General features: G+C 58.6%; 53 protein-coding genes (2 of these 53 only partly in view). 31 read left to right on the plus strand and 22 right to left on the minus strand.

Annotated elements, in window-relative coordinates:
• Window positions 1-292 carry the 3' portion of a DUF2442 domain-containing protein gene (locus AB7M26_RS09425; protein WP_123498641.1) on the plus strand. The gene continues 155 nt to the left of window position 1, outside the view, so only the last 292 of its 447 coding nucleotides appear in the window; its start codon lies off the left edge, out of view; it ends in the stop codon at window positions 290-292.
• A gap of 54 nt (window positions 293-346) precedes the next feature.
• Here the strand turns inward: AB7M26_RS09425 and trmA are convergent, their stop codons facing one another.
• Both trmA and AB7M26_RS09435 read right to left on the minus strand, forming a co-directional pair.
• A complete protein-coding gene (gene trmA / locus AB7M26_RS09430; RefSeq protein ID WP_123498643.1) occupies window positions 347-1426 on the minus strand; it encodes a tRNA (uridine(54)-C5)-methyltransferase TrmA in 1080 nt (359 codons plus the stop codon).
• A complete protein-coding gene (locus tag AB7M26_RS09435; RefSeq protein WP_123498645.1) occupies window positions 1423-2718 on the minus strand; it encodes an NCS2 family permease in 1296 nt (431 codons plus the stop codon). The genes trmA and AB7M26_RS09435 overlap by 4 nt, the downstream gene beginning before the upstream one ends.
• 226 nt (window positions 2719-2944) lie before the next feature.
• Here AB7M26_RS09435 and AB7M26_RS09440 point away from each other — a divergent pair, with 226 nt between their 5' ends.
• Both AB7M26_RS09440 and AB7M26_RS09445 read left to right on the plus strand, forming a co-directional pair.
• The gene (locus AB7M26_RS09440; protein ID WP_123498647.1) at window positions 2945-3400 is read left to right on the plus strand and encodes a DUF4879 domain-containing protein; all 456 of its coding nucleotides are present in this window, start codon (window positions 2945-2947) and stop codon (window positions 3398-3400) included.
• Between the two features lie 67 nt (window positions 3401-3467).
• Window positions 3468-4019: a DJ-1 family glyoxalase III gene (locus AB7M26_RS09445; RefSeq protein WP_123498649.1), complete on the plus strand. Its 552-nt coding sequence runs from the start codon at window positions 3468-3470 to the stop codon at window positions 4017-4019.
• 20 nt (window positions 4020-4039) lie between these two features.
• Here AB7M26_RS09445 and AB7M26_RS09450 read toward each other — a convergent pair whose 3' ends face one another.
• Window positions 4040-5278, minus strand: a complete 1239-nt coding sequence (locus AB7M26_RS09450) for an MFS transporter (RefSeq protein ID WP_123498651.1) — start codon at window positions 5276-5278, stop codon at window positions 4040-4042.
• Between the two features lie 520 nt (window positions 5279-5798).
• Between AB7M26_RS09450 and AB7M26_RS09455 the strand changes: the two genes are divergently transcribed.
• From AB7M26_RS09455 to AB7M26_RS09465, 3 genes are read left to right on the plus strand one after another with little or no spacing between them, the layout of a single operon-like run.
• Window positions 5799-7238, plus strand: a complete 1440-nt coding sequence (locus AB7M26_RS09455; protein WP_123498653.1) for a cytochrome ubiquinol oxidase subunit I — start codon at window positions 5799-5801, stop codon at window positions 7236-7238.
• A gap of 3 nt (window positions 7239-7241) precedes the next feature.
• Window positions 7242-8249, plus strand: coding sequence for a cytochrome d ubiquinol oxidase subunit II (gene cydB / locus AB7M26_RS09460; protein ID WP_123359142.1), 1008 nt, complete (start codon window positions 7242-7244; stop codon window positions 8247-8249).
• 51 nt (window positions 8250-8300) lie between these two features.
• Window positions 8301-8468 carry a DUF2474 domain-containing protein gene (locus AB7M26_RS09465; protein WP_162830918.1) on the plus strand — a complete coding sequence of 56 codons (168 nt, stop codon included), beginning with the start codon at window positions 8301-8303 and terminating at the stop codon, window positions 8466-8468.
• A 71-nt stretch (window positions 8469-8539) separates the two neighbouring features.
• Here AB7M26_RS09465 and AB7M26_RS09470 read toward each other — a convergent pair whose 3' ends face one another.
• Window positions 8540-9664: a methyltransferase gene (locus AB7M26_RS09470; RefSeq protein WP_123498655.1), complete on the minus strand. Its 1125-nt coding sequence runs from the start codon at window positions 9662-9664 to the stop codon at window positions 8540-8542.
• Between the two features lie 191 nt (window positions 9665-9855).
• Window positions 9856-10563, minus strand: coding sequence for an autoinducer binding domain-containing protein (locus tag AB7M26_RS09475; protein ID WP_123498657.1), 708 nt, complete (start codon window positions 10561-10563; stop codon window positions 9856-9858).
• A gap of 291 nt (window positions 10564-10854) precedes the next feature.
• Here AB7M26_RS09475 and AB7M26_RS09480 point away from each other — a divergent pair, with 291 nt between their 5' ends.
• The gene (locus tag AB7M26_RS09480; protein WP_123498659.1) at window positions 10855-11631 is read left to right on the plus strand and encodes a ferredoxin--NADP reductase; all 777 of its coding nucleotides are present in this window, start codon (window positions 10855-10857) and stop codon (window positions 11629-11631) included.
• A gap of 44 nt (window positions 11632-11675) precedes the next feature.
• Here AB7M26_RS09480 and mscL read toward each other — a convergent pair whose 3' ends face one another.
• Window positions 11676-12089, minus strand: coding sequence for a large-conductance mechanosensitive channel protein MscL (gene mscL / locus AB7M26_RS09485; RefSeq protein WP_007895273.1), 414 nt, complete (start codon window positions 12087-12089; stop codon window positions 11676-11678).
• A 285-nt stretch (window positions 12090-12374) separates the two neighbouring features.
• On the opposite strand from mscL, the gene katB reads away from it, so the two are divergent.
• From katB to radA, 3 genes are read left to right on the plus strand one after another with little or no spacing between them, the layout of a single operon-like run.
• Window positions 12375-13916 (plus strand): catalase KatB, encoded by a 1542-nt coding sequence (gene katB, locus AB7M26_RS09490; RefSeq protein WP_123498661.1) that lies wholly within the window; start codon window positions 12375-12377, stop codon window positions 13914-13916.
• A gap of 57 nt (window positions 13917-13973) precedes the next feature.
• Window positions 13974-14528, plus strand: coding sequence for an ankyrin repeat domain-containing protein (locus tag AB7M26_RS09495; RefSeq protein ID WP_123498663.1), 555 nt, complete (start codon window positions 13974-13976; stop codon window positions 14526-14528).
• Between the two features lie 45 nt (window positions 14529-14573).
• The gene (radA, locus tag AB7M26_RS09500; RefSeq protein WP_007937264.1) at window positions 14574-15941 is read left to right on the plus strand and encodes a DNA repair protein RadA; all 1368 of its coding nucleotides are present in this window, start codon (window positions 14574-14576) and stop codon (window positions 15939-15941) included.
• 128 nt (window positions 15942-16069) lie between these two features.
• On the opposite strand, the gene AB7M26_RS09505 is transcribed toward radA, so the two are convergent.
• Window positions 16070-16438, minus strand: a complete 369-nt coding sequence (locus AB7M26_RS09505; RefSeq protein ID WP_123498665.1) for a PilZ domain-containing protein — start codon at window positions 16436-16438, stop codon at window positions 16070-16072.
• Window positions 16439-16597: 159 nt separating this feature from the next.
• Here AB7M26_RS09505 and AB7M26_RS09510 point away from each other — a divergent pair, with 159 nt between their 5' ends.
• From AB7M26_RS09510 to yjiA, 3 genes are all read left to right on the plus strand, one after another.
• Window positions 16598-18664: a carbon starvation CstA family protein gene (locus AB7M26_RS09510; protein WP_123498667.1), complete on the plus strand. Its 2067-nt coding sequence runs from the start codon at window positions 16598-16600 to the stop codon at window positions 18662-18664.
• 14 nt (window positions 18665-18678) lie between these two features.
• Window positions 18679-18876, plus strand: a complete 198-nt coding sequence (locus AB7M26_RS09515; protein WP_007895266.1) for a YbdD/YjiX family protein — start codon at window positions 18679-18681, stop codon at window positions 18874-18876.
• Between the two features lie 163 nt (window positions 18877-19039).
• On the plus strand, window positions 19040-20011 hold the full coding sequence (yjiA, locus tag AB7M26_RS09520; RefSeq protein ID WP_429388749.1) for a GTPase: 972 nt from the start codon (window positions 19040-19042) through the stop codon (window positions 20009-20011).
• A 97-nt stretch (window positions 20012-20108) separates the two neighbouring features.
• Here yjiA and AB7M26_RS09525 read toward each other — a convergent pair whose 3' ends face one another.
• The 3 genes from AB7M26_RS09525 to AB7M26_RS09535 are packed head-to-tail and all read right to left on the minus strand — an operon-like array spanning window position 20109 to window position 22917.
• The gene (locus AB7M26_RS09525; RefSeq protein WP_123498671.1) at window positions 20109-20819 is read right to left on the minus strand and encodes a GntR family transcriptional regulator; all 711 of its coding nucleotides are present in this window, start codon (window positions 20817-20819) and stop codon (window positions 20109-20111) included.
• A gap of 26 nt (window positions 20820-20845) precedes the next feature.
• Window positions 20846-21550 carry a FadR/GntR family transcriptional regulator gene (locus AB7M26_RS09530; RefSeq protein ID WP_008072332.1) on the minus strand — a complete coding sequence of 235 codons (705 nt, stop codon included), beginning with the start codon at window positions 21548-21550 and terminating at the stop codon, window positions 20846-20848.
• 53 nt (window positions 21551-21603) lie between these two features.
• Window positions 21604-22917, minus strand: a complete 1314-nt coding sequence (locus tag AB7M26_RS09535; protein ID WP_123498673.1) for a C4-dicarboxylate transporter DctA — start codon at window positions 22915-22917, stop codon at window positions 21604-21606.
• 464 nt (window positions 22918-23381) lie between these two features.
• On the opposite strand from AB7M26_RS09535, the gene AB7M26_RS09540 reads away from it, so the two are divergent.
• Entirely contained in the window at window positions 23382-24353 is a 972-nt protein-coding gene (locus AB7M26_RS09540; protein ID WP_123501467.1) for an IS110 family RNA-guided transposase, read from the plus strand.
• Window positions 24354-24522: 169 nt separating this feature from the next.
• Here AB7M26_RS09540 and glyA read toward each other — a convergent pair whose 3' ends face one another.
• Both glyA and AB7M26_RS09550 read right to left on the minus strand, forming a co-directional pair.
• Window positions 24523-25776, minus strand: coding sequence for a serine hydroxymethyltransferase (glyA, locus tag AB7M26_RS09545; protein WP_007895259.1), 1254 nt, complete (start codon window positions 25774-25776; stop codon window positions 24523-24525).
• A 248-nt stretch (window positions 25777-26024) separates the two neighbouring features.
• Complete coding sequence (locus tag AB7M26_RS09550; protein ID WP_123497083.1) at window positions 26025-29873, minus strand: sensor domain-containing protein; 3849 nt, start codon at window positions 29871-29873, stop codon at window positions 26025-26027.
• Window positions 29874-30159: 286 nt separating this feature from the next.
• On the opposite strand from AB7M26_RS09550, the gene ettA reads away from it, so the two are divergent.
• Window positions 30160-31824: an energy-dependent translational throttle protein EttA gene (gene ettA, locus AB7M26_RS09555; RefSeq protein ID WP_008072328.1), complete on the plus strand. Its 1665-nt coding sequence runs from the start codon at window positions 30160-30162 to the stop codon at window positions 31822-31824.
• A gap of 187 nt (window positions 31825-32011) precedes the next feature.
• On the opposite strand, the gene AB7M26_RS09560 is transcribed toward ettA, so the two are convergent.
• The 4 genes from AB7M26_RS09560 to AB7M26_RS09575 all read right to left on the minus strand — a co-directional run bounded on the left by AB7M26_RS09560 (window position 32012) and on the right by AB7M26_RS09575 (window position 35584).
• Window positions 32012-32506: a GreA/GreB family elongation factor gene (locus AB7M26_RS09560; protein WP_123497085.1), complete on the minus strand. Its 495-nt coding sequence runs from the start codon at window positions 32504-32506 to the stop codon at window positions 32012-32014.
• Window positions 32507-32576: 70 nt separating this feature from the next.
• Window positions 32577-32933 (minus strand): hypothetical protein, encoded by a 357-nt coding sequence (locus tag AB7M26_RS09565; protein WP_429374805.1) that lies wholly within the window; start codon window positions 32931-32933, stop codon window positions 32577-32579.
• Between the two features lie 201 nt (window positions 32934-33134).
• Window positions 33135-34988, minus strand: coding sequence for an Lnb N-terminal periplasmic domain-containing protein (locus AB7M26_RS09570; protein WP_123497089.1), 1854 nt, complete (start codon window positions 34986-34988; stop codon window positions 33135-33137).
• Between the two features lie 107 nt (window positions 34989-35095).
• On the minus strand, window positions 35096-35584 hold the full coding sequence (locus AB7M26_RS09575; protein WP_007901840.1) for a DUF3015 domain-containing protein: 489 nt from the start codon (window positions 35582-35584) through the stop codon (window positions 35096-35098).
• Window positions 35585-35847: 263 nt separating this feature from the next.
• On the opposite strand from AB7M26_RS09575, the gene AB7M26_RS09580 reads away from it, so the two are divergent.
• Window positions 35848-38286 (plus strand): Lon protease family protein, encoded by a 2439-nt coding sequence (locus AB7M26_RS09580; protein WP_123497091.1) that lies wholly within the window; start codon window positions 35848-35850, stop codon window positions 38284-38286.
• Between the two features lie 66 nt (window positions 38287-38352).
• Here AB7M26_RS09580 and AB7M26_RS09585 read toward each other — a convergent pair whose 3' ends face one another.
• Window positions 38353-38604 (minus strand): hypothetical protein, encoded by a 252-nt coding sequence (locus AB7M26_RS09585; RefSeq protein ID WP_123497094.1) that lies wholly within the window; start codon window positions 38602-38604, stop codon window positions 38353-38355.
• Between AB7M26_RS09585 and AB7M26_RS09590 the strand changes: the two genes are divergently transcribed.
• Window positions 38603-38944 (plus strand): PA4575 family protein, encoded by a 342-nt coding sequence (locus AB7M26_RS09590; protein ID WP_007901845.1) that lies wholly within the window; start codon window positions 38603-38605, stop codon window positions 38942-38944. The genes AB7M26_RS09585 and AB7M26_RS09590 overlap by 2 nt on opposite strands.
• Before the next feature lie 5 nt (window positions 38945-38949).
• On the opposite strand, the gene AB7M26_RS09595 is transcribed toward AB7M26_RS09590, so the two are convergent.
• The gene (locus tag AB7M26_RS09595) at window positions 38950-40779 is read right to left on the minus strand and encodes a hypothetical protein (protein WP_123497096.1); all 1830 of its coding nucleotides are present in this window, start codon (window positions 40777-40779) and stop codon (window positions 38950-38952) included.
• Between the two features lie 160 nt (window positions 40780-40939).
• Here AB7M26_RS09595 and AB7M26_RS09600 point away from each other — a divergent pair, with 160 nt between their 5' ends.
• From AB7M26_RS09600 to AB7M26_RS09610, 3 genes are all read left to right on the plus strand, one after another.
• Window positions 40940-41428, plus strand: coding sequence for a TIGR00645 family protein (locus tag AB7M26_RS09600; RefSeq protein ID WP_007901849.1), 489 nt, complete (start codon window positions 40940-40942; stop codon window positions 41426-41428).
• A gap of 202 nt (window positions 41429-41630) precedes the next feature.
• Window positions 41631-41927: a DUF6482 family protein gene (locus AB7M26_RS09605; protein ID WP_123497098.1), complete on the plus strand. Its 297-nt coding sequence runs from the start codon at window positions 41631-41633 to the stop codon at window positions 41925-41927.
• A gap of 130 nt (window positions 41928-42057) precedes the next feature.
• Window positions 42058-42675 carry an FKBP-type peptidyl-prolyl cis-trans isomerase gene (locus AB7M26_RS09610; protein ID WP_007901858.1) on the plus strand — a complete coding sequence of 206 codons (618 nt, stop codon included), beginning with the start codon at window positions 42058-42060 and terminating at the stop codon, window positions 42673-42675.
• A gap of 132 nt (window positions 42676-42807) precedes the next feature.
• Here AB7M26_RS09610 and AB7M26_RS09615 read toward each other — a convergent pair whose 3' ends face one another.
• From AB7M26_RS09615 to AB7M26_RS09625, 3 genes are all read right to left on the minus strand, one after another.
• Window positions 42808-43065, minus strand: a complete 258-nt coding sequence (locus AB7M26_RS09615; RefSeq protein WP_123497100.1) for a PA4570 family protein — start codon at window positions 43063-43065, stop codon at window positions 42808-42810.
• Window positions 43066-43271: 206 nt separating this feature from the next.
• Entirely contained in the window at window positions 43272-43613 is a 342-nt protein-coding gene (locus AB7M26_RS09620; RefSeq protein ID WP_123497102.1) for a zinc ribbon domain-containing protein YjdM, read from the minus strand.
• A 162-nt stretch (window positions 43614-43775) separates the two neighbouring features.
• On the minus strand, window positions 43776-44744 hold the full coding sequence (locus AB7M26_RS09625; protein WP_030129461.1) for a polyprenyl synthetase family protein: 969 nt from the start codon (window positions 44742-44744) through the stop codon (window positions 43776-43778).
• 240 nt (window positions 44745-44984) lie between these two features.
• Here AB7M26_RS09625 and rplU point away from each other — a divergent pair, with 240 nt between their 5' ends.
• From rplU to AB7M26_RS09650, 5 genes are all read left to right on the plus strand, one after another.
• A complete protein-coding gene (gene rplU / locus AB7M26_RS09630; protein WP_007901869.1) occupies window positions 44985-45299 on the plus strand; it encodes a 50S ribosomal protein L21 in 315 nt (104 codons plus the stop codon).
• Between the two features lie 35 nt (window positions 45300-45334).
• The gene (gene rpmA, locus AB7M26_RS09635) at window positions 45335-45610 is read left to right on the plus strand and encodes a 50S ribosomal protein L27 (RefSeq protein ID WP_007901871.1); all 276 of its coding nucleotides are present in this window, start codon (window positions 45335-45337) and stop codon (window positions 45608-45610) included.
• Between the two features lie 193 nt (window positions 45611-45803).
• A complete protein-coding gene (gene cgtA / locus AB7M26_RS09640; RefSeq protein WP_007901876.1) occupies window positions 45804-47027 on the plus strand; it encodes an Obg family GTPase CgtA in 1224 nt (407 codons plus the stop codon).
• A 123-nt stretch (window positions 47028-47150) separates the two neighbouring features.
• Window positions 47151-48269, plus strand: a complete 1119-nt coding sequence (proB, locus tag AB7M26_RS09645; RefSeq protein ID WP_032830120.1) for a glutamate 5-kinase — start codon at window positions 47151-47153, stop codon at window positions 48267-48269.
• Between the two features lie 12 nt (window positions 48270-48281).
• Window positions 48282-48746 (plus strand): CreA family protein, encoded by a 465-nt coding sequence (locus tag AB7M26_RS09650; protein WP_123497104.1) that lies wholly within the window; start codon window positions 48282-48284, stop codon window positions 48744-48746.
• Between the two features lie 185 nt (window positions 48747-48931).
• On the opposite strand, the gene rpsT is transcribed toward AB7M26_RS09650, so the two are convergent.
• Window positions 48932-49210 carry a 30S ribosomal protein S20 gene (gene rpsT / locus AB7M26_RS09655; protein WP_007901883.1) on the minus strand — a complete coding sequence of 93 codons (279 nt, stop codon included), beginning with the start codon at window positions 49208-49210 and terminating at the stop codon, window positions 48932-48934.
• Between the two features lie 252 nt (window positions 49211-49462).
• On the opposite strand from rpsT, the gene murJ reads away from it, so the two are divergent.
• The 6 genes from murJ to ispH form a co-directional block, all read left to right on the plus strand.
• Complete coding sequence (murJ, locus tag AB7M26_RS09660; RefSeq protein WP_123497106.1) at window positions 49463-51001, plus strand: murein biosynthesis integral membrane protein MurJ; 1539 nt, start codon at window positions 49463-49465, stop codon at window positions 50999-51001.
• Window positions 51002-51130: 129 nt separating this feature from the next.
• Window positions 51131-52081, plus strand: coding sequence for a bifunctional riboflavin kinase/FAD synthetase (ribF, locus tag AB7M26_RS09665; RefSeq protein WP_185022145.1), 951 nt, complete (start codon window positions 51131-51133; stop codon window positions 52079-52081).
• Entirely contained in the window at window positions 52082-54913 is a 2832-nt protein-coding gene (ileS, locus tag AB7M26_RS09670) for an isoleucine--tRNA ligase (RefSeq protein ID WP_123497108.1), read from the plus strand.
• Window positions 54906-55418 (plus strand): signal peptidase II, encoded by a 513-nt coding sequence (lspA, locus tag AB7M26_RS09675; protein ID WP_007901890.1) that lies wholly within the window; start codon window positions 54906-54908, stop codon window positions 55416-55418. Before ileS ends, lspA begins: the two co-directional genes overlap by 8 nt.
• A 7-nt stretch (window positions 55419-55425) precedes the next feature.
• A complete protein-coding gene (fkpB, locus tag AB7M26_RS09680) occupies window positions 55426-55863 on the plus strand; it encodes an FKBP-type peptidyl-prolyl cis-trans isomerase (protein ID WP_185022150.1) in 438 nt (145 codons plus the stop codon).
• 155 nt (window positions 55864-56018) lie between these two features.
• Window positions 56019-56233: the 5' end (the start) of a 4-hydroxy-3-methylbut-2-enyl diphosphate reductase gene (gene ispH, locus AB7M26_RS09685; protein WP_033054296.1), read on the plus strand. It continues 733 nt past the right edge of the window; only the first 215 of its 948 coding nucleotides appear in the window; the start codon lies at window positions 56019-56021; the stop codon falls past the right edge of the window.

A 56233-nucleotide genomic window follows, 5' to 3' on the forward strand; every position in this document is an offset into this window, starting at 1 on the left:
TGGCAGCGGTGTGTTGTTGCCAGTGAAAAACTATCCAGAGTTCGATGGTTTCGAGACTGAGGATTTCGCCGGGCTGAAAGTCGGTTTCGCCGGAGCCGCACTTTTTCATGAAGACAAGGATCTGCAGGTGTCCATCGCCGGCTTGATCTCGGCGAGCAAACCGCTGATGGATATGGCCGCCTCGGTGATCGCATCGCGTAATGGTCGTCAGAGCAGCGCTGCGAAGGCCGAGGCTGCACGGGCCAACGGCAAGAAGGGCGGTCGCCCGCGCAAGGTCGATGCGGCTCTCTGATCGCCCACAAAAAAGCCGTCCGGTGGACGGCTGATTTGTAGGAGGAGGCTGCGATCAACGACGGGTCAACAACACCCCGGATTCCATATGATGGGTCCACGGAAACTGGTCGAACATCGCGCATTGAGTAATGCGGTGAGTGTCGTGCAGCTGGGCGATGTTGGCCGCCAGGGTTTCCGGGTTGCAGGAAATGTAGAGGATGTTGTCGAAGCGCCGGATCAGTTCGCAAGTGTCCGGGTCCATGCCGGCGCGGGGCGGGTCGACGAACACGCTACCGAATTCGTAGCTCTTGAGGTCGATGCCGTGCAGGCGGCGGAACGGACGAACTTCGTTCAGGGCTTCGGTCAGTTCTTCGGCAGACAAACGCACCAGCGTGACGTTATCCACTGCGTTTTCGCTCAGGTTGCTGAGCGCTGCATTGACCGAGGTCTTGCTGATTTCGGTGGCCAGTACTTTGCGCACGCGGGTCGCAAGCGGCAGGGTGAAGTTACCGTTGCCGCAATACAGCTCCAGCAAATCGTCGGAGCGATCGCCGAGGGCGTCATACGCCCAGTTGAGCATCTTCTGGTTCACGGTGCCATTGGGTTGGGTGAACGCGCCTTCCGGCTGGCGATAGCTGAAGGTACGGCCGCCAACTTCGAGTTTTTCGACCACGTAATCGTGACCGATCACTTCGCGTTTGCCCTTCGAGCGACCGATGATGCTGACGTTCAGGTCGGCTGCCAGTTTCGACGCCGCTGCGTGCCAGTGCTCGTCCAGCGGGCGGTGATAGCACAGGGTAATCATCGCATCGCCGGCCAAGGTGGTGAGGAACTCCACCTGAAACAGCTTGTGGCTCAGGGCCGCACTCGCTTGCCACGCCGCCTTGAGTTGCGGCATCAACTGGTTGATGCGCAGGCTTGCGATCGGGAACTCTTCGATCAGGATCGGCGTGCGTTTGTCTTCCTGGGAAAACATCGCGTAGTGGCGATCACCGGCTTCGCGCCACAGGCGGAATTCGGCACGCAGGCGGAAGTTTTTCAGCGGCGAATCGAACACTGCGGGTTCGGGAGCACCGAACGGGGCCAGCAGATCACGCAGACGCGTGACCTTTTCTTCGAGCTGAACGGTGTAGGCCTGGGAGTCAAAAGTCATGCGTTGAACCAACCCAACTTGATAACGAACAGAATCGACAGAATCACCAGCGCCGAATTCAACTCACGGCCGCGACCGGACAACAACTTGATGGCAGTCCAGGAGATGAAACCGAAGGCGATGCCGTTGGCGATGGAATATGTGAATGGCATGGCCAGGGCGGTGACCACGACCGGTGCGGCGACGGTGATGTCGTCCCAGTCTATTTCCGCCAGGCCGGATGTCATCAGTACGGCGACGAACAGCAAGGCAGGTGCGGTGGCGAAGGCTGGAACGCTGGCCGCCAATGGCGAGAAGAACAGCGCCAGCAGGAACAGGATAGCGACCACGATGGCGGTCAGGCCGGTGCGGCCACCGGCACTCACGCCGGCTGCGGATTCGATGTAACTGGTGGTGGTCGACGTACCCAGCAAGGAACCGGCCATGGCCGCGGTGCTGTCGGCGATCAGGGCGCGGCCCATTTTCGGCATGTGGCCGTCCTTGCCCATCAGGCCGGCGCGCTTGGCCACGCCGATCAGGGTGCCGGAGTTGTCGAACAGGTCGACGAACAGGAAGGCGAAGATCACGCTGACCAGACCGATGTCCAGAGCGCCTTTGATGTCCAGTTGCAGGAAGGTCGGTGCCAGCGACGGCGGCATCGACATCACGCCGCCGAACGGGGTGAAGCCCAACAGGATCGAAACGATGGTTACCGCCAGAATACCGATCAGCACCGCACCGCGTACTTTCAGGGCTTCGAGGGCAACGATCAGGGCAAAACCAAGGGTCGCGAGAATCGGTGCCGGTTGCTTCAAGTCGCCGAGACCGACCATGGTCGCCGGGTTGCTGACCACGATGCCGGCGTTGTGCAGGGCGATCAGGGCCAGGAACAGGCCGATACCGGCGGCAATTGCCGAGCGTAGCGCCAGCGGAATGCTGTTGATGATCCATTCGCGGATGCGGAAGATCGACAACAGAAAGAACATCACCGCCGAGATGAACACCGCGCCCAACGCCACTTGCCAGGTGTGGCCCATGTGCAGGACCACGGTGTAGGTGAAGAAGGCATTCAGGCCCATGCCCGGCGCGAGGGCGATCGGGTAGTTGGCGATCAGGCCCATGGTTGCCGAGCCGATGGCCGCAGCCAGGCAGGTGGCGACAAACACCGCACCCTTGTCCATGCCGGTCTCGCCGAGGATGCTCGGGTTGACGAACAGAATGTAGGCCATGGCCAAAAAGGTCGTGACGCCCGCCAGAATCTCGGTCCGCACGTTGGTGTTATGTGCCTTGAGTTGAAACAGCCTTTCCAGCATGTCTGCTCCCCGTGGCGCGCCCGGCGCCGTGAATGTATCGACCTCAACAGCAAAGCACAGGCCGCTGCAGGCGCCTGGGTATTTTCTGTGGGTCGGAAAAAGCCGCGCATCATACCAGCAGCGTGGGGCTATGGCTGCTTATGGCTGCGATCGTCGTCGATGTTTTGCACAAAAAGGAACTGCGCCATACTGCGCGCTGTTTTTTTGGGGGAGGGAGGGGGTAGATATGTATTGCATTAATAAGCGTGTGATTGCGGCATTTGGATTGCTACTCAGCTGTTTCATCGGAGCGCAAACAGCCTCTGCTGCCATGGCCCAACCGTTGAGCCAGGTGAAGGTGCTCAAGGTCGAATCGCCATCCTGTGGATTTGAAAGTATTGCGGACGGCCAGGCGCAAACCCGTTGCGACCACAAAGGGCCAAACATCAAGGTGTATGTGCTGGAGGTCGGCTACGGCCGTGCAGCCCATGTCGCACTGGACGGTTTCGAGGTGAACGGCACCCGAACCCCTGTCTGTGCCTTTGATACCGGCAACCTGACCGAGTGCTCCGCCGGGAAAAAAACCGTCGGCTATCTGTACATCTTCAACCTGGCGGGCAAGCAGGACGGCACCTTCACGTTCAGCAATACCTCGATCAACGCCCCCGGCAACACGATGTCGACGCAGCTTTACATCAAGTAACGGCTGGCCTCGAACAAGGGTCAGGAAAGCTGACTACGCTTTAAAGATTATCCTGTGGACCGCGCCCATGACCTTTAGAGCCCTGATTACCCTCGCCGAGGGCATCGACGATCTGCAAACCGTGACCTTGATCGATGTGCTGCGCCGCGCCAAGGTTGAAGTGGTGGTGGCCAGCATCGAGGCACGGCGCATGCTCACCTGCGCTCGCGGCACCCGCTTGACCGCTGATGCGATGTTGGTGGATTTGCTCGCCCAACCCTTCGACTTGATCGTGCTGCCTGGCGGTGCCGTAGGGGCGCAGCATTTGGCGGCCCACCAACCCTTGCAACAATTGATCAAGGACCAGGCCGCCGCCGGGCGCCTGTTCGCCGGTATTGCCGAATCTCCGGCGCTGGCGCTGCAAACCTTTGGCGTTTTGCGCCAGCGACGCATGACTTGTCTGCCCACGGTCAGCAATCAACTGTCGGGTTGTAACTTCATCGATCAACCGGTGGTGGTCGATGGCAACTGCATCACCGCTCAGGGTTCAGGCGCCGCGTTGGAGTTTGCGCTGGCGCTGGTGGAGCAACTCTGCGGCAAAGCCACGCGGACGACGGTGGCGGGGGAGTTGGTGGTTTAAGAGTGCCCTGGACAACTACGTCAGACCCTGACCTTTTCCACCGGCACATGCATACGATCGCGGTTGGCCAGGGTCGGGAACAGTTTGATCCAGGCTCCGGTCACCATCAGCGTGCCGATACCGCCCATGACCACTGCCGGCACTGTGCCGAACCAGTGAGCCGTCAAGCCGGATTCGAACTCGCCGAGCTGATTCGAAGCGCCGATGAACAAGCCATTCACCGCGCTGACCCGGCCGCGCATCTCGTCCGGGGTTTCCAGTTGCACGAACGAGGCGCGGATCACCATGCTGATCATGTCCGCTGCGCCCAATACCACCAGCACGGCGAGAGAGAACCAGAACGAAGTCGACAGGCCGAAAGCGATCGTTGCCACGCCGAATACGCCCACGGCCGTGAACATCACCCGTCCGACGTTGCGCTCAACGGCAAATCGCGCCAGAAACAACGACATCAGCAGCGCACCGACTGCAGGGGCCGAACGCAGCAGGCCCAGACCCCACGGGCCAGTCAGCAGAATGTCTTTGGCGAACACCGGCAGCAGCGCGGTTGCGCCACCCAGCAGGACGGCAAACAGGTCCAGGGAAATCGCCCCGAGAATGTCCGGACGACTGCGAATGAAGCGGATACCCGCCAGCAGCGAATCCAGGGTGGCCTTGCCCTTGTTCAGCGGTGTTTGCCGGGCCGGGAGGTTGAGCATCAGCGCACAAGCGATGAGGTAAAGGATCACCGTCGGGCCATACACCCAAACGCTGCCGAAGGCATAGAGCAAACCGCCCAGCGCCGGGGCGATGATGGTGGCTGATTGTTGGGCAGATTGCGCGGCGGCAACGGCACGGGGGAACAAGGCGCTGGGCACGATGCTCGGCAGCAATGCCTGAGTCGTCGGCATTTCGAAGGAGCGGGCGGCGCCGAGCAGGAACGCGAGGATGAAGATCATCTCCCGGGTGACCTGGTCGGTCGCGCTGCCGATGGCCAGCGACAGGGCGATCAGCGCTTGCAGGGACTGGCAAATCGCCGCGACCTTGCGCCGGTCATAGCGATCCGCGACATGCCCGGTGTGCAGCATGAACAATACCCGCGGAGCAAACTCCACCAAACCTACCAAACCCAGATCGAGTACGTTGCCGGTCAGTTGATACAGATTCCAGCCAATGGCCACGGTCAACATCTGAAAACCGCTGGCGGTGAATACCCGAGCCAGCCAGAACGCGATAAACGGGCGGTGATGACGTAACAGCAGGGGCGCTTGGCTGGGCATCTGAAGGCAGGTCTGGGCGAGGGGAAGGGCGAGATTATCACCAACCTGTAACCAGAAGTTGCAGGGCTGAGAAATTTAGTTAGCTAGACACCGATCCATGGAGCATACGCCCCCGTTGGGCTGCGAAGCGGCCCCAGACCTAGCAACTCATTTCTGCCAAGTACACCGCAGTAACCGGATTTACGACTGCTGCGCAGCCGAACGGGGGCAAGCCCCCTCGCCACAGTTACTCCACCCATCCAAAAATGTATTGCAGCTCATGCCCAAACCCATGAGGCAACCTGTCACGCGGCAAAAGACCACACCGTCCATCGGCAAAAATGCGACTACTCTTTCAACGTTGCTTGATCCAGATCAAGACCCTTCGTGGAATTGATCCGGCGGCCAGATGGCCAGACTCCCTACGTTTGTGATGATGGTCCAAAAAGAACGAATTCGAATTCGCCACACTCCATATCCGTGGGGGCAGTGGGTGTAGGCCGCAAGCCTTCAGCCGGTATTACCTGACAGAGGAAGACTTATGTTCGGTTTGGAGGCACTTGATCTCGCCCGGATTCAGTTCGCATTCACCATTTCGTTTCACATCCTGTTCCCGGCCATCACCATTGGCCTGGCGAGTTACCTGGCGGTGCTCGAAGGCCTGTGGCTGAAGACGCACAACGACACTTACCGCGATCTGTACCATTTCTGGTCGAAGATCTTTGCCGTCAACTTCGGTATGGGCGTAGTTTCCGGTTTGGTCATGGCCTATCAGTTCGGCACCAACTGGAGCCGTTTTTCGGACTTCGCCGGTTCGGTGACCGGGCCGTTGCTGACCTATGAAGTGCTCACCGCCTTCTTCCTCGAAGCCGGTTTCCTCGGCGTCATGCTGTTCGGCTGGAACAAGGTCGGGCGCAAGCTGCACTTCTTCGCTACCGTCATGGTGGCCATCGGCACCCTTATTTCGACCTTCTGGATTCTGGCCTCCAACAGCTGGATGCAGACCCCTCAAGGCTACGAGATCGTCAACGGTCAGGTTATTCCGGTGGACTGGCTGGCGATTATCTTCAACCCGTCGTTCCCCTACCGCCTGATGCACATGGCCACGGCGGCGTTCGTTGCTACTGCCTTCTTCGTCGGTTCGTCGGCGGCCTGGCACTTGCTGCGCGGCAAGGACAACCCTGCGATCCGCACCATGCTCTCGATGGCGATGTGGATGGCGCTGATCGTTGCCCCGATTCAGGCGGTTATCGGTGACTTCCACGGCCTCAATACCCTCAAGCATCAGCCGGCGAAAATCGCTGCGATCGAAGGCCACTGGGAAAATGTCGGCGACGAACCGACGCCGCTGATTCTGTTCGGCTGGCCGGACATGAAAGCCGAGAAGACCAAATTCGCGGTAGAAATTCCGTACCTCGGCAGCCTGATCCTGACCCACACCCTGGACAAACAGGTCCCTGCGCTCAAGGAATTCCCGCCTGAAGACCGGCCGAATTCGACCATCGTGTTCTGGTCGTTCCGGATCATGGTCGGTCTGGGCATGCTGATGATCTTCACTGGTTTGTGGAGCCTGTGGTTGCGTAAACGCGACAGGCTGTATACCTCGCGGCCGTTCTTGTACCTGGCGCTGTGGATGGGGCCGTCAGGCCTGATCGCGATCCTCGCCGGCTGGTTCACCACTGAAATCGGCCGTCAGCCGTGGGTGGTTTATGGGTTGATGCGCACGGCGGATGCGTCCTCCGGGCACAGCTTCGTGCAGATGAGCATCACCTTGATCATGTTCGTTGTGGTGTATTTCGCACTGTTCGGTGCCGGTCTTGGCTACATGATGCGCCTGGTGCGCAAAGGGCCGAAGATCGACGAAGGCAAGGAAACCAACGAAGGTGGTCCTGGCCAGAAACGCACACCAGCCCGTCCGCTGTCCGCAGCCGATGACAATGGTGACGCTGATCACAACCACAGCCTGAACAAGGAGATTTGAATCATGGGTATTGATCTTCCGCTGATCTGGGCCGTGATCATCATCTTCGGCATCATGATGTACGTGGTCATGGACGGCTTTGATCTTGGGATCGGAATTCTCTTCCCGTTCATCAAGGGCAAGAGCGATCGGGACGTCATGATGAACACCGTCGCCCCGGTCTGGGACGGCAACGAAACCTGGCTGGTATTGGGCGGCGCGGCATTGTTCGGCGCCTTCCCACTGGCTTATTCGGTGGTGCTCTCGGCGTTGTACCTGCCGCTGATTTTTATGCTGATCGGGCTGATTTTTCGCGGTGTGGCCTTCGAGTTTCGCTTCAAGGCCAAGGACGACAAACGCCACCTCTGGGACAAGGCATTCATCGGTGGCTCGATCGCCGCAACCTTCTTCCAGGGCGTGGCATTGGGTGCGTTCATCGATGGGCTACCGGTAGTCAATCGTCAGTTTGCCGGCGGTTCACTTGACTGGCTGACACCGTTCACGATGTTCTGCGGTGCGGCGCTGGTGGTGGCTTATGCGCTGCTCGGTTGCACGTGGCTGATCATGAAGACCGAAGGCAAGCTGCAGGAGCAGATGCATGATCTGGCGCGGCCATTGGCCTTCGTGGTGCTGGCGGTGATTGGCATCGTCAGCATCTGGACACCCTTGGCCCACGCCGAGATTGCCGCACGCTGGTTTACCCTGCCGAACCTGTTCTGGTTCCTGCCGGTGCCGATTCTGGTGCTGGTGACCATGTACGGCCTGATTCGCGCGGTGGCCCGCAATGCGCATTACACGCCATTCCTGCTGACCCTGGTGCTGATCTTCCTCGGCTACAGCGGTCTGGGTATCAGCCTGTGGCCGAACATCGTGCCGCCGTCGATCTCGATCTGGGACGCCGCCGCACCGCCGCAAAGCCAGGGCTTCATGCTGGTGGGCACGCTGTTCATCATCCCGTTCATCCTGGGCTACACCTTCTGGAGCTACTACGTGTTCCGCGGCAAGGTCACCCACGAAGATGGTTACCACTAGTGACTACGGCGCAGCATTGAATCCTGCGCCGTTGCAGAGGAGAAAACGATGATGGCTGGCAAACCTGATTTGCAGGAAATCGAAGCCGCCGAGAAAAAGCCGCTGTGGCAGCGGCTCGGCTGGCTGGCGATGATCTGGGCCGGCAGCGTCGTGGCACTGTTCATCGTGGCCACGCTAATGCGCATGTTCATGAATGCCGCGGGCCTGAGTACCCACTGAAATTCCCATCCCGTTGCCTTGCGGCACGGATTTATAACCCTCCTGCGATGGAGGGTTTTTTTTGTCCGTGATTATTTGCGTGCTTTGAGAATCACGAACTTGGGTGTGGCCGCGACTTGCTCGACGCCGCGGAACAACCGCGCCAGCTTGCTGTGATAACCCAGGTGACGATTGCCGACGATGTACAGCGCGCCGCCCACCACCAACGATTCACGCGCCTGCTGGAACATCCGCCAAGCCAGGAAATCGCCGACCACTTGCTGTTGGTGAAACGGCGGATTGCACAGCACCACGTCCAGGGATTGAGGTTCCTGCTCAGCCAACCCATCGCCGGCCCGCACGATCACGTCGCGATCACCCAGCGCCGCGCGCCAGTTTTCAGTGGCCGATTGCACGGCCATGAACGATTCGTCCACCAGCGTGTAGTGCGCCTCAGGGTTTTGCAGGGCACTGGTAATCGCCAGTACGCCGTTGCCACACCCCAGATCGGCAACCCGTGCTGCGCCGAGGTTCTTCGGCAAGTGCGGCAAAAAGGCCCGCGTGCCGATATCCAGCCCTTCGCGGCAGAACACATTGGCATGATTGAGCAGTTCGATCGCAGGGTCGTCGAGTCGATAGCGGGTCGGGTAGGGGGAGGTCGCGGGCGCTTTGTCTTGGGGCGTGGCGATCAGCAGCCGGGCCTTCTTGACGGCCAACGAGGCTTGCACCGGGCCGATGTAACGCTCCAGCAGATCGCCCGCAGCGCGTGGCAAATGCTTCACCATTGCGGCTGCAATCACTTGAGCGCCAGGAGCCAGTTGCCCTTGTAGCCGGATCAGTTGCTCTTCCAGCAGGGCCAGGGTTTTCGGTACCCGGATCAATACCCGGTCAAACGGCCCGACGAATATTTCGCTGGCAGGCACCTTCGGCACTGCATCAAACGTCTGGCCATTGCGTATCAGGTTTTTTTCCAGCCCCTGAAACGCCAGAAACGAATCGCCGCTGCTGGTCACCCGAACCTTGCCCGCCAGGCTGGCGGCCAAAGCGCCGAAGCTGTCGTTGAGCACCAGCACGCGGGTATCGGCTGCCGGTTGTTGCCCGGCCAGATGAGTGAGCAGGTATTCGTCTGCGGCATCAAAGGCTTGCAACGGTTCGTTCGGCTGTTCTGGCTGGCGGATCAGATCGAGTTGAGCGAAGGGGGTTTCGAGCAGAGGCATGAGACGGGGGGCTCTGGGTAATCAACGGAGGATAATCAACGAGTGGCCCGCCGCGCAGAGGCTTATAACGGGCGAGCCATTCCGAGTGGACTACGTCGTGGAATTTCACACGGCATCACTCAGGACTGGATCGCAGATGGTACGGTTTTTTCGCTTGGATTACTCGCGGGGATTACCGGATTCAAACAGATTCAGATGACGCCCACTTTCGCGGCTCTGATCACTGCCGCAATTTTGTTGTTTACGCCGAATTTTCGGATGGCGCCGCGTATATGGAACTGTACCGTGCTTGGACTGAGGTTGAGGATGATCGCGACCTCGTCTGCCGTCTTGCCATCGGCTGAGTATTTCAGCACCTCGATTTCCCGGGATGATAAATGCACTGTGCCTGGTTTTGAGGGTGCAGGCAGTTCTTTCGCCACAAGCCCATGCAGGTGACGGCTAATGAACAAGGCGTAGCCCAGATTTTTATACAGATCATGCGTCGTAATCGGACAGTGGCTTCTGGCCAGGCTCAGCATGCTGCAAAGCCCGTTCTCATCATGAACGGATTGGGACCAGCCATAGCGCAAGCCTTGCTGTTTTTGTGCTTGCCACAGTGTGGGTGTCTTGCAGAAGATTTCTTCCTGCCAAAGAATCGGTAATTCGGAATGATTGCAATGGGCTAGTATCGGGTCGACTTCACTGAAGTGCTCTTGTTCATATTTTGTGTTCCATTCGGTGGGATAATTATTCAGATTGATCGTATGGCGGCGTATCCCCCTTACTTGGGATGTTATTGAAAATGCACAGAAATTAAAGCCAAGATTTTTAACAAGACTGAGAGAAATCTCGTACGCGGTCTCTATTTTCTGAGCGTAAGAAAGCTGCGTTAACTGTGACTCCTTCCACACTTTCATGGGGTAGCTCCATTGCGGCCTTACTGTCGTTGGTGCTGATTGGATCCGATATCCGGCACGTCACGATTGTAGGAGAATTCCTACATGCGTGGTGGATTTTTTTGCTCTAAAAAAAAATATGCAACTGCATAAACCAGTTCTTAGCTTACTAACGGATCAACAGGAATCAACTGCATATCATATTTGTATTTCTACTGTTTGGTGAGGTGAGGCAAAGCCATTACAAATCACCGGTGTTTATACCTTCTGCTTTGCGGGACACTGGCGTTATCTGTTGAATGGAGCGACCCAATGACTGCCAGTGCAGAGAAATTCACACGCCAGACACTGCTCGACGTCCAGCCGTTGACTCCAAACCTGTTTACCCTGCGAACCACCCGGGATTCGGGCTTTCGTTTTCGCGCAGGGCAATTCGCCCGGCTGGGCGTGACCAAGGCCGACGGCAGTACAGTGTGGCGGGCTTATTCCATGGTCTCGTCCCCCTATGACGAGTTCCTGGAGTTCTTCTCCATTGTCGTGCCGGGAGGGGAGTTCACCAGTGAACTGAGCCGGCTGGAAGTCGGCGATACGCTGCTCGTCGATCGGCAGGCCTTTGGTTATCTGACGCTGGATCGCTTCGTCGATGGCCGTGACCTCTGGTTGTTATCCACAGGCACGGGGCTGGCGCCGTTTCTGTCGATCCTGCAGGACTTCGAGGTGTGGGAGAAATTCGAACGAATCATCCTGGTCTACAGCGTGCGCGAAGCACGGGAGCTGGCGTATCAGGAGCTGATTGCAGGGCTCGCCCAGCGCGATTATCTGGCCGAATACGCGCACAAGCTGCAGTTCATTGCCACCGTCACCCGCGAGCAGCATCCGGGGGCCCTGAATGGGCGGATCACGACACTCATGGAAAGTGGCGAGCTAGAGCGCACGGCCGGTGTAGCGCTGACAGCCGAGCATTCGCGGGTGATGCTCTGCGGTAATCCACAGATGATCGATGACACGCGCAAGTTGCTCAAACAACGAGACATGCGCCTGAGCCTCAGTCGACGACCCGGCCAGGTGGCAGTGGAAAACTACTGGTAAACAAACGGCGCCCTGAAGGCGCCGTTACTTGGGGCAATCAGTCATCAGGGCTGATTGTTCTGAGCCTTGAGCAGATCGCGAATCTCTTCCAGCAGCTCTTCTTCCTTGGTTGGAACCGGCGGCAGGGTGGGCGCAACGGCCTCTTCACGTTTCAGGCGGTTGATGGCCTTGACGCCCATGAAGATCGCGAAGGCGACGATGATGAAGTCGATCAGGCTCTGGATGAACTTACCGTAGGCCAGCATCACCGCCGGGACATCACCGTTGGCAGCCTTGAGCGTAATGGCCAGGTCACTGAAGTCCACCCCACCGATCAGCAAGCCGATTGGCGGCATCACCACGTCGCCGACAAATGACGAAACGATTTTGCCGAAGGCGGCGCCGATGATGATACCCACGGCCATGTCGACCACATTACCTTTGACCGCGAAGGCCTTGAACTCACTTATCACGCCCATAGGTTATTTCCTTGTTACAGATGAGGTTGGTGAACGCAGTGTAAATCAGCAAAACGGCTGGCGCTCGAAACACCGCCTTACAATGCTCGCTCTTATCGACACATCTTCCGGCAATTAGTTTACAAAGTGCTACCATTCGCGCGCGACTAACCGCTCTAGACCGGGTATTCCAGAACCTTTTCGCTATCGGCTCGGTGCGGCATTTCTATTTATGTTTTGGCCTTTGGGTCACTAGCCTCTGTGGGGCGCACCTGGATGCGCCTTATAAAACCAGAGGAAACTTCCATGACAACTCCCCTTGGCCTCGGGGCTTTTCCCTTCCCTCGTACCCTTGGCGTTCTGACCGCCAGCCTGCTGTCCTTCTCCGTCAATGCAGCGACCTTGACCCGCGATAACGGTGCCGCCGTCGGCGACAACCAGAACTCGCAAACCGCCGGCGCGACCGGGCCGGTGCTGCTGCAAGACGTGCAACTGATCCAGAAACTCCAGCGTTTTGACCGTGAACGCATTCCCGAACGCGTGGTGCATGCCCGTGGCACTGGCGCCCATGGCACGTTCACCGTAACCGACGACCTCAGTGACCTGACCAAGGCCAAGGTGTTCGCCGGCGGCCAGAGCACGCCGGTATTTGTGCGTTTCTCCGCTGTGGTCCATGGCAACCATTCGCCGGAAACCTTGCGTGATCCGCGGGGGTTCGCCACCAAGTTCTACACCGCAGACGGCAACTGGGACCTGGTCGGCAACAATTTTCCGACCTTCTTCATCCGTGACGCGATCAAGTTTCCAGACATGGTTCACGCCTTTAAGCCAGACCCGCGCACCAACCTTGACGATGATTCCCGTCGTTTCGACTTTTTCTCCCATGTTCCAGAAGCCACTCGCACCTTGACCGAGTTGTATTCCAACTCCGGTACGCCGGCCAGTTATCGGGAGATGGATGGTAACGGTGTACATGCCTACAAGTTAGTGAACGCCAAAGGCGATGTGCACTATGTAAAATTCCATTGGAAAAGTTTGCAGGGGTTAAAGAATCTCGACCCTAAAGAAGTGACGGGTGTTCAAGGTCAAGACTACAGTCATATGACTAACGACTTGGTCGCCAATATTAACAAGGGCAACTTTCCTAAATGGGACTTGTACATCCAGGTTCTAAATCCACAAGACTTGTCCAAGTTTGATTTCGATCCATTGGACGCGACCAAGATCTGGCCAGGTGTGCCGGAACGAAAAGTTGGACAAATGGTGTTGAACCGCAATCCGGCGAATGTTTTCCAGGAAACCGAACAAGTGGCCATGGCCCCGGCCAATTTAGTTCCGGGTATCGAACCTTCGGAAGATCGCTTATTGCAAGGACGAGTGTTCTCATATGCCGATACCCAACTGTATCGTCTGGGGGCCAACGCTCTGCAGTTGCCGATCAACGCACCCAAAGTCGCCGTGAACAACGGTAATCAGGATGGCGCAATGAACATCGGCGCCAGCAGCACCGGCGTAAATTACCAGCCAAGTCGCCTGCTGGCCCGTGAAGAGCCGCCAACCGCGCGTTACAGCCAGTCGACCCTGTCGGGCAGCACGCAACAGGTGAAGATTCAGCGCGAGCAGAACTTCAAGCAGGCCGGCGATCTGTATCGCTCGTTTAACCCGAAGGAACGTCAGGACCTGATCGACAGCTTTGGTGGCTCACTGGCCACTACCGATGACGAGAGCAAGCACATCATCCTGTCCTTCCTGTACAAGGCCGATCCGGAATACGGGACCGGAGTGGCCAAAGTAGCCAAGGGTGATCTGGCTCGGGTCAGGGCGCTGGCGGCCAAACTGGTCGACTGATCCATCTGCCTGAAGCGGGGCCTCATGCGAGGTCCCGTCTGATCAAGGAGTTGCGTCATGCGTTTTTATCTTTCTGTGTTTCTGGCGTGCTGGTCGCTCAGTGTGTTCGCCGGGCCTGATGTGCAAGCCTCGAAGAACCCTCAGGCGCTGAAAGCCCAACTACAGGATTACTATTTTGATGCCGCTCGACGCGGTGATGTGCCGATGCTCGATACCTTCATCGAGGCCGGCTATTCCCTCGATACCCGCGACAGCAAGGGTTACACCGCACTGATTCTGGCCGCCTATCATGGCCAAAGCGCTGCAGTGGAGCGTTTGCTCGCTGCCGGGGCGGACGCCTGCGCCCAGGATCAACGCGGCAACACGGCGTTGATGGGCGCGATTTTCAAAGGCGAAGTGCAGATCGCCAGGACCTTGCTGGCCGCTCATTGCAGTCCCGATCAACGCAATGGCGCAGGGCAGACTGCCGCGATGTACGCCGGGTTGTTCAAACGCGTTGAGTTGCTGGACGCGCTCAAGGCCAAAGGGGCGGACATGAACGCCGAAGATCCGCTGGGCAACAGCGCCGCGCGTCTGGCCAGCGGTGAAATCCGTACGGCGCCGCCGCGCTGATCCGCGCGAGCTGAGCTATCATCGCGGTTTTTGCCGGGAGTTCAGATGGCCAAGGCCAAGCGCATGTACGGCTGCACCGAGTGTGGCTCAACCTTCCCCAAGTGGGCCGGCCAGTGCGGCGAATGCGGGGCCTGGAACACGCTGACCGAAACCATGGTCGAGAGTGGCGGCGCCGCAGCCCCCAGCGGGCGCACCGGTTGGACCGGCCAGCAGGCGCAGATCAAAACCCTGGCCGAAGTCAGCGTCGAAGAGATTCCGCGTTTCTCCACGGCGTCCAGCGAGCTGGATCGCGTTCTGGGCGGCGGCCTGGTGGATGGCTCGGTGGTGTTGATCGGTGGTGATCCGGGTATCGGCAAGTCGACCATTTTGTTGCAAACCTTGTGCAACCTCGCCAAGAGCATGCCGGCACTGTATGTCACCGGCGAAGAGTCCCAGCAACAAGTGGCCATGCGCGCCCGGCGCTTGGGCTTGCCTCAGGATCAGCTGCGGGTGATGACCGAAACCTGCATCGAAACCATCATCGCCACGGCCCGGCAGGAAAAGCCCAAGGTGATGGTGATCGACTCGATCCAGACGATTTTCACCGAGCAACTGCAATCGGCACCGGGGGGCGTTTCCCAGGTGCGCGAAAGTGCAGCATTGCTGGTGCGTTACGCCAAACAAAGCGGCACGGCGATTTTCCTCGTGGGCCATGTCACCAAAGAAGGCGCGCTGGCCGGTCCCCGAGTGCTGGAGCACATGGTCGACACCGTTCTGTATTTCGAAGGCGAATCCGATGGACGCCTGCGTCTTTTGCGGGCAGTGAAAAACCGTTTCGGCGCGGTCAACGAATTGGGCGTGTTCGGCATGACCGACAAGGGCTTGAAAGAAGTCTCCAACCCCTCGGCGATTTTTCTGACCCGGGCCCAGGAAGAAGTCCCGGGTAGTGTGGTCATGGCAACGTGGGAAGGCACCCGGCCGATGCTGGTGGAAGTCCAGGCGTTGGTGGACGACAGCCATCTGGCCAACCCTCGCCGGGTAACGCTCGGACTGGATCAGAATCGCTTGGCGATGTTGTTGGCGGTTTTGCATCGACATGGCGGCATTCCGACCCACGATCAGGACGTGTTCCTCAACGTGGTCGGCGGGGTGAAGGTGCTGGAAACCGCTTCCGACCTGGCCTTGATGGCGGCGGTCATGTCCAGTTTGCGCAATCGGCCGCTGCCCCATGATCTGCTGGTGTTCGGTGAAGTCGGCTTGTCGGGTGAAGTGCGCCCGGTGCCGAGCGGCCAGGAACGCTTGAAGGAGGCGGCCAAGCACGGCTTCAAGCGCGCCATTGTGCCCAAGGGCAACGCGCCGAAAGAGGCGCCGCCGGGGTTGCAGATTATTGCCGTGACGCGCCTGGAGCAGGCATTGGACGCGTTGTTCGAATAACTTTCAGATCGATACAAAACCTGTGGGCGCGAGCCTGCTCGCGATTGCATTCTTTCATTCAACATATTTGTTGCGGTTGAATCAGCTATCGCGGGCAAGCCCGCTCCCACAGTGTTTTGCGGTAGTTTCTAGATCTCGATCAGGGCGCCCAATTCGCGCTCCAGTTCCTCGGGATCGCCCAGGTTGAACTCAATCAGCCGCCGCAGTCGTTCAATCGATTCCAGGCTGATGTGTTTGCAGACAAACCCGAGTTGACCATGGTCATCGTGGGTCAACATCACATCCATCTTGATCTCTACGTCTTCATTAAGATGAATATCAACCAGGAAATGCCAGTCTGGATTACCCAGCCACGGCTCGGGCTTCTCGATAAGCAGCCCCTTGAGCGACAGGTCGATCAACTTCACCGGCCAGATGAATTCCCCTTGGCTCAGCTCGGTTCGGGCATCGAACGCAAAACGTTTGAAGCGGCGGCGATCAGCAGGGTGGTCACTCATGGCTCAATCCTCTGAATGTCCGCTGACTATAGACCCGCATTGTTAAAGCCTGCCAGCCAAGACGAGGCCCTGGATCAATGTCGGGGTATGGCCTTTGCTGTCAGTAGCGCTAAACTCCGGATGGCTGTCTTTCTTGTCCACTCTGGCTGGAATCATAAAATGAAAAATAATAATAGCCTGCTACGCCACCTACCCTGGCTGCTGCTGGCAATCCTGGGAGCGTGCGCCCTGGGCGTAGTGGCATTGCGCCGAGGCGAGGCGATCAACGCCTTGTGGATTGTGGTCGCCGCCGTGGCCATTTATCTGGTCGCGTACCGCTACTACAGCCTGTTCATCGCTAACAACGTGATGCAACTCGATCCGCGTCGGGCGACACCCGCCGTGCTCAACAATGACGGTCTGGACTATGTGCCGACCAACAAACACATCCTTTTCGGTCACCACTTCGCAGCCATCGCTGGCGCGGGGCCGCTGGTCGGCCCGGTCTTGGCGGCGCAGATGGGCTACCTGCCCGGTACGCTGTGGCTGATTGCCGGCGTGGTGCTGGCCGGTGCGGTTCAGGACTTCATGGTCCTGTTCATGTCCACCCGCCGTAACGGCCGTTCCCTGGGCGACATGGTCCGTGAAGAAATGGGCCGCATCCCCGGGACCATCGCGCTGTTTGGCTGCTTCCTGATCATGATCATCATCCTTGCGGTGCTGGCGCTGATCGTGGTCAAGGCCCTGGCCGAAAGCCCGTGGGGTATTTTCACGGTGATGGCGACCATCCCGATCGCGATGTTCATGGGCATTTACATGCGCTACATCCGCCCGGGCCGCATCGGTGAAATCTCGGTGGTCGGCGTGGCATTGCTGCTGGGTTCGATCTGGCTGGGCGGGCAGATTGCCGCTGACCCGGTGTGGGCCAAGGCGTTCAGCTTTACCGGAGTCCAGATCACCTGGATGCTGATTGGCTACGGTTTTGTCGCTGCGGTACTACCGGTGTGGCTGATTCTGGCGCCGCGTGACTACCTGTCGACCTTCCTCAAAATCGGCACCATCGTTGCGCTGGCGATCGGCATCCTGATCACCATGCCCGAGCTGAAAATGCCGGCATTGACCCAGTTCATCGACGGTACCGGGCCGGTGTGGAAGGGTGGGTTGTTCCCGTTCCTGTTCATCACCATTGCCTGTGGCGCGGTGTCCGGTTTCCATGCGTTGATCTCCTCCGGTACCACGCCGAAGTTGCTGGATAACGAGGTTAACGCCCGTTACATCGGTTACGGCGGCATGCTGATGGAGTCCTTCGTGGCGATCATGGCCATGGTGGCCGCTTCGGTGATCGAGCCAGGCGTGTACTTCGCCATGAACAGCCCGGCGGCGGTCGTCGGTGGTGACGTGGTGGCTGTGGCACAAGCTGTCAGTGGCTGGGGTTTTGCAATTACCCCGGAAGCGCTGCAAGCGGTGGCCAAGGACATCGGTGAAACTACGATCCTGGCGCGTGCCGGTGGCGCGCCGACCCTGGCGGTCGGTATCGCGCAGATCCTGCACAGTGTGCTGCCGGGTGAAAACACCATGGCGTTCTGGTACCACTTCGCGATCCTGTTCGAAGCGCTGTTCATCCTGACGGCGGTGGACGCCGGCACCCGTGCGGGACGCTTCATGCTGCAGGACTTGCTCGGCTCCTTCGTGCCGGCGCTCAAACGCACCGAATCCTGGACCGCCAACCTGATCGCAACCGCCGGTTGCGTGGCGATGTGGGGTTACCTGCTGTATCAAGGCGTGATCGACCCACTGGGCGGGATCAACACCTTGTGGCCACTGTTCGGCATCTCCAACCAGATGCTGGCGGGTATCGCGCTGATGCTGGCAACTGTCGTATTGATAAAAATGAAGCGCCAACGCTACATCTGGGTCACCATGTTGCCCGCCGTGTGGTTGCTGATCTGCACCACCACCGCAGGCTTCATCAAGCTGTTCGACGCCAACCCGGCAATCGGCTTCCTGTCGTTGGCGAAGAAATACAGCGATGCGTTGGCCAACGGGCAGATTCTGGCCCCGGCCAAGAGCATCGAGCAGATGCAGCACGTGATCTACAACGCCTACACCAACGCAACGCTGACCGCACTGTTCCTGTTCGTGGTGTTCAGCATCCTGTTCTATGCGCTTAAGGTCGGCATTGCCGCCTGGGGCACCAAAGAACGTACGGATAAAGAATCGCCGTTCCAGGCTCAGCCGGATGCGTAATCGAGGATTGCACCATGTTCAATGACCTGAGTCGCCTCGGTAAATACCTCGGTCAGGCCGCGCGCCTGATGGTCGGCATGCCCGACTACGACAACTACGTCGAGCATATGCAAACCAAACACCCGGACAAACCGGTGATGAGCTACGAGATGTTCTTTCGCGAACGTCAGGAAGCCCGTTACGGTGGCAAGGGTGGGCCGAAGTGCTGTTGACCCGGTTGTCGGGTTAATAGCAATCCCTGTGGGAGCTAGCCTGCTAGCGATGGCGCCTGAACATTCAACATCACTGTTGATTGACAGTCCGCCATCGCTAGCAGGCTAGCTCCCACATTTGTTTTTGTGTTGATTTCTAATTTTGTGAAACAGGAGATTCCAGTTGTCCTCTCCCATCCCAGTCACGATTCTCAGCGGCTTCCTCGGCGCTGGCAAAACCACGCTGCTGCGCCACCTGCTCAAAGCCGAGCACGGCCTGAAAATCGCCGTGATCGAAAACGAATTCAGTGACGCCGGCATCGACACCCAGCTGTTGGGCGACGAGCCGGTGCAAGTGATGACGCTGTCCAACGGCTGCGTCTGCTGCACCATCCACACCGATTTGACCAAAGCGCTGTACCTGCTGCTCGAACGCCTGGACAGCGGCGAAATCGCCTTCGATCGTCTGGTGATCGAATGCACCGGCTTGGCCGACCCGGCCCCGGTGGCACAAACCTTTTTCATCGACGAAGAACTGCGCGAGCGCTACATCCTCGACGGCATCATCACCCTGGTGGACGCGGCCCACGCCGACCTGCACCTGACCCAGACCATCGCCCAGGCACAGATCGGCTTTGCCGACCGCTTGCTGGTGAGCAAGCGGGATCTGGTGGACGAGCCGACCTTCACCGCCCTCAGCGAGCGTCTGACGCGCATCAACCGTCGCGCGCCAATCCGCGTGGTCGACCACGGCAAGATTGATCTGGCCGAACTGCTCGACGTGCGCGGCTTCAACCTCAATGCCGACCTCGGTGGTGGCGTGAGTTTGCGCCCGGTGAGCAAGTCGCCCTCCATCGATCGCATTTCCAGTCTGGTGTTGCGCACCGACAAGCCGCTGGATATCGACAAACTCAGTGAGTTCATGAACGAACTGCTGGAAGACCACGGCAAGCAATTGCTGCGCTACAAAGGTGTTTTGAACATCCTTGGCGAACCGCGGCGCATGGTGTTCCAAGGGGTGCTGAAGTTGTACGGTTTCGATTGGGATACCGAGTGGGCGGACGATGAGGCGCGGGAAAGCGTGATCGTGTTTATTGCCGATGATTTGCCGGAAGAGAAGATTCGTGAGGGGTTTGCGCGGGTGGCGGCAGGCTGAAACGTTTGTAGGGTCAGTGTTGACGCCATCGCGGGCAAGCCCGCTCTCACAAGGTCAGCGGTGAACCTGTGGGAGCGGGCTTGCCCGCGATAGGGATTTAACCGGCAACACAACAATCCAGGCTGGGGATATTACCGGAGTTCAGCAGTGCCTCCTCAAGATGATCCAGACGCCGGTTCATCAACATTTCGGCCGTCGTAACATCCTCACGCTCCACTGCATCAACAATCTCCGCGTGCTCCCGCCATCCGCAATAATCACCTGTCAGCGCGTCATACCGCGCAATCGCCAGCGAAGTCAGCGGCACCAGAGAGCCAAGAAAATACGCCAACGGTGCGTTCCCCGCCATTTCGGCCAGTTGCAGATGAAATTCCCCTGACAATCGAATGACCGGACCACGTGCTGTGCATTGGCGTTCGCTGTCGATCAAGGCGCGCAGGCGTTTCAAGTCTTGCGGGTGAGGTTGCTGGCAGGCCAGTCGAACCAGCGTAATCTCGGTCAGTCGTCGGGCATGCAGCGTCTGGCGAATCTGCTCGACATCGGGCGCGGCGACTCGGGGGCGATGGTGGGTGCGAAGGATAATGATCTGCTGATGGGACAACTGCGTCAGCACGCCACGAATCTCACTGCGTCGAGCGCTGAACATCTGCGCCAGGCTGTCTTCGGTAAAACGACTGGCTGCATGGATGCGCTGTTCGAGAATGGCGTCGAAGATCCGTGAATAGAGATCATCCACCGGCAGTTTCCCGGTGTCGGTTCGGGAGAAGGGCAGGGCAGTGAATATCTGTGGTGAGGCGAAGCTGTTCATGGCCTGTCTCCAGTTCGAAGAGGGGGTCAACTGCCGAGGTGGTCATCCGGAATGTTCAATTCGATGCCCATCCGCTGGCCTTCGCGCAGGATGTGCCGACGCATCTCGGCGCTGGCCTGGGCGCTGTTTTTGCTGCGAATGGCCCGCACCACGGCTTCGTTTTCTTCAAGGCGTTCAGCCAGATGCTCTGGCGAGTTGCGTAGCACCTCGGCGCTTTGTTTGAGGGCGTTGCTGGTCTGCTGCACAACGCTCTGGAAGATCGGGTTCGAGGTCAGGGTGAACAGTTCTTCGTGGAACGCGATGTAGGCGCTGACCCCGGCTTCGCTGTCGTTGGCCTCCAGGGCTTCGCGCATGTCCATCAGGGTCAGGCGCAGTTGCCCGACTTCCTTGCTGCTGATGGATTGTGCAACCAGGCCGACGATGAAGGGTTCGAGGGTGTAGCGCAGTTGCAGCACATCTTCCAGGCTGGCCCCGGCCACCGCGCTGTCGTGGCTTTGGCTGTCGCTGAGATTGGCTTCCAGCACCACCACGCCTTTGCCCGGCATGGAGCGCACCAGCCCGAGGGTTTCCAGCACGATGACCGCTTCGCGCAGGCTCGGGCGGCTAATGCCCAGTTGCTCGGCCAGTTCACGCTGGCCCGGCAGCATCTCGCCGGAGCGCCACTGACCGCGGGCCAGGGCGGCCCGAAGTTTTTCCACCACCGAATTTACAACGGTTGACGAGGTAATCACTGTTCGCTCCAAGTCGTGATAAATGTGCCTGACCTTGGGCAGGCACAGGTAGTTTAAAATTCCTGCTGATGCGCCGGGACCACCGGTTTCCTGGGCTGGAAGGTATAACCCACCTGACCGGAAAGCACTTTGTTCGCTCGCTGGATATCGATGTCCTTTTCCCAACGGGCGATAGCCACCGTGGCGACGCAGTTGCCGATCAGGTTGGTCAGCGCCCGGCCGATGCCCATGAACCAGTCCACTGCCAATACCAGCACCAGGCCGACCACCGGAATCGCCGGGATCGCCGTCAGGGTTGCCGCAAGAATCACCAGTGCTGAACCGGGAATCCCGTGGGCACCTTTGGAGGTGATCAGCGACACCAGCAGAATCGTCAGCAGGTCAGTCATGGCCAGCGGCGTGCCGGTGGCATTGGCGATGAACACAATGGCCAGGGTCAGGTAGATCGAAAAACCATCCAGGTTGAACGAGTACCCGGTCGGAATCACCAGCCCGACCGTGGAGCTGCCGATGCCCAGATGCTCAAGCTTGCGCATGATTTGTGGCAGCACGGCGTCGGAAGAAGCGGTGCCCATGACGATCAGCAGTTCTTCACGCAGGTACTTGAGCAGCGGCCACATCTTCAGGCCCGAGAGGCGCATCACCAGGCCGAGAATCAATGCCACGAACGCTACACAGGTCATGTAGAAAAGACCGACCAGGCTGCCCAGGTGCTGCAGCGAATCCAGGCCATATTTGCTGGTGGTGAAAGCGATGGCGCCGAACACGCCGATCGGCGCCAGACGCACGATCATGCCCATGATGCGGAAGATTACGTGGCTGAGTTCGTTGATCAACCGGGAAATACCCGATGCCGCTTCGCCCACCAGGTTAAGTGCGCTGCCAAACAGCACCGAAAACAACAGGACTTGCAGAATGTTGTTGTCGGCAAAGGCGCCTATCACCGAAGTCGGGATCAGGTTCATCAGGAACTGCGCGGTGGTTTGCATATGCTGACCGCGCTGGGCGATGTCGCCCATATCAGCAGTGGAGAGCTGCTCCAGATGGATGTTCGCGCCGCTGCCAATGCCGGTCGTGAAGGCGAACACCAGGCCGATCACCAAGGCGATGGTGGTCAGTATTTCGAAGTAGATCACCGATTTCAGGCCGATGCGTCCGACCTTCTTCAAGTCGCCGGCACCGCTGATGCCGCTGACCACCACGCAGAACACGATCAGACCAATAAGCATCTTGATCAGTTTGATGAAACCGTCGCCGAGAGGTTTGAGTTGGGCGGAGTATTCGGGAAGGGTCAGCCCGCAGACGATGCCGAGCACCAGTCCGAGAACCACTTGAAGGAAGATTGAACGCGAGCACCATCTGAGCATGGGAGGAATCCTGGTCGGTGTCCTGGCTGCCGTGCGCGATGCGCATCAGATTCAGGACTTAATTATTGTGGTCTTACCGGTATGTCCAGTGCAGGCGCAGTCTACGCTGGGTTTTTTCAGGATTACAAGTGGATATAGAAAAATTGGCATGACCGGTCTGACCAGTGGCCAAAGCCGCGTAGGAGATGCGGATCAAGATCAAAAGATCGCAGCCTTCGGCAGCTCCTTGTATCTCGACTATCGCTCCGTCAGGAGCGATAGTTCTCGACTGATCATCGAGGGAGGGACCTGGAAGCCGTGCAGCTCCTTAGGCTTTTTGCCTGTGATGTAGATTGTGCTCCAACCCTCCACACTCACTCGTACAGTTCGAACGGTATCTTGGGCCCGTCTTTGGCGAGAGCCCGCATTCACAAGGTTGGACAGAGTGCAGTGATGATCGAAAACGGATCAATGGAGAGACGCTTATGTCCAGTTTTGTCGGTGTCGATGTCGCTAAAAACACCTTTGATATCGCCACTCATCTGCCAAACGGCAAACACAAAACCAAGGCCAAACTGGCCAACGACCCCAAGGGTTTCAAGGAATTTGAAGCCTGGTTGCAGAAGCAGGTCGAACCTTCGGCGCTGATCGTGATGGAAGCCACCAGCGTTTATCACCTGGAGTTAGCCGAGTTCGTCTACAACAAAGGTTATCGGGTTTGTGTGGTCAATCCGGCCACGACCCATGCCTACGCTGGCAGTGAATTGCGTCGGATCAAAACCGATAAAAGCGATGCCAAACTGATCGCTGACTTCGCCCGCGAAAAGAGTGAGAAGCTTCAGCTTTGGGCTCCGGAGCCGCTCAAGTATCGCCAGTTGAAAGCCTTGGTGCGCCGCCTGGACGATCTCCAAGAGATGGAGCAAATGGAGCGTAATCGTCTGGACGTGTCCGATGAAAAGGTTAAAGCCTCGATCAACTCGGTGCTGCACCATATCGAAAAGGAAATCGCCGAAACCCACAAGGCGATCAAAAAACATATCGACGACGACCCGGATATGCGCGAGATGCGTAATTTGATCGTGACCATTGATGGTATCGGGGAAAAAACGATTGAGCGGCTGCTGGCCGAACTGGGCGACCTGCGCAAGTATGACGATCCTCGCAAACTGGTTGCTGCCGCAGGGCTGAACCCGAAGCTTCACGACTCGGGCCTGCTCAAGGGGCGCACTACGATTTCAAAAATCGGCTCAGTGCGTGTGCGCGCGGGCCTCTACATGCCAGGCCTGGTGGCCTTGCAACACAATGAGGCGATCAAAGCCATGAAAGACCGCCTGAAGGCCAACGGCAAGGCCCCCAAGCAGATCATTTGTGCAGCGATGCGCAAGCTGCTGCACTTCGTTTATGGCGTGCTCAAATCGGGCCAGCCTTATGACCCGAAACTTGCGCTTGCTCGGTGAGGTTCAAGACGGTATCTACAAAAACCGCGTACACCCATGATTTCACGAATGTACACAACCTCTGAGCTGCCGAAGGCTGCGATCTTTTGATCTTTTGATCTTTATGGCGGACGAAAAAAAACCGGCCATCACTGACCGGTTTTTTCATTACTGCGGTTTAGCGGGGCAATTAAGCGCCGTACACCGGCAGCTTCTTGCAGATGGCTTTGACTTTCTCACGAACGGCGTCGATCACCGCTTCGTTGGAAAGATCTGCCAGGATGTCGCAGATCCAGCCGGCCAGCTCTTTGCACTCTGCTTCCTTGAAGCCGCGAGTGGTCACTGCCGGTGTACCGAAACGCAGACCGGAGGTGACGAACGGGGAGCGTGGATCGTTCGGTACCGAGTTCTTGTTCACGGTGATGAACGCTTTGCCCAGAGCGGCGTCGGCGTCTTTACCGGAGATTTCCTGCTTGATCAGCGACAGCAGGAACAGGTGGTTCTGAGTACCGCCCGACACCACGTCGAAACCGCGCTCGATGAACACGCCGGCCATGGCCTGGGCGTTTTTCACCACTTGTTGCTGGTAGGCCTTGAACTCAGGCTGCAGCGCTTCCTTGAAGCAGATCGCCTTGGCAGCGATCACGTGCTCCAGCGGGCCACCTTGGGCGCCCGGGAATACGGCGGAGTTCAGCTTCTTCTCGATGTCGGCGTTGGCGCGAGCCAGGATCAGGCCGCCACGTGGACCGCGCAGGGTCTTGTGCGTGGTGGTGGTCACGACGTCAGCGAATGGAACCGGGTTCGGGTAGACGCCAGCGGCGACCAGACCGGCCACGTGAGCCATGTCGACGAACAGGTAGGCACCGACTTTGTCAGCGATTTCGCGGAAGCGCGGGAAGTCGAGGATCTGCGAGTAGGCAGAGAAACCGGCCACGATCATTTTTGGCTTGTGCTCGACCGCCAGACGCTCGACTTCGTCGTAGTCGATCAGGCCGTTGGCATCGATACCGTACTGAACAGCGTTGTACAGCTTGCCGGAGGACGAAACGCTGGCACCGTGGGTCAGGTGACCGCCGTGGGCCAGGCTCATGCCCAGGATGGTGTCGCCCGCTTGCAGCAGGGCCAGGTAAACGGCGCTGTTGGCTTGGGAGCCGGCGTGTGGCTGAACGTTGGCGTAATCGGCGCCGAACAGTTCTTTGGCACGGTCGATGGCCAGTTGCTCAACCACGTCGACGAACTCGCAACCACCGTAGTAGCGCTTGCCCGGATAACCTTCGGCGTACTTGTTGGTCAGTACCGAGCCTTGAGCTTCCATCACCGCAGGGCTGGTGTAGTTTTCCGAAGCGATCAGCTCGATGTGTTCTTCCTGGCGCTGAGCTTCTTGCTCCATGGCGGCAAAAAGGTCGGCGTCGTACTTGGCAATAGTCAAATCACGGCTGAACATGGCGGTCCTCAAGGATCGGGGCAGAAAAGGGGGGCATTCTAACCCAACCGCTTTTAGATGGCATATGAAAGGACATCATGTCGCAGACAAGTGGGCTTCATGACCAGATATGCGGTGCCTGTACGGGCCTCATCGCAGGCAAGCCAGCTCCCACAAGAGTCGGTGTCAGCCAAAGATATCTGATTATCCGCAAATCCCTGTGGGAGCGGGCTTGCCCGCGATGAGGCCAGCAGCCTCACTACATATCTTCAGTCGAACATGAATAGCGCATCATTGCTGAACTGCGCCTCAAACCGGCTCGCCGGCATCGGCCGGCCAAACAGATACCCCTGAACCTCATCGCAACCATGCTCACGCAGGAAGTCGAGCTGCTCGTGGGTTTCCACGCCTTCGGCGATCACCGCCAGATTGAGGCTGTGGGCCATGGCGATGATCGCCCGGGCAATTTGCGCGTCCTGTTCACCCGAGGGCAGGCCATCGACGAAGGTGCGGTCGATTTTCAGCACGTCGATCGGGAATTGCTTGAGGTAGTTGAGCGATGAATAACCGGTGCCGAAGTCGTCGACCGCAATGCTCAGGCCAAGGTTTTTCAACCCGGCGAGGATGTGCATCGCTTCGCTGACTTCGCGCATCAGAATACTTTCAGTCAACTCCAGCTCCAGGCACGCCGGTGGCAGGCCGGTTTCCTTGAGGATGGTGGCGATCCGCGTGCCGAGCTGACCGTCGGAGAACTGCCGGGCCGAAATGTTCACCGAAACCTTCGGCACCCGGACTTTGGTTTGATGCCAGGTCTTGAGCTGACGGCAGGCTTCGCTGATCACCCAGTCGCCGACGTCCACCACCAGCCCGAGCTCTTCGAGCACGGGAATGAAATCCCCGGGCGGTACCAGGCCACGTCGTGGGTGACGCCAGCGCAGCAGGGCTTCGGCACCGGTCAGGCGTTTGCCATCGCCGCTGAATTGCGGCTGGTAGTACAGCACGAATTCATTTTGCTCCAGGGCATGGCGCAAGTCGCTTTCCAGCTCCAGACGCTCCAGGGCACTGGCGTTCATGTCGGCCTGATAGAACTGGAAGTTGTTCTTGCCACGCTCCTTGGCGTGGTACATCGCGGTGTCGGCGTTCTTCATCAACTGACTGAGTTCGCTGCCGTCCTGAGGGCTCAGGGCGATGCCGATACTGGCGGTGACAAAGAACTCGCGGCCTTCGAGCACGAACGGTTTCACCAGGCTGGCGAGGATCTGTTCGGCCACGTGAATCGCCCGGTTCAACGCGATCTCCCGGTTGACCCGCGGTTGCAGCAGCAAAGTGAACTCATCACCACCCATGCGTGCCACGGTGTCGTCATCGTCGACGCAACCAAGCAGGCGCGTGGCCATTTCCTTGAGCATGCGGTCGCCGGCGGCGTGGCCCAGGGAGTCGTTGATCGGCTTGAAACGGTCCAGGTCGAGGAACATCAGCACTACCCAGGACTTCTGCCGCTCAGCCGATTGCAGTGCGGTGTGCAGGCGATCCTGGAACAGCGTGCGGTTGGGCAGGTGGGTCAAGGCGTCGTAATAGGCGAGCCGGTGAATCCGTTGCTCGCTGGCTTTGCGCTCGCTGATGTCGCTGAAGAAACACACGTAGCTGGCCAGGTCGCCTTCATCGTCGAGTACCGCGGTAATCCCGACCCAGGCCGGGTAATGCTCGCCATTGCGTCGTTTGAGCCAGACTTCGCCTTCCCAGGTGCTGTGCTGATGCAATTGCTTGAGCACATAGCGCAGATGGGCTTCCTGCTGCTCATCGACGGTGAGCATATTCGGCAACTGGTCGAGGACCTGGGCCACCGCGTAGCCGCTTACGCGACTGAACGCTTCGTTGGCCTGGACGATATAGCCCGCCGGGTCAGTGATCAGAATCGCCGAGGTCGAGTGCTCGAATACCGTGGCCGCCATGCGCAGGTCTTTTTCGGCCCGACGTTGCTGGCTGATGTCGCGGCCGACCCCGAGCACACCTTCAAAGGCACCGTGTTCGTCCCAGACCAGCACCAGACGCAGCTCGATGGGAATCTTGCGTCCGTCGGCCCGCAGGCAGTCGAACAGAAATAGCTGGGTCTGCACCTGACTGCGCAGCAGCGCCAGTTGTTCGGGTTTATCCAGCGCTTTGCTGACCCGGTCCATCAGGCTGTAGATGCCGGTCAGTTGTTGTGGATTGGCGATGGTCGATTGCCAGCCGTTCTGGAATATCCAGTCGGCGTCGAAACCCAGCACGGCTTGCACCGAGGGGCTGACGTAATTGAGCGACATCTTGCTGTCGGTGGAGAAAATCACGTCGCTGATGCTTTCGGCGAGCATCCGGTAACGCTGCTCGCTGTCGCGCAGGGACTCACTGGCTTCGATCTGTTCGGTGATGTCTTTGGCCACGCCGATGATGCGCGTGACCTGATCGTGTTTGTCCCGCGCCAGGGCCTGTTCGCGAATGTCGAAACGCCGCCATTTGCCATCGCGATGGCGGAAACGCAGCTGGCATTGCATCAGTTGGGTGTAACCCGCGTGACGTTGGGACTGGCGTGATCGGTGGTAGTAGTCGGCATCCTCGGGGTGCAACAGGATTTCCCAGAAGTACTCGCCCATCTGGTGCAGTTCGGTGCGGTTGTAACCCAGCGTTTGCCCCAGGTGATGGTTGCTGAAGATCATCCGCTGGCTGACCACATCCTGCACATACAGATGATCCGGCACGGTGCGCACCACGTCGGACCAGAACCCTTCACGCTCCAGCAGCGACAATTCGATGAGCTTGCGACTGGTGATGTCACTGATGCTCAGGATCACCGCTTTGTAGTCGGCCTGATCTTCCGGCAGACGCAGCACCAGCCACAAATGCTGGTCGCGGCCATTGGCGTCCTGGAGTTTGATTTCCAGCTCAAGCTGTTTTTGCTGGTGCAGCACCGCTTCGAGCACTTGATTGCCGATGGCCGTGCAGTCCAATGGGCAGCCGTTGATCAGCAGTTTCCAGGCTTGATCGCAGGAATTGACGTTGAGCAATTGCAGGGCAACCTGGTTGACCTCGGTGATGCGCAGTTCCTGCAGCAGTTGCTGGCGTTGCTCCGGTGTCTGGAGCCAGGCCTTCAACTGCTCGCTGCTGTTGAGTTGAGCCTTGTCGAAAAAACTTTTGAGTCCGGACAGGTCGAGCACGCACAGCGCAACGCCGGTACCTTCGAAAATGTCCTGATAGCGTCGGCGGCCTTCATGCAACAGGCGTTGACGGCGACGAATGCTCAGCAGAGCGATGAACGGTAACAGCGAAAAGGCCAGGCCCAGCAGGCATTTGCCGATGAACGCCGGCAGCAGTTGTTCGAGCACCTGTTGGCGGTCGAACAACCCGCGCAATTGCCAGTCGCTGCTGCTCAGAGGGACTGTCAGCACACTGTTGGCCAGTTCGTCGGCTGTCAGCACGGCCGGTTTGGCCGAGGGCTGGGTGTCATCGCGGCTGATGATCTGATGATTGATACGGTTTTCCACCAGCCACAGGGGGCGGATGCCGGCGTCGCCCTGCTTGGTCAATGAGGAGAAAAACGTCGGTGTCAGACGCAGGGCCCAATAACCGCGGCTGCTGCCGCTGGCTTGATGCAGGAGCAGATGCACCACTGAGCCGTCGTCAGCATTGCTGAAATAGTGGGCCTGGGCGCGGCTACGCTGAACCAGTTCGCCGAGGTAACTGGCGTCCTGGCTGTCGGCGGCGCTGTCGCTGAGGATTTTTCCGGAGGGACTGAGCAACGCCAGGCTGCGCAGATCGGGCAGCGATTGTTGCAGTTTACGCAGCAATGCCTGCTGTTCGTCGGGACTTTGTGGTTGTTCGATGATCGGTAGCAGGTTGAGGGCGATCTGGGCATTGAGCGCCATGTTGAGGCTGACTTGCGCAGCCAGATCGGCGGAGTAGTCGATGGTGTACTGGCGCTGGTTTTTCTGGGTTTCGCGAAGCTGATCCAGCAGCTGCCAGAACAGCAGTGCGAGCAGCAACAGCACGAGGGTTGCCAGCGCGCCCTTCAAGGTTCCGCGCAGGGGCGAGCCGGTCGCAGGATTGAGTGCGCTCACGGACGATGGCGGAGAGACATTAGACAAACTGTAATCCTGCGGTTTGGCTGGACTGGCGCGACGTGCACTATAAGCCGGACGCCCGAAGGGCGGCTAGCATGCCTTGAGTTGTGGCGAAGTGCCAGCCCCACTCGGCTGGACTGCCTCCTATCAATAAGGTAGCTTTGCCGGTTACGCGGGAGCGTTCCAGCTCCTAGAATCAGGTTTTTTTCAGCGCGCACGCTTTGATACCCATCAAACGAACGACGCGCATGGCCTGGCCGGGCATCGCCTGCGCTCCAATCATTCATCAGTCACTGACCCAAGGTTCTCCATGGCTCAATACGTCTTCACCATGCATCGGCTGGGCAAAGTTGTTCCGCCGAAGCGGGAAATCCTGAAAAACATTTCGCTGTCGTTCTTCCCAGGCGCCAAGATCGGCGTACTCGGTCTCAACGGTTCGGGTAAGTCCACGCTGCTGAAAATCATGGCGGGCGTCGATAAAGAGTTCGACGGTGAAGCCCGTCCGATGCCGGACCTGAATATTGGCTACCTGCCGCAAGAACCGATCCTGGACCCGACCAAGACCGTGCGTGAAGTGGTCGAGGAAGCTGTCAGCGTGATCAAGGACGCTCAGGCGCGTCTGGACGAGGTTTACGCGGCCTACGCTGAACCGGATGCCGACTTCGACAAACTGGCGGCAGAACAGGCCAAGCTTGAAGCCATCCTGCAAGCCAGCGACGGTCACAACCTGGATCGCCAACTGGAAGTCGCCGCCGATGCGCTGCGCCTGCCAGCGTGGGATGCCAAGGTCGAAGTCCTGTCCGGTGGTGAAAAACGTCGTGTGGCCCTGTGCCGCCTGCTGCTGTCCGCACCGGACATGCTGCTGCTCGACGAACCGACCAACCACCTGGACGCCGATTCCGTCGCCTGGCTGGAGCACTTCCTGCACGATTTCCCGGGCACTGTGGTTGCGATCACGCACGACCGTTACTTCCTGGACAACGTCGCCGGCTGGATCCTCGAGCTCGACCGCGGCGCCGGTATCCCGTACGAGGGCAACTATTCGGGTTGGCTCGAAGCCAAGTCCGATCGTCTGGCGGCCGAATCCAAGCAGCAGTCGGCTCACGAAAAGGCCATGAAGGAAGAGCTGGAATGGGTGCGCAAAGGCGCCAAGGCCCGCCAGTCCAAATCCAAGGCTCGTCTGCAACGCTTCGAAGAAATGCAATCGCAGGAATTCCAGAAGCGCAGCGAAACCAACGAGATCTACATTCCGGCCGGTCCGCGTCTGGGCGACAAGGTCATCGAGTTCAAGAACGTCAGCAAGGGCTACGGCGATCGCGTGTTGATCGACAACCTGTCGTTCTCCATGCCTAAAGGCGCCATCGTTGGCGTGATCGGCGGTAACGGTGCCGGTAAATCGACCCTGTTCCGCATGCTGATGGGCAAGGAAACACCGGATTCGGGCTCCATCGAAGTCGGCGAAACCGTGCAACTGGCGTGCGTCGACCAGAGCCGTGAAGACCTGGATGGCAGCAAGACCGTGTTCCAGCAGATCTCCGATGGTTCCGACCAGATTCGCATCGGCAACTACGAGATCCCGTCGCGCACCTACGTTGGTCGCTTCAACTTCAAGGGCGGCGATCAGCAGAAGTTCGTCAAGGACCTGTCCGGTGGTGAGCGTGGTCGCTTGCACCTGGCCCTGACCCTGAAAGAGGGCGGCAACGTCCTGCTGCTCGACGAACCGTCCAACGACCTCGACGTTGAAACCCTGCGTTCCCTGGAAGAGGCCTTGCTGGACTTCCCGGGCGCCGCCATTGTGATCTCTCACGATCGGTGGTTCCTTGACCGCGTCGCGACTCACATCCTGGCGTACGAAGACGACTCGCAAGCGGTGTTCTTCGAAGGCAACTACACCGAGTACGAAGCCGATCGCAAGAAACGCCTCGGCGAAGCGGCTTCCCAGCCGCACCGGGTACGGCACAAGAAACTGGCCTGATTTCAGGTTGGTCGCATAGAAAAAACGGAGCCTTCGGGGCTCCGTTTTTTATGGGTGTTCAGTAAGACCGCGGCGCGGCTATCGCGAGCAGGCTCGCTCCCACATTTGATCTTTCAGTGAGCTGAAGATTTGTTGCCAATACAAATCCCCTGTGGGAGCGAGCTTGCTCGCGAAGGCGGCCTGGAGATCATCCAATCTCTATGGCCAACACCTCAATCACCAAATCCCCCGCCGGTCGCTTCCACAGCACTTCATCACCCACCTGCGCCCCGAGCAACGCCCGCCCCAGTGGCGAGCTCCAATTGATCAAGCCATGGGTGGCATCCGCCTGGTCTTCTCCGACCAATTGCACGCGCTGCTCATGATCGTGTTCGTCGGCAAAGGTCACCCAGTTGCCGATCTGCACTTTGTCGGTCGAGGAGGCTTGTGCGACCACCTGGGCGCTTTGCAGGCGCTGCTTGAAATAGCGCCAGTCGCGATCGAGGTCGGCCTGGCGCTGCTTATCGGCCAGTTCGCCTTTGGCGCTTTCCTGATCAAGCAGGCTTTGCAGCTCGGCAACTTTTGCCTGAAGCTGCGCCAGGCCCGCTGGCGTGACGTAATTGGGCTGCGCGCTGACCTGCCGTTCGACTGGCTGATCGGCTTGCGCGGCGGCGTTATCTTCATTGACGAAGGCGCGACTCATGCTGTTCTCCCGTTATAGGGTTTGGGCCATGGTCGCAGGCATTAAGTTTCGACGAATGTCTGTAAACGACTTATTGCGAGCGATAGGCTCGCGCGGCGTCCCTGTCTTTCTCTTGTTGCCAGGCCCGTTCGCGCTCGTCCCAATGGCGGTCCTTGTACTCGTTACGATCCTCGTTTTCACGCATGGCCTGGCACTGACGGAAGCCATCGGTCCAGCCTTCGGCGTATGGCTTGTCCTTGAGGTAACGCGGGACATTTTTGCGAAACTCACCGGTGATCGCCCCAGCGGCTTGCCGGCCACTGCTGCAACCGTCATCGAAGCCATCGGCGAATGCCGGCGGATAACCCTTGGCGATCAGATCCTCGTGGGTCGACTCGCACCCCGTTATCACTACCAACAACCCCAATACAGCCACGCAACGCCACATCCCGGACTCCTGGACCGTTCAACGGCCTATAAGGGAAGTTTAGAAGCGGATTTGTCGGGTGTATGTGAAAGGCTTGTGATTAATCTGTGGGCGCAAATCCCTTGTGGGAGCGAGCCTGCTCGCGATGGCGGTGGAACAGGCAGCATGGATGTTGAATGTGATGGTCTCATCGCGAGCAGGCTCGCTCCCACAGGGGGCAGATCAATAGTGATACCACTTCACCTCAAGCATCACTTCGTTTTCGGGCGAAGCCAGGTGGCTGAATTCGCGCTGGGCGCTCAGGCGCACACCCAGATTGCGCGACAGTTCCCACTGCTGATTCAGGCTCATGCTGCGGCGCACTTCGCCATTGGTGAAGTAATCACCCTTGGCTTCCAGGCTGAAATTGCCCAGCGGGTTTTTCCATAGCAGGCCGCTGTTGAAGCCTGCCGCCGGGGCGATGAAACCCGCGAAGTCGTTGTTATGCTCCACACGCACGGTGCCCAAGGCGAAACCGAGCATGTCATCACCCAGCTGCCAGGTCCCGCCGCCACCGCCATTGACATGGCTGACCAGGGTTTCATCATCATGCTTGCCCGGTACGCGCTCCAGGCCGCCGGTGACTTGCCATGACAGCGGCTGCAACAATTCATTGCGAGGCGTCAGCGAGCGGATGGTCGCCAGGTCCAGTTGCTGCAACTGCCAGTCATTACCTTCGTATTGGCGCAGCTTCATCTGCAGAATTTCGATCTGCGCGCCGAGGGGGAAGCTTTCCATGTTGTCATTGAGGTCGTGATAGGCCATGCGCAGGCCATATTCGCCGAAGGCCTTGTCGCCTCGAGTGCCGATGCCGGCCTGCCAGGTGCGGGATTCGTGACCGTCCTCGGGCAAGCCGGGTTGCGGAATTTCCAGCTCCGGGGGCGGGTTTTGATTGATTGCGCGCAGCAATTCGAAACTGCGTTGAGCCCGTTGCGGGTCACGCTCCTGACCGTTGGCGCGATAACGCTCCAGACGATAAGCCGCATCGATGATCAACGCCTGGCGGTCGCGAGGTAGAGCCTTGAACGCCGGAGTCTGCAATTGTGTCTGGTCGGCACTGACGTTCAGCACCCACTCCTGCTCTTCAACGGTTAATGGCTCGGCACGGCTTAGCAGTTCACGCTCACGGGACGGGCGATACTCGATCGATTGCACCAGTCCGGCTTCTTTCACCGCTTTGACCGTGTCGGTAGGGATAGCGGTCAACGGGAATTGCTCGGTCAACTGCAGGTTCGGTCGCGCCACTTGCAGCAGTTCAAGCAGGCGGTAGGAACAGTTTTCGTCGAAGAAGAAGTAGTCGAACTGGATCTGCTTGAGTTCCCAGACGTGCTCGACCATGCGCTCGGTTTCCTGCTGCGTCAGGTTCAGGCGGTATTCCCACAGATCGCGGTTCTCGAGGCTACGGTATTCCGAGAGCTTTTCCTGATACGGCACCAACGCGAACAGCCCGGGATAGCCACCCATCAGACCTTTCCAGGCGTACAGAATGCTGTTGTCCGAACCTTCGATGTAGGCGCCGAAGTTGATCGCGTAACTGAGTAGCGATGTCTTGTCACTCTGCACATTGGCCTGATCGATGCGCAGCAAGGTGTGACCAAACATCGACGATGGACTGTTCAGGTAGGCCGCCGGGAAAATCATTACCGCGCTGTGGGGCGCAACATCCTTGAACCATTGCTTGAACTCGGCGCAGTCCGGTGTCGGCATATCGCTGAGCGCCAGTTGCGCCTTGAGCCAGCGGGCGCGGGCCGGATAGACGCATTGGGCATGCTGCTCGCCGGCGCTGGCCGGGGCATACAGTGCCTGCACGGTCGCCGCCAGTTCACGGTCGGGGTGTTCGTTGCCATCGGGGGTGAGAAAGAATTTCTTGTCGCTGACATAGCTGCGCCAGCCACCGAGCTTGGCGGTTTCGTAATGCCCCAGGGAAATCCAGAAGGGGTCGTTGGCCAGTTGCTGCAAACGTTGATTGTCGATATGTGGCGCGGCGGACAGCGGGGCGCAGACACAGAGCGCCAGCCAGGCAAGGCGTTTGAGCATAGTGAGCAACTTAGCTTTTCGAAAAAAAAGAGATCGGAGGAAAGACCCAAAGCACGACAGGTCAAAAAACAAAACCCGCTCCCCAAAAGGAGCGGGGTGGATCGAGCTTAAGCTTGAGTGGCGTACTTGGCCAGACGCGGGTCGCTTTTCAGCACGGCCAGGGTGTTGGTATGCACGTCATCAGCGGTCACGTCAGCTTTGCTGAAGATTTGCTGGAAGTGCTGATGAGTCACAGCGGCGAAGTGCGCACGGTCTTCCGGCGCCACGCCCAGTACCACGGCGTAAGTGGTCAGCGCTTCGCCCTGACCTTTAGCCATGTCTTCGGACAGCTCGTTCATCATGCCATTCATGGCGATCCAGGATTTGCCGCCATAGGTCAGCGACGCATTGGTCGAGCAACCGTTGGTACCGGAGGTCATACCGAACGTTGCGTTACCGGAAGTGCCGTTGGTGGTGGATGCCAGGAAGTGTGCCGGGGTGCCACGCTGACCTTCGAACAGCATGTTGCCCCAACCGCAGTCCGGACCGCCTGGCGCCTGAGCCATGGCGTTGATGGATACAGCGGTGAAGAGAGTACCGAGAAGAATCCGTTTCATAGCTATGTTCTCTTTGTGTGCATACCAATGGACAGGGTGCTGGCCCCTAATGGTGCCAGTGGGCCGGTTATCATCCAGCCGCGCAGTTTGGAGTTTAGGCACGTTCCGGGGGTTCCGTTACTTTTTGCGAAACATTCGTTGAAAACATTGATTTTGAGCTGCTCGGCCCGGGGTTGGCGCTTTGTCTAAGCGCGCGCCTTGCCAGTGAGGTACGGGCAGCGCCAGAATGCCGCTATCTGCCCCGCCTGATGTAAGGAAGCCCGATGCCTGATCCTGTTGCTGCCAGCTTGCGTCTAGCGCCTGAAGCGCTGACCCGTCCGTTTTCCGCTGAACAGTTCAGCTTCTCTACCACTAATGATCTGGAGCCCTTCCGCGGTGTGCTTGGCCAGGAACGTGCGGTTGAAGCCTTGCAGTTCGGTGTGGCCATGCCACGCCCCGGTTATAACGTATTCGTCATGGGCGAGCCCGGCACCGGCCGTTTTTCGTTCGTCAAACGCTACCTCAAGGCCGAAGGCAAACGCCTGCAGACCCCGGCTGACTGGGTCTACGTCAATAATTTCGATGAGCCGCGCGAGCCTCGTGCGTTGGAATTGCCGTCGGGCACCGCCGGAGCCTTCATCGGCGACATCAACGGTTTGATCGACAACCTGCTGGCGACCTTTCCGGCTGTGTTCGAGCACCCGTCCTACCAGCAGAAGAAAAGCGCCATTGACCGCGCTTTCAACCAGCGTTATGACCGTGCACTGGATGTGATCGAGCGTCTGGCGCTGGAGAAAGAGGTCGCGCTCTACCGCGACAGCAGCAATATCGCCTTCACCCCGATGAGCGAAGGCAAGGCACTGGATGAGGCTGAGTTCGCCCAGTTGCCGGAAGCCGAGCGCGAACGTTTTCATGACGACATTGCCGGGCTGGAAGAGCGGTTGAACGAAGAACTCGCCAGCTTGCCGCAATGGAAGCGCGAGTCGAGCAATCAACTGCGTCAGCTCAACGAAGAAACCATCACCCTGGCCTTGCAGCCATTGCTCGCGCCGCTGTCGGAAAAGTACGCGGAAAACGCCGGCGTTTGCGGTTACCTGCAAGCGATGCAGGTGTACCTGCTCAAGACGGTGGTCGAGCAACTGGTGGACGACAGCAAGACCGACGCCATCGCCCGCAAGCTACTGGAAGAGCAATACGCCCCCAGCCTGGTGGTCGGTCATCCGTTCAGTGGCGGCGCGCCCGTGGTGTTCGAGCCGCATCCGACCTACGACAACCTGTTTGGACGCATCGAATACAGCACCGATCAGGGCGCGCTCTACACCACCTATCGGCAGCTGCGACCGGGTGCGCTGCACCGGGCCAACGGCGGTTTCCTGATTCTCGAAGCGGAAAAAATGCTCAGTGAGCCTTTTGTCTGGGATGCGCTCAAACGCGCCCTGCAATCGCGCAAGCTGAAAATGGAATCGCCTCTGGGTGAGTTGGGCCGGCTGGCCACCGTGACGCTGACACCGCAACACATTCCGTTGCAGGTGAAAGTCGTCATCATCGGCGCCCGACAGCTCTACTACACGTTGCAAGACCTCGATCCGGACTTCCAGGAGATGTTCCGCGTCCTGGTGGATTTCGACGAAGACATCCCGATGGTCGACGAGAGCCTGGAGCAGTTCGCCCAGTTGCTCAAAACCCGTACGTCCGAGGAAGGCATGGCGCCGCTGACCGCCGATGCGGTGGCGCGTCTGGCGACTTACAGCGCGCGTCTGGCAGAACATCAGGGACGTTTGTCGGCGCGGATCGGCGATCTGTTCCAGCTGGTCAGCGAGGCGGATTTCATTCGTGACCTGGCGGGTGACGACATGACCGACGCCGGGCACATCGAGCGTGCGCTCAAGGCCAAGGCCACCCGTACCGGGCGTGTTTCGGCGCGGATTCTCGATGACATGCTGGCCGGGATCATTCTGATCGACACCGATGGCGCGGCTGTTGGCAAGTGCAACGGGCTGACGGTACTGGAAGTCGGCGATTCGGCCTTCGGGATTCCAGCGCGGATTTCCGCCACGGTTTATCCAGGCGGCAGCGGCATCGTCGACATCGAGCGCGAGGTCAACCTCGGTCAGCCGATCCACTCCAAAGGCGTGATGATCCTTACCGGGTATCTAGGCAGCCGTTATGCCCAGGAGTTTCCGCTGGCGATTTCCGCGAGTATCGCCCTGGAGCAGTCCTACGGTTATGTCGACGGTGACAGCGCGTCGCTGGGGGAGGCATGCACGCTGATCTCGGCCTTGTCGAAAACCCCGCTCAAGCAGTGTTTCGCGATTACCGGTTCGATCAACCAGTTCGGTGAAGTGCAGGCGGTGGGTGGGGTCAACGAGAAGATCGAAGGTTTCTTCCGACTCTGCGAAGCCCGTGGTTTGACGGGGGAGCAAGGGGCGATCATTCCTCAGGCCAACGTCGCCACGCTGATGCTCGACGAAAAGGTGCTGGCGGCGGTGCGCGCGGGGCAGTTCCATGTCTACGCGGTGCGCCAGGCCGACGAGGCTCTGAGCCTGTTGGTCGGCGAGCCAGCCGGCGCGCCGGATGAGAATGGCGCATTCCCTGAAGGCAGCATCAACGCGCGGGTAGTGGAACGCTTGCGGGTGATTGCGGAAATGATCAGCGAGGAAGACCTCAAGGAAGCCGAAAAGGAGTTGGCACAGGAAGCGATGCTGGAAATCAAACCGGCCTGACACAACCCCATGTGGGAGCGGGCTTGCTCGCGAAGACTGACTAACATTCAACATCAATGTCGACTGTTATGCCGCCTTCGCGAGCAAGCCCGCTCCCACAGGTTCTGTAGTGTTTTGCAGACTGTATTCAATGCAAAAGAGCGCCATCGAAATGGCGTCAATATTTGCGCAGCGACCACTCGGCACCTTCTGATTCTGGTTCGCGTGCGAGCCAGACTTTTCTTCTATTATCTGCTCAAGGATATCGACAGTAATCACTGGATCGAGACAGCCTTCCCGTGGAGGCTGAATACCGGATCTATCGAGGGTCGCCGCCATGTCGCGCAACCTCTGTCTCACCCGTCAATGCCTGGGCCTTGTGACCCGTATCGAATGTGCTATCCGCCCGCTGGCGGGAGATACGGGCATGTGGACCTTGCTCTTCGCCGCCGGAATGGCCGGCGAGCAGCCTTCTGCCATCAAGGCCCAAGGCCCGTTCCGTGGGCCGGTCGTGGCGGAATCGATCCTCGACACCATCGTTGAAAGTCTGACCTTGCATGGTTACGAACTGGCCGACGACCCGCAAATCTGGTGCCTGCATCTGCAAGCCCAGTTGCGAGAGATCAATGGTGGTCGTTACCGCAACCTTAGCGGACCCGAGTTTCGGCCCGAGCACTGAACAGGCTATTGATCAAGGCTGCCTGGCTCAGCCTTGTCGAGTTTGACCTCAAACCCATATTGCACGGTGGTGAGGTTGGTTCGCTGATAAGTTTCCAGACGTGTGGGCTGGCCATAGAAGTAATGCACTGCAAATAACGCCGGGCCTTGCGCGCTCGCGTCGTGACTGACCGACAGAATCTCTTTCAAATAATTGCCGCTGTCGTCCTTGGCGAAAAAACGCCAGTCCTGGGCGGGAAACAGTTTCAAATCCACCACCAATGCATTCCCTTTGAACTCCAGGCCTTTGGGCAACTGGCGGGCGTCGTATGTTTGCTGGTCGATAGTCGCCAGAAAGTGCGGCATGGAGCCCACGGCGTAGGCCGGTGTTTCCGGAAACAGGTTCAGATCATAGGTGATGGCGCCGCGGATCGGATCGACCTCATACGCCTCCGACGGCAGCTCTATCGGCCCATCGCGCTGGCCATTGCGGTCTTGGGTAAAGAACGTCACCGGGCTTTCGCCGGGATTGAAAGAGGTGCCGAGCAGTTCGTCATTGAAGCTTCTGGGGTGATTGAATTCGATGCGGGCGGCACTTGGTTCATCGACCGACTGACTGATGCTGATGCTTCTTTTCAGTTGCTCCTCGCTCAACGTTGCGCCCTTGAGCCAAGTCGCAGCCTGGTCGTCATACACCACAACCGGCAACGTCAGCGGCTGGATGGTTTTTTCCGTGGTGTGCGGGTCGAAGCGGCGTATCGGCAGGTTCAGGACCTTGTGGGTCACCGTGACCGCCGAGAAGTCCAGCAGGCTCACTTCGATGGTGTCGATCGGGCCGTTGAAGTAGACCTTGGTGTAATGCCGGGTTTGTTGTTGTTCAAACGCGCGCTGCTCGTCATCGAGCTGTTTTTCGAACGCTTCGCTCCAGGCCTTCTGCTGTTGCATCTGCGCCAGCTGTTTTTGATAAAACGCAATTTGCGCGGCGGTTTCGTTGATCGCACCTGAACGAGAGAGGAATTGCCCGGTGGCGTCCCTGGCCTGAACGATCAATGGGGTGAGTGATATGTCACGTATCTCGGGGGCCAGCGGCGCGCTGTTACTGAATTCGATTTCGGCGTAGTTATTGCCCAGTTTCAATAAGGTGACACTGAGATTGTCGTTGGTGCGAGTCTGGCCGACGTCCTTTTTCGTCAGGTCGAAACTGTAGAGTCGGCGTGGGGCGATGACTTCCACCTTGCCTTGCAGGCTCACCGGTTGTGGTTGGTTCTTCTTGTCCACCTCCAGGCCTTCGATGAAGGGGTAGGTCACCGTCAAATCATCGGGGTTGGTCAGGTTGGAGCTCGACGGGCTCAGCTGAATGCCGGGATCGGTTTCCGACCATTCCGGCTGGAACGCGATGACGCGCTTATTGCTCAGGGTCACCGATTGCCATTCCAGGCCATGAGGAAAAAAGAACGCGCCCGGAATGTTGAAGTTGAAGGGGAATACCGGTTGCAGATCGGTCAGGTAATCCGAGCTGGACTCCTTGTGTAACACGAACAGACCGTTAATGTAGGTGTCGACCAGGGCCTGGGGTGTGGGGTAGTGCTTGAGCACGGCGAGGGCGTCTTCGCCGTATTCGGTGACCACTGGTTTGGTGTCGAGTTTGAGTTGTGCACGCTCGAGTAACAATAGGGAACCGCCTAGCTCGGCTACGGCATTCTTGAGTTTTGGGTCCTCGATCGTCTCCAGGGATTGTTCGAACTGTGCGATCTTTTCTTCGAGGCTGACCTGGCGTTTCTCATCGCTGGGTGAGCAGCCACCGAGCAATAATGCGAAGCAAAGCCCGGCACTCGTTAACGGCAATCGCACATCCATTTCCAGTCTTCCTGTCCGACGTCGCTGACCTGTCAATCATCTGGACACTAGCAGAAAAACTTTGTCACACACACGCAGGTTACGGATTTTCCGGCGGTTTCTGGGTGTAACAGGTGGCTGTTATACTCGCCGCCATTTCCAGCCCCTTGTGTGAGATTCAATGGAACGCTTTATCGAAAATGCAATGTACGCCTCCCGCTGGTTACTGGCGCCGATCTATTTCGGTTTGTCCCTGGGCTTGCTGGCGTTGGCACTGAAATTCTTCCAGGAAGTCTTCCACGTCATTCCTAACGTGTTCTCGATGGCCGAGTCGGATCTGATACTGGTACTGCTGTCGCTGATCGACATGGCGCTGGTGGGCGGCTTGCTGGTGATGGTGATGATCTCTGGCTACGAAAACTTCGTTTCTCAGCTGGATATCGACGACAGCAAGGAAAAGCTCAACTGGCTGGGCACCATGGATTCGTCTTCGTTGAAGATGAAGGTCGCAGCTTCCATCGTGGCGATTTCGTCGATCCACCTGCTACGGATCTTCATGGACGCCAAGAACGTCGATCCCGAGCATTTGAAGTGGTACGTGGTCATTCACATGACCTTCGTGGTGTCGGCGTTTGCCATGGGCTATCTGGACAAGCTGACCAAGCACTGATCGACTAATCCTTGTGGGAGCGTGGCTTGCCCGCGATAGCATCACCTCGGTCTGACGATAAACCGCGGTGATGCCATCGCGGGCAAGCCACGCTCCCACAGTTTTGTGAAACAGACGGGTGGTGCCGTCTGTAGCTTGTACTTTGGCCCGCCGAGGCATATCCATGTAGAGGTCCTGGCTCGCCAATGCCTGAGGTGCGCTCATGAACCTGCAAGAATTGAATGCGTATGCCGTCGCCGGAAAGGTCGATGAGCTGAACCTGATCTCGATGGAAGGCGTGTTTTACGTGCTGGAGGCACGGATGCATGGCGCGGGGCATCCATTGTGCGATGCGCACGGCGAAATATTGCATCTGCGCTCGGTCGAGCATGCGCGTGAAGTGCTTCATGCCTTTCCCAAGTTGTCGTTCAACGTCGTGCATACCTCGGTTCAGGATGAAATGTGCGGTGCCAGCACCGAGGAAAGCCTGAAGGTACCGATCACTTTCCGTTCCGCGTGACAGGGCCGACACGGCTCATCAACGTGACGGCATCTGTGCTAGTCTGCTCGCCCTTTTGATTCCGGGCGCTCCGGGATGCGCTGTGCATGCACGGCAAGTTCCAGGGCCGTCCGCACAACGGAGCAGTGTCATGTCCGAAGTAAATCTGTCTACCGACGAAACCCGCGTCAGCTACGGCATTGGCCGTCAGTTGGGCGACCAGCTGCGTGACAACCCGCCTCCGGGCGTTAGCCTGGACGCAATCCTGGCTGGCCTGACCGACGCGTTCGCCGGCAAGCCAAGCCGTGTGGGTCAGGAAGAGATGTCCGCCAGCTTCAAGGTGATCCGCGAAATCATGCAAGCCGAAGCTGCAGCCAAGGCTGAAGCCGCTGCTGGCGAAGGCCTGGCTTTCCTGGCTGAAAACGCCAAGCGCGAAGGCATCACCACGCTGGCTTCCGGCCTGCAATTCGAAGTACTGACCCAAGGTGAAGGCGCCAAGCCGACCCGTGAAGATCAAGTGCGCACTCACTACCACGGCACTCTGATCGACGGCACTGTGTTCGACAGCTCCTACGATCGTGGTCAGCCTGCAGAATTCCCGGTAGGCGGCGTTATCGCTGGCTGGACCGAAGCCCTGCAACTGATGAACGCCGGCAGCAAATGGCGTCTGTACGTGCCGAGCGAACTGGCTTACGGCGCTCAAGGCGTTGGCAGCATTCCGCCGCACAGCGTACTGGTATTCGACGTCGAACTGCTCGACGTTCTGTAAACCCGTGATCCTGTAGGAGCGAGCGGTGCGGCGATCCGACTTGCCCGCGAAGGCATCAACTCGGTTTCAAGCTTGAATCGAGTTGCCTGTTTCGCGAGCAAGCTTCGCTCCTACAGATATTTGCAGTGTTACTCATATTTCGATCTTGTTGTGCGGCTCATTCGTCGGGCGCAACGCCCGGGCATAGCAGAACAGAAACAGATTGCGCACCAGTTCCTTGAGCACCACCGGCTCGCTGGAACTTAAACCGTTGACGTCCAGATCACCCTGATCCTGTAGCTCGTTCAAGGCTTCTTCTTCAAGCACCGCACAGACTTCCCCGGTTTCCCGATGCAGGATTCTGAGGTAGGGGTGTGGGCGGTCCAGCCAGGCATCGATCAAATAAGTCATGAGTCTCATCTCCATTGATGGGTTTCAATGAGAATAATTCTTATTCATCAAATAGCAAGGGCCTATTGGCGGTTTGTGTTTTTTTCTGTGGGGAAATTGCTGAGTGTCAAAACGACTGGCGTTTGGCTATTGCGCGGGAATGCTGGGTGATTCGGGGAAGGGCGAAGCACCATCCCACGCCGGGCGCGGGATGGAATGCAGCAGATTCAGACTTTTCTGACGAACTCGGATTTGAGCTTCATCGGGCCGATGCCATCGATCTTGCAGTCGATGTCGTGATCGCCATCGCACAGGCGGATGTTCTTGACCTTGGTGCCGACCTTGACCACCAGCGACGTGCCTTTGACCTTGAGGTCCTTGATCACGGTGATGGTATCGCCGTCCTGCAGGACATTGCCGACCGAGTCCTTTTTCACGGTGTCATCGGAAGTCACTTCGGCTTCGCCACCGGCGGACCACTCGTGGGCGCACTCTGGGCAGATCAGCTGGGTGCCGTCTTCGTAGGTGTATTCGGAATTGCATTTTGGGCAGGGTGGCAGCGTGCTCACTAAAGCTCCTTGGATTCAGGATGGCTAAAAAGCGCACATTATATAGGGTTTTGTTGCAGGAAGGGGCTGACAGCAAAAGATCAAATCGGCAGCTACTGCGGGGTTTTGTATACACCTGTAGGAGCTGCCGAAGGCTGCGATCTTTTGATCTTGCCGTTAATGTCAGTGCGTGCGGGCGACCGCGAACTCACTCAACTCAACCAACGCATCGCGGTATTCGCTGGCGGGCAGGGCGTCGAGGCACTTGATCGCACGGGCCACATAATCGCGGGCCAGTTGCGCGGTGTAATCCAGCGAGCCGGAAGCTTCAACAGCTTCGCGAATGCTTTCCAGATCTTCGATGCCACCTTTCTGGATCGCCTGACGAACCAGTGCGGCCTGCTCAGGAGTGCCTTCGCGCATGGTGTAGATCAGCGGCAGCGTCGGTTTGCCTTCGGCCAGATCGTCACCGACGTTCTTGCCCAGGGTTTCGGCATCGCCCCGGTAATCCAGCAGGTCGTCGACCAATTGGAAGGCCACCCCCAGGTGATCGCCGAAGGTGCGCAGTGCTTCGCTCTGTTCCGGCGAGGCACCGGCCAGAGCGGCGGCACTGTGGGTCGAGGCTTCGAAGAGCATCGCGGTTTTGCCGCGGATGACTTCCATGTAGGTTTCTTCGGTGGTGCTGGCGTCGCGGACCTTCGACAGCTGCAACACTTCGCCTTCAGCGATGATGCGCGTGGCTTGCGAAAGGATCTTCATCACCGGCATGGAGCCCAGTTCGACCATCATTTCGAAGGAGCGCGAATACAGGAAGTCGCCCACCAGCACGCTCGGCGCATTGCCCCACATGGCGTTGGCGGTCGAGCGGCCACGGCGCATGCCGGACATGTCGACAACGTCGTCATGCAGCAAAGTGGCGGTGTGCAGGAACTCGATGGTCGCGGCCAACAGGCGCAGGTCATCGCCTTCGCGGCCGAGTGCCTTGCCGCACAGCAGCACGAGCAACGGGCGCAGGCGTTTACCGCCAGCCGAGGTAATGTAGTCGCCGATTTTCGATACCAGCGGCACTCGGGAAGTCAGCTGTTTCTTGATGATGCCGTCGACGGCGCTAAAATCGTCCGCCACCGCGCGGTAGAAAGCTTGGGGTTGCATCAGCGACAGTTGCTCCAGAAGGGTTGCGCGGCATGCTAGGACCCACGTCCGGGCCTGTCAAGGCGCGATGGACAGCCTCTTGCATCGCCCCGGAAGCTTGCGTACAATCGCGCACCCTGAACTTCCTGGGCAGCACCTGCCTTACGCAATTGCAAACAGGCCTTCCAGCCTTATGCAGCCATGCCAGCCAATACCTCTTCTTATAAAGAGCTGGGTGAGCAGGATTATCGGAGAAATACCATGTCTTATGCAGTAATCGTTACTGGTGGCAAGCAGTACAAAGTTGCTCCAGGTGAATACCTGAAGATCGAAAAACTGGAAATCGCTACCGGCGAATCCGTTACTTTTGATCGCGTTCTGTTGGTTGCCAATGGCGACGACGTGAATATCGGCGCTCCAGTTGTTCCTGGCGCTACCGTTGTGGCTGAAGTGATCTCCCAAGGTCGTCACGATAAAGTCCGCATCATCAAGTTCCGTCGTCGTAAGCACCACATGAAGCGTATGGGCCACCGCCAGTGGTACACCGAGATCAAAATCACCGGTATTCAGGCTTAATTTCAGCCTAATTCCTCACTAGGAGAATTGAACTCATGGCACACAAAAAAGCTGGTGGTAGTACCCGTAACGGTCGCGACTCAGAAGCCAAACGCCTTGGCGTGAAGATGTATGGCGGCCAGGTTATCATTCCGGGCAACATCATCGTGCGTCAGCGCGGCACCCAATTCCACGCTGGCTACGGCGTTGGCATGGGCAAAGATCACACTCTGTTCGCTAAAATCGACGGCGTGATCAAGTTCGAAGTAAAAGGCGCCTTCGGTCGTCGTTACGTAAGCATTGTTCCGAAGACTGACGTCGTCGCGGCATAATTACGTAGTTGCTGGAAAAGCCCTGTCTTGCGACGGGGCTTTTTCGTTTGTGGGGTGAGTCTCTTGCAAAGCTGTTTGTGATGGGCTCCAGCGCTGTATTGGCGGTCGTTGATTGAGGTCGCTGCGCTCATTTTTGCAAGAGTCTTATGTCTAGGTTTTTTCGGCTCGTCCGTATGGCGAGAGGCGTTTTGTTATGAAGTTTGTTGATGAAGTATCGATTCGAGTAAAGGCCGGGGACGGCGGCAACGGTTGCATGAGCTTCCGTCGTGAAAAATTCATTGAAAACGGCGGCCCGAACGGCGGTGATGGCGGTGATGGCGGCTCGGTCTACATGGTCGCCGACGAAAACCTCAATACCCTGGTGGACTACCGTTACACCCGGCACTTCGATGCCGAGCGTGGTTCCAACGGCGGCAGCACTGACTGCACCGGCAAGAAAGGTGAGGAGTTGGTGCTGCGCGTTCCGGTCGGCACTACCGTTATCGATTCCGCGACTCAGGAAGTGATCGGCGACTTGACCAAGGCTGGTCAGCGTCTGCTGGTGGCTCACGGCGGCTGGCACGGTCTGGGTAACACTCGTTTCAAATCCAGCACCAACCGGGCGCCGCGCCAGACCACGCCGGGCAAGCCGGGTGAGCAGCGCGACCTGAAACTGGAAATGAAGGTGTTGGCGGACGTCGGTCTGCTCGGTTTGCCGAACGCCGGCAAAAGTACCTTCATTCGCTCGGTATCGGCCGCCAAGCCGAAAGTCGCCGACTACCCGTTCACCACTCTGGTGCCAAACCTGGGTGTTGTCAGTGTCGATCGCTGGAAGAGCTTTGTGGTGGCGGACATTCCCGGCCTGATCGAAGGTGCTTCCGACGGCGCAGGTCTGGGGATTCGTTTCCTCAAGCACTTGTCGCGCACCCGTCTGCTGCTGCACCTCGTCGACATGGCGCCGCTGGATGACACCAGTGCTCCGGATGCCGCTGAAGTAATCGTCAGCGAGCTGACCAAGTTCAGCCCGTCCCTGGCTGAGCGTGATCGCTGGCTGGTGCTGAACAAGTGCGACCAGATCCTTGAGGAAGAGCACGACGCTCGCGTCAAGGAAATCGTTGATCGTCTGGAGTGGACCGGTCCGGTCTACGTGATCTCCGCGATCGCCAAGCAAGGCACCGAGCGTCTTTGCCATGACATCATGCGTTACCTGGAAGATCGTGCCGATCGTCTGGCTAATGACCCGGCCTACAAGGAAGAGCTGGCCGAGCTCGATCAGCGCATCGAAGACGAAGCGCGCGCGCAGTTGCAGGCGCTGGACGATCAGCGTGCCCTGCGTCGCAGTGGTGTGAAGTCGGTCCATGACATCGGTGACGACGATTGGGACGAGGAAGATGTGGATGACGAAGACGGTCCGGAAATCATTTACGTGCGTGACTGATCCGTTGCGATAAACTTGAACGCCGCTCACTGGAGCGGCGTTTTAGTATCTGGAAATCAGTAGTCACGAATAACGTCATGGGCAGCGCTGGGTCGTGCTGTCCTCAAGCTAAGGTTGAAGATGATGCGGAGCAAGGTGACAGGTGCGCAGCGTTGGGTCGTGAAGATCGGCAGCGCTTTGCTGACGGCGGACGGCAAAGGCCTGGATCGCGCGGCAATGGGTGTCTGGGTCGAGCAGATGGTTGCCCTGCACGAGGCGGGTGTTGAACTGGTGCTGGTGTCCTCCGGGGCAGTGGCGGCGGGTATGAGCCGCTTGGGCTGGACTGTACGACCCAGTGCAATGCACGAGTTGCAGGCCGCTGCCGCTATCGGTCAGATGGGGTTGGTGCAGGCCTGGGAGTCGAGCTTCGCCGAGCATGGCCGGCATACCGCGCAGATTCTCCTGACTCACGACGATTTGTCCGACCGCAAGCGCTACCTGAACGCTCGCAGTACCTTGCGCGCGCTGGTCGAGCTCAAGGTGATCCCGGTGATCAACGAGAACGACACTGTGGTCACTGACGAAATCCGTTTCGGCGACAACGACACGTTGGCAGCGTTGGTGGCGAATCTGGTTGAAGCTGATTTGCTGGTGATCCTCACCGATCGCGACGGCATGTTCGACGCCGATCCGCGCAACAATCCCGATGCCAAGCTGATTTACGAGGCGCGTGCCGATGATCCGGCGCTGGATGCGGTGGCTGGCAGCACGGGCGGTGCACTGGGTCGTGGTGGAATGCAGACCAAGTTGCGCGCTGCGCGTCTGGCCGCGCGTTCCGGTGCGCACACCATCATTGTCGGCGGCCGCATTGATCGCGTGCTGGATCGTCTCAAGGCGGGCGAGCGCATCGGTACCTTGTTGTCACCTGAGCGTGGCATGCTGGCGGCGCGCAAGCAGTGGCTGGCTGGGCATCTGCAAACTCGCGGCACGCTGGTGCTGGATGCGGGGGCGGTGACGGCGTTGTCCCAAGGCAACAAAAGTTTGCTGCCGGTGGGCGTCAAGCTGGTCCAGGGCAGTTTCCGTCGCGGCGAAATGGTGGTCTGTGTGGCGCCGGACGGTCGTGAAATCGCCCGTGGCCTGGCTAACTACAGTGCTCTGGAAGCACAAAAAATCATCGGTCAGTCGTCTGAGGCGATTGTCGGTCTGCTGGGTTACATGGCGGAGCCGGAACTGGTTCACCGCGATAACCTGATTCTGGTCTGAAGGAATACCTGAATGCGTATGGCAAAAGGATTATTGGGCTTGTTGTTGGCGATGCCGCTGTTGGCCTCGGCCGATGAAATTGGCCAGGTGTCGACGGTGTTCAAGTTCGTCGGCCCGAACGACCGTATCGTTGTCGAGGCGTTTGATGACCCGAAAGTGGATGGCGTGACTTGCTACCTGTCGCGCGCCAAGACTGGCGGGGTAAAGGGTGGGTTGGGTCTGGCTGAGGATCGCGCTGAAGCGTCTATTGCGTGCCGCCAGGTCGGGCCGATCAACTTCAAGGGTGAGCTCAAGGATGGCGAGGAGGTGTTCAAGGAGCGCACGTCCCTGGTGTTCAAGACCATGCAGGTGGTGCGATTCCTCGACAAGAAGCGCAATACGCTGGTGTATCTGGTTTATAGCGATCGTTTGATCGAGGGCAGCCCGCAGAATGCGGTGACGGCGATTCCGATTTTGCCGTGGGCACACGCTCAATAAGCTAGCAAAGATCAAAATGTGGGAGCGGGCTTGCTCGCGAAGACTGGCTGACATTCAGCATCTATGTTGACTGTTACGCCGCATTCGCGAGCAAGCCCGCTCCCACATTTTTTTTGCGTGGTATTTGCCAAATCCCAGGCAATAAAAAACCGACCCTGGGGTCGGTTTTTTAATGAGCGTGTCGCTTAGGCAGCAGCGGCAACGTTCAGGGCCTTTACGTGGCCATTCAGGCGGCTCTTATGACGAGCAGCTTTGTTCTTGTGGATGATGCCTTTATCGGCCATACGGTCGATAACTGGCACAGCCAGAACGTAAGCAGCTTGAGCTTTGGCAGCGTCTTTTGCGTCGATGGCCTTAACTACATTCTTGATGTAGGTACGAACCATGGAACGCAGGCTGGCGTTGTGGCTGCGACGCTTCTCAGCCTGTTTTGCACGTTTTTTGGCGGAAGGTGTGTTGGCCACCGTCGAGCTCCTCGAAAGACTTTTTAGGAAATAGCAAACAAAATAGGCCGCGAATCATGCCGATGAGTTGATGTCTTGTCAAGGGCGGTTGAGACGATCCGCTAAGTGGCAGGTATAGAGCGCCGGGATATTTCTTTCCGGCGTGCGACCTGTAAACTCGCGAGCTTTGGCTCTGTGCTGTTGCGGCGCGGAGTATCGCATAAGTGGGCGCGTTGTTCGCCTGCTGTTTATCGACAGGCATAAACTCTTTCAATGAATCTGCTCAAATCGTTGGCCGCTGTCAGCTCTATCACGATGGTTTCCCGGGTGTTGGGGTTCGTTCGCGACACCCTCATCGCTCGCGCATTTGGTGCGGGAATGGCGACCGACGCCTTCTTTATCGCCTTCAAACTGCCCAATCTGCTGCGGCGGATCTTCGCCGAGGGAGCATTTTCCCAGGCGTTCGTGCCGATTCTCGCCGAATATAAAAGCCAGAAGGGCGAGGAGGCGACGCGAACCTTCATTGCCTACGTCTCGGGCCTGCTGACGCTGGTGCTGGCGCTGGTCACCGCGCTGGGCATGCTCGCTGCGCCCTGGGTCATCTGGGCCACGGCACCGGGTTTCGTCACGACCCCGGAAAAATTCGAGCTGACCACCGATCTGCTGCGGGTCACTTTTCCTTATATATTGCTGATCTCCCTGTCTTCATTGGCCGGCGCGATCCTCAATACCTGGAACCGCTTCTCGGTCCCGGCCTTCGTGCCGACCCTGCTCAATGTCAGCATGATCATCTTTGCGGTGTTCCTGACGCCGTATTTCGATCCACCGGTCATGGCGCTGGGCTGGGCCGTTCTGGTGGGTGGCCTGGCGCAATTGCTGTTTCAGCTGCCGCACCTGAAAAAAATCGGCATGCTGGTGCTGCCGCGCCTGAGCCTGCGCGATAGCGGTGTCTGGCGGGTCATGAAGCAGATGCTGCCAGCGATCATCGGCGTTTCGGTGAGCCAGATTTCGCTGATCATCAACACCATATTTGCTTCGTTTCTGGTGGCGGGTTCCGTTTCCTGGATGTATTACGCCGATCGCCTGATGGAATTGCCATCCGGTGTACTGGGTGTGGCACTGGGCACGATTCTGCTGCCCACGCTGGCCAGGACCTATGCCAGCCAGGATCGCCACGAATACTCGCGGATCCTCGATTGGGGGTTGCGCCTGTGCTTCATGCTGGTATTGCCGTGCGCCCTGGCGCTGGGGATTCTGGCTGAGCCGCTGACGGTTTCGTTGTTCCAGTACGGCCAATTCAGCGCATTCGATGCGGTCATGACCCAGCGCGCGTTGATTGCCTATTCCGTCGGCTTGCTGGGGATTATCGTGATCAAAGTGCTGGCGCCAGGCTTTTATGCGCAACAAAACATCCGCACTCCGGTAAAAATCGCGATTTTCACCCTGATCGTCACTCAGCTGTTCAACCTGGTGCTGATCGGTCCGCTGGCTCATGCCGGTCTGGCCCTGGCCATCAGCGCGGGCGCCTGCATCAATGCCGGGCTGTTGTTCTATCAGTTGCGCAAGCAGCAGATGTATCAGCCGCAACCGGGCTGGGCGAAGTTCGGTCTCAAACTGCTGGTGGCGGTGGCGGTGATGTCCGCGGTATTGCTGGGCGCAATGCACTTCATGCCGGCTTGGGCGGAAGGGCATATGCTGGAGCGTTTGCTGCGACTGGGCGCATTGGTGATCGCCGGCGTGGTGGTCTATTTCGGCATGTTGCTGTTGATGGGCTTCCGTTTGCGCGACTTCAATCGCAAAGCGCTGAGCTGAGGCTTTTGTCTCGATAAACACGGGCGGGCCGACGGTTTTGTCGGCTCGATCACTTTGGGTTACGGTGTTGCCTGTCGTCGGCCGCCGGGTGTGGTTATAATCGACCACTTTATGAGCAAGAAGCGCGTTATGCAGCTGGTTCGAGGCCTCCACAACCTGCGCCCCCAGCATCGGGGCTGTGTCGCCACTATTGGCAACTTTGACGGTGTTCACCGTGGTCACCAGGCTATCCTGGCCCGGCTGCGTGAGCGTGCGCTCGAGTTGGGCGTGCCCAGCTGCGTGGTGATTTTTGAGCCGCAGCCGCGAGAATTCTTCGCACCGGACACCGCCCCGGCCCGTCTGGCCCGCTTGCGGGACAAACTGCAGCTGCTGGCCCTGGAAGGTGTCGACCGGGTGCTGTGCCTGGCGTTCAATCAGCGCCTGAGCAAACTCAGCGCCAGCGAATTCGTCGATACTATTCTGGTGGACGGCCTCGGCGTGCAGCATCTGGAGGTCGGCGACGATTTCCGTTTCGGCTGCGACCGGCTAGGGGATTTCGATTTCCTGCAACAGGCTGGCGTCCTTCAGGGGTTTACCGTCGAAGCGGCGCAGACCGTTGTGCTGGACGGCATTCGTGTCAGCAGCACTCAGGTGCGTAACGCCCTGGCCGCTGCCGATTTTGCCTTGGCCGAGCGGCTGCTCGGTCGTCCGTACCGGATTGCCGGGCGGGTTCTGCATGGCCAGAAGCTGGCGCGCCAATTGGGTACGCCGACAGCCAACGTGCAGCTCAAGCGTCGTCGTGTGCCGTTGAGCGGGGTTTATCTGGTCAACGTCGACATCGACGGCAAGACCTGGCCAGGCGTCGCCAATATTGGCGTGCGGCCAACGGTCGAAGGGGATGGCAAAGCCCACCTCGAAGTACACCTTTTAGATTTTGCCGGCGATCTGTATGACCGGCGTTTGACGGTGGTTTTCCACCACAAGCTGCGTGAAGAGCAGCGTTTCGCCTCTCTGGAGGCGCTTAAGACGGCGATCAATGCGGATGTCGCCGCCGCCCGTGCCCTGTCGCACCTAGCGCCAATCGCTAATGAAGAGCCTTAAATGACCGACTATAAAGCCACGCTAAACCTTCCGGACACCGCCTTCCCAATGAAGGCCGGCCTGCCTCAGCGCGAACCGCAGATTCTGCAGCGCTGGGACAGCATTGGCCTGTACGGTAAGTTGCGCGAGATTGGCAAGGATCGTCCGAAGTTCGTACTTCACGACGGTCCTCCGTACGCCAACGGCACGATTCACATCGGTCATGCGCTGAACAAGATTCTCAAGGACATGATCATCCGCTCGAAGACCCTGTCGGGTTTCGACGCGCCTTATGTTCCGGGCTGGGACTGCCACGGTCTGCCGATCGAACACAAAGTCGAAGTGACCCACGGCAAGAACCTGGGCGCGGACAAGACTCGCGAACTGTGCCGTGCCTACGCCACCGAGCAGATCGAAGGCCAGAAGTCCGAATTCATCCGTCTGGGCGTGTTGGGCGACTTCGCCAACCCGTACAAGACCATGGACTTCAAAAACGAGGCCGGTGAAATCCGCGCCCTGGCGGAAATCGTCAAGGGTGGCTTCGTGTTCAAGGGCCTGAAGCCTGTGAACTGGTGCTTTGACTGCGGTTCGGCCCTGGCTGAAGCGGAAGTCGAGTACGAGAACAAAAAATCCGCGACCATCGACGTGGCGTTCCCGATCGCTGACGAAGCCAAACTGGCTGCCGCGTTCGGTCTGCCGTCGTTGGGCAAACCCGCCTCGATCGTGATCTGGACCACCACCCCGTGGACCATCCCGGCCAACCAGGCGTTGAACGTTCACCCGGAATTCAACTACGCACTGGTCGACGTCGGCGACAAACTGCTGGTGCTGGCTGAAGAGCTGGTCGAGTCGTGCCTTGCCCGCTACAGCCGGGAAGGTTCGGTCATTGCGACCACCACCGGTAAAGCACTGGAACTGATCAACTTCCGTCACCCGTTCTACGATCGTCTGTCGCCGGTTTACCTGGCCGACTACGTCGAACTGGGCGCGGGCACCGGTGTGGTTCACTCCGCGCCAGCCTATGGCGTAGACGACTTCGTGACCTGCAAAGCCTATGGCATGGTCAACGACGACATCCTCAATCCGGTGCAAAGCAACGGCGTCTACGCGACATCGCTGGAGTTCTTCGGTGGCCAGTTCATCTGGAAGGCCAACCCGGCCATCGTCGACAAACTGACCGAAGTCGGCGCGTTGCTGCATACCACCACCATCGAACACAGCTACATGCACTGCTGGCGTCACAAGACCCCGCTGATCTACCGCGCCACCGCGCAGTGGTTCATCGGCATGGACAAAGAGCCTGCAACCGGCGAAACCCTGCGCAAGCGGGCAATCAAGGCCATCGAAGAGACCAAATTTGTTCCGGCCTGGGGCCAGGCGCGTCTGCACTCGATGATCGCCAACCGTCCGGACTGGTGCATCTCCCGTCAGCGCAACTGGGGCGTGCCGATCCCGTTCTTCCTGAACAAGGAAAGCGGCGAGCTACACCCACGCACTGTCGAATTGATGGAAATTGTCGCCCAGCGCGTCGAAGTCGAAGGCATCGAAGCCTGGTTCAAGATGGACGCCGCCGAGTTGCTCGGTGAAGAAGCGCCGCTGTACGACAAGATCAGCGACACCCTGGACGTCTGGTTCGACTCGGGCACCACGCACTGGCACGTCCTGCGCGGCTCGCACTCGATGGGCCACGAGACCGGTCCACGTGCCGACCTGTACCTGGAAGGTTCGGACCAACACCGCGGCTGGTTCCACTCATCGTTGCTGACCGGTTGTGCCATCGACGACCACGCGCCGTACCGCGAGCTGCTGACCCACGGTTTCACCGTCGACGAATCCGGCCGCAAAATGTCCAAATCCTTGGGCAACGTGATCGCGCCGCAGAAGGTCAACGACACCCTGGGCGCCGACATCATGCGTCTGTGGGTCGCTTCTACCGACTACTCGGGTGAAATGGCGGTTTCCGAGCAAATCCTGCAACGCAGTGCGGACGCCTATCGGCGTATTCGTAACACCGCGCGCTTCCTGCTTTCCAACCTGACCGGTTTCAACCCGGCCACCGACATCCTGCCGGCCGAAGAAATGCTGGCGCTGGACCGTTGGGCCGTGGATCGCACCTTGCTGCTGCAACGTGAGCTGCAAGAGCACTACGGCGAATACCGCTTCTGGAACGTCTACTCCAAGATCCACAACTTCTGCGTGCAGGAGCTGGGCGGTTTCTACCTCGACATCATCAAGGACCGTCAGTACACCACTGGCGCCAACAGCAAGGCCCGTCGTTCGGCGCAAACCGCGCTGTACCACATCAGCGAAGCGCTGGTGCGCTGGATCGCGCCGATCCTGGCGTTCACCGCCGACGAGCTGTGGCAGTACCTGCCGGGCGAGCGTAACGAGTCTGTGATGCTCAACACCTGGTACGAAGGCCTGACCGAATTGCCGGAAGGCTTCGAGCTGGACCGCGCCTACTGGGAGCGGATCATGGCGGTGAAGGTGGCAGTCAACAAGGAAATGGAAATCCAGCGCGCAGCGAAGGCCGTCGGTGGCAACCTGCAAGCCGAAGTGACGCTGTTCGCCGAAGACGCGCTGAGCGCCGACCTGGCCAAGCTGAGCAACGAACTGCGCTTCGTACTGATCACCTCGACTGCCGCCGTTGCCCCGTTGGTGCAGGCTCCGGCCGACGCAGTGGTCACCGAAGTTGGCGGCCTGAAGCTCAAAGTGGTCAAATCGAGCCATGCCAAGTGCGCCCGTTGCTGGCATTGCCGTGAAGACGTCGGCGTGAACCCGGAGCATCCGGAAATCTGCGGTCGTTGCGTCGACAACATCAGCGGCGCGGGCGAGGTTCGTCACTATGCCTAACGCCGTTGGCCGTTTCGGACGGCTGAGCTGGCTCTGGTTGAGTTTGCTGGTCCTGGTCATCGACCAGGCCAGCAAGTTCTACTTCGAAGGCTCGCTGAGCATGTACCAGCAAATCGTGGTGATCCCCGATTACTTCAGCTGGACCCTGGCCTACAACACTGGCGCGGCGTTCAGTTTCCTGGCTGACAGCTCGGGTTGGCAGCGCTGGCTGTTCGCTCTGATCGCGGTGGTGGTCAGTGCGGTGCTGGTAGTCTGGCTCAAGCGCCTGGGGCGCAACGAAACCTGGCTGGCGGTTGCGCTGGCTCTGGTTCTGGGTGGCGCGCTGGGCAATTTGTATGACCGCATTGCCTTGGGCCATGTGATCGATTTCATTCTGGTGCATTGGCAGAACCGCTGGTATTTCCCGGCGTTCAACTTTGCTGACAGCGCAATTTCTGTCGGTGCCGTGATGCTTGCACTGGATATGTTCAAAAGTAAAAAGACCGGAGAAACCGTTCATGACTGAACAGGTATTGGCTGAGCAACGCATTGGCCAGAACACGGAAGTCACCTTGCATTTTGCATTGCGTCTGGAGAACGGCGACACCGTCGACAGTACCTTCGACAAAGCCCCGGCGACCTTCAAGGTTGGCGACGGCAGCCTGTTGCCAGGTTTCGAAGCCGCGCTGTTCGGTTTCAAGGCCGGCGACAAACGCACCCTGACCATTGAGCCGGAAAACGCCTTTGGTCAGCCGAACCCGCAAAACGTACAGATCATCCCGCGCTCGCAGTTCAAGGATATGGAACTGTCGCCTGGCTTGCTGGTGATCTTCAACGATGCGGCCAATACTGAATTGCCCGGTGTGGTGAAAGAATTCGATGACGCCCAGGTGACCATCGACTTCAACCACCCGCTGGCTGGCAAGACGCTGACCTTTGACGTGGAAATCATTTCCGTCAAAGCACTGTAAGAAACAGAGCAGACCCACTGTGGGAGCGGGCTTGCCCGCGATAGCGGTACATCAGCCGACATCAAAGTTGGCTGTCAGACCCTCATCGCGGGCAAGCCCGCTCCCACAGGGATTGCAATGATCCAATTTTTCGCGCGCAAGACACGAGGCACAGCATGCAAATCAAACTCGCCAACCCCCGTGGCTTCTGCGCCGGTGTGGACCGGGCGATCGAAATCGTCAACCGCGCCCTGGAAGTCTTCGGGCCGCCGATCTACGTGCGCCACGAAGTGGTCCACAACAAATTCGTCGTCGAAGACCTGCGCGCCCGTGGGGCGATCTTCGTTGAAGAGCTGGATCAGGTACCAGACGACGTGATCGTGATCTTCAG

The organism is Pseudomonas sp. F-14 TE3482, assembly GCF_053629455.1.

What these genes read in the sequence shown, in the direction of transcription:
- trmA (WP_123498643.1), bottom strand. Translation starts at nt 1,426, where the DNA reads ATGACTTTTGACTCCCAGGCCTACACCGTTCAGCTCGAAGAAAAGGTC.
- AB7M26_RS09435 (WP_123498645.1), bottom strand. Translation starts at nt 2,718, where the DNA reads ATGCTGGAAAGGCTGTTTCAACTCAAGGCACATAACACCAACGTGCGG.
- AB7M26_RS09440 (WP_123498647.1), top strand. Translation starts at nt 2,945, where the DNA reads ATGTATTGCATTAATAAGCGTGTGATTGCGGCATTTGGATTGCTACTC.
- AB7M26_RS09445 (WP_123498649.1), top strand. Translation starts at nt 3,468, where the DNA reads ATGACCTTTAGAGCCCTGATTACCCTCGCCGAGGGCATCGACGATCTG.
- AB7M26_RS09450 (WP_123498651.1), bottom strand. Translation starts at nt 5,278, where the DNA reads ATGCCCAGCCAAGCGCCCCTGCTGTTACGTCATCACCGCCCGTTTATC.
- AB7M26_RS09455 (WP_123498653.1), top strand. Translation starts at nt 5,799, where the DNA reads ATGTTCGGTTTGGAGGCACTTGATCTCGCCCGGATTCAGTTCGCATTC.
- cydB (WP_123359142.1), top strand. Translation starts at nt 7,242, where the DNA reads ATGGGTATTGATCTTCCGCTGATCTGGGCCGTGATCATCATCTTCGGC.
- AB7M26_RS09465 (WP_162830918.1), top strand. Translation starts at nt 8,301, where the DNA reads ATGGCTGGCAAACCTGATTTGCAGGAAATCGAAGCCGCCGAGAAAAAG.
- AB7M26_RS09470 (WP_123498655.1), bottom strand. Translation starts at nt 9,664, where the DNA reads ATGCCTCTGCTCGAAACCCCCTTCGCTCAACTCGATCTGATCCGCCAG.
- AB7M26_RS09475 (WP_123498657.1), bottom strand. Translation starts at nt 10,563, where the DNA reads ATGAAAGTGTGGAAGGAGTCACAGTTAACGCAGCTTTCTTACGCTCAG.
- AB7M26_RS09480 (WP_123498659.1), top strand. Translation starts at nt 10,855, where the DNA reads ATGACTGCCAGTGCAGAGAAATTCACACGCCAGACACTGCTCGACGTC.
- mscL (WP_007895273.1), bottom strand. Translation starts at nt 12,089, where the DNA reads ATGGGCGTGATAAGTGAGTTCAAGGCCTTCGCGGTCAAAGGTAATGTG.
- katB (WP_123498661.1), top strand. Translation starts at nt 12,375, where the DNA reads ATGACAACTCCCCTTGGCCTCGGGGCTTTTCCCTTCCCTCGTACCCTT.
- AB7M26_RS09495 (WP_123498663.1), top strand. Translation starts at nt 13,974, where the DNA reads ATGCGTTTTTATCTTTCTGTGTTTCTGGCGTGCTGGTCGCTCAGTGTG.
- radA (WP_007937264.1), top strand. Translation starts at nt 14,574, where the DNA reads ATGGCCAAGGCCAAGCGCATGTACGGCTGCACCGAGTGTGGCTCAACC.
- AB7M26_RS09505 (WP_123498665.1), bottom strand. Translation starts at nt 16,438, where the DNA reads ATGAGTGACCACCCTGCTGATCGCCGCCGCTTCAAACGTTTTGCGTTC.
- AB7M26_RS09510 (WP_123498667.1), top strand. Translation starts at nt 16,598, where the DNA reads ATGAAAAATAATAATAGCCTGCTACGCCACCTACCCTGGCTGCTGCTG.
- AB7M26_RS09515 (WP_007895266.1), top strand. Translation starts at nt 18,679, where the DNA reads ATGTTCAATGACCTGAGTCGCCTCGGTAAATACCTCGGTCAGGCCGCG.
- AB7M26_RS09525 (WP_123498671.1), bottom strand. Translation starts at nt 20,819, where the DNA reads ATGAACAGCTTCGCCTCACCACAGATATTCACTGCCCTGCCCTTCTCC.
- AB7M26_RS09535 (WP_123498673.1), bottom strand. Translation starts at nt 22,917, where the DNA reads ATGCTCAGATGGTGCTCGCGTTCAATCTTCCTTCAAGTGGTTCTCGGA.
- AB7M26_RS09540 (WP_123501467.1), top strand. Translation starts at nt 23,382, where the DNA reads ATGTCCAGTTTTGTCGGTGTCGATGTCGCTAAAAACACCTTTGATATC.
- glyA (WP_007895259.1), bottom strand. Translation starts at nt 25,776, where the DNA reads ATGTTCAGCCGTGATTTGACTATTGCCAAGTACGACGCCGACCTTTTT.
- ettA (WP_008072328.1), top strand. Translation starts at nt 30,160, where the DNA reads ATGGCTCAATACGTCTTCACCATGCATCGGCTGGGCAAAGTTGTTCCG.
- AB7M26_RS09560 (WP_123497085.1), bottom strand. Translation starts at nt 32,506, where the DNA reads ATGAGTCGCGCCTTCGTCAATGAAGATAACGCCGCCGCGCAAGCCGAT.
- AB7M26_RS09565 (WP_429374805.1), bottom strand. Translation starts at nt 32,933, where the DNA reads ATGTGGCGTTGCGTGGCTGTATTGGGGTTGTTGGTAGTGATAACGGGG.
- AB7M26_RS09570 (WP_123497089.1), bottom strand. Translation starts at nt 34,988, where the DNA reads ATGCTCAAACGCCTTGCCTGGCTGGCGCTCTGTGTCTGCGCCCCGCTG.
- AB7M26_RS09575 (WP_007901840.1), bottom strand. Translation starts at nt 35,584, where the DNA reads ATGAAACGGATTCTTCTCGGTACTCTCTTCACCGCTGTATCCATCAAC.
- AB7M26_RS09580 (WP_123497091.1), top strand. Translation starts at nt 35,848, where the DNA reads ATGCCTGATCCTGTTGCTGCCAGCTTGCGTCTAGCGCCTGAAGCGCTG.
- AB7M26_RS09590 (WP_007901845.1), top strand. Translation starts at nt 38,603, where the DNA reads ATGTCGCGCAACCTCTGTCTCACCCGTCAATGCCTGGGCCTTGTGACC.
- AB7M26_RS09585 (WP_123497094.1), bottom strand. Translation starts at nt 38,604, where the DNA reads ATGGCGGCGACCCTCGATAGATCCGGTATTCAGCCTCCACGGGAAGGC.
- AB7M26_RS09595 (WP_123497096.1), bottom strand. Translation starts at nt 40,779, where the DNA reads ATGGATGTGCGATTGCCGTTAACGAGTGCCGGGCTTTGCTTCGCATTA.
- AB7M26_RS09600 (WP_007901849.1), top strand. Translation starts at nt 40,940, where the DNA reads ATGGAACGCTTTATCGAAAATGCAATGTACGCCTCCCGCTGGTTACTG.
- AB7M26_RS09605 (WP_123497098.1), top strand. Translation starts at nt 41,631, where the DNA reads ATGAACCTGCAAGAATTGAATGCGTATGCCGTCGCCGGAAAGGTCGAT.
- AB7M26_RS09610 (WP_007901858.1), top strand. Translation starts at nt 42,058, where the DNA reads ATGTCCGAAGTAAATCTGTCTACCGACGAAACCCGCGTCAGCTACGGC.
- AB7M26_RS09615 (WP_123497100.1), bottom strand. Translation starts at nt 43,065, where the DNA reads ATGACTTATTTGATCGATGCCTGGCTGGACCGCCCACACCCCTACCTC.
- AB7M26_RS09625 (WP_030129461.1), bottom strand. Translation starts at nt 44,744, where the DNA reads ATGCAACCCCAAGCTTTCTACCGCGCGGTGGCGGACGATTTTAGCGCC.
- rplU (WP_007901869.1), top strand. Translation starts at nt 44,985, where the DNA reads ATGTCTTATGCAGTAATCGTTACTGGTGGCAAGCAGTACAAAGTTGCT.
- rpmA (WP_007901871.1), top strand. Translation starts at nt 45,335, where the DNA reads ATGGCACACAAAAAAGCTGGTGGTAGTACCCGTAACGGTCGCGACTCA.
- cgtA (WP_007901876.1), top strand. Translation starts at nt 45,804, where the DNA reads ATGAAGTTTGTTGATGAAGTATCGATTCGAGTAAAGGCCGGGGACGGC.
- proB (WP_032830120.1), top strand. Translation starts at nt 47,151, where the DNA reads ATGCGGAGCAAGGTGACAGGTGCGCAGCGTTGGGTCGTGAAGATCGGC.
- AB7M26_RS09650 (WP_123497104.1), top strand. Translation starts at nt 48,282, where the DNA reads ATGCGTATGGCAAAAGGATTATTGGGCTTGTTGTTGGCGATGCCGCTG.
- murJ (WP_123497106.1), top strand. Translation starts at nt 49,463, where the DNA reads ATGAATCTGCTCAAATCGTTGGCCGCTGTCAGCTCTATCACGATGGTT.
- ribF (WP_185022145.1), top strand. Translation starts at nt 51,131, where the DNA reads ATGCAGCTGGTTCGAGGCCTCCACAACCTGCGCCCCCAGCATCGGGGC.
- ileS (WP_123497108.1), top strand. Translation starts at nt 52,082, where the DNA reads ATGACCGACTATAAAGCCACGCTAAACCTTCCGGACACCGCCTTCCCA.
- lspA (WP_007901890.1), top strand. Translation starts at nt 54,906, where the DNA reads ATGCCTAACGCCGTTGGCCGTTTCGGACGGCTGAGCTGGCTCTGGTTG.